Raw genomic sequence first — 57,671 nt, forward strand, 5'->3', positions numbered from 1 at the left:
TTATTTGTGTTCCATCCGAAAGAACGATTTTCCTGCCTTTATATTTTGTCAGTCTGATTCGAAAAATATTACCTTCTTTTTCTTCACTCGGAAGGTATATAAGGCGTGTGCAAAAATAATATAAAGGATCGATTAAACTCCAAATGGAAATAAGATAACCTCTCATGTTACTTGCCTCTTTTCTTTTCCTTTTCTCATTTTATTTTTAATTAAGTTATAAAATTTTATTTGTGGGAAATATAGACTAAAAATGGAATTTTTAAATGAACTTATACGATATCAAATACATCCCTTATCAACCTTCCTATGCCTCTTAGCAACCAAATCATTATTCTGAACGGAAATATAACCCATTCAGGTATCCAAAATAGGACATCAAAAACCAAGTCTAAAAACGTATAATGATCGTTACTTTTCTTGTTTTTCCTCGTTTTCTCTTTCTTTCTATTCCACCATTCTTTCGTGTATGACTTACCCCTTATAAAGCAAAAAAATAAGGTGATCCCCAGTTTACTTAGAGCCACCTTACTGTGTTTTATAAATTATTACCATCTATATTTAATCAACTTTTACAACAAAAACCCCCACATTTCATCTTGCTGTAACATCTTTAATTATGTCGGAAATGCGGTCAACTGTTGCTTTTCCAACATCCTCAACAGTATCAATTGAATTTTTAGCAGCATCACCTGTTGCTTCAACTCCACGTTTTGTTCTGTTGCGTGCTTGGTCAATGGCAGACCGATTTTGCTCAGTCATTTAGTATCCTCCTAAAATCAGTTATCTACCTTAGTATTAGAACATATTATTTTGTTATTCATACAATGGAGCTGCTGTAAAAAGGCTACAATATCCTTTCAAACTTCAAAAATTATTTATTTTGTATAAATTTCTCTTCCATATGTTTCACATACCTAACGTTGATTTGTAAAATTTTTAGTTTAAAATGATTAACCATAAAAATTTTTAAAAAGTTTCATTAATTTCCCAAGATTCAACAGTTAAATAGGCGTTATGCGGATCCATGCCTTTCCCTAGTAAATAGGTAATGGCAGCGACTTCTTGTAATGTATGCTCATAAGAAGTGGCTTTCGCCTCTTTTAAACCATACTTAACAAAAGGGTTAATGATATTTAATACTTGTTGTTTCAAATGGGGGTATAAAGGTTGTTTTGTTAGTTGTTCTGCCCATATCTCAGACTGTGGGTATTGCGGAAACTGACTGGCATGTTGCGGATTATAATAAGACATGCGATAAGGATATGAATGATTCATTTTCCTCTCCTTTCTTGTTATTAATTATGGTCAGTAATATACTATGTGCCACGATTGTCCTAAGAACTAGATAGATGCCTAATCAAAAAGGTGAAAAAATTAATCGATTACAGTTGTTTTTTATTACTAGTAACAAAGTTCAATATTACTGAAAACCTATCCATCATACATCATACAAAAATAAAATTAAGGCGATTTACCATTCCAGATTCTCTCGCTCTTAATCTCGATGGCGAAAAAGCTTATGTAAATAATCTGGATTTTAAAATATTTCCCCAGCATCTCCATGTTTTTAGTTCGACTGCATAATAAACATCTGATTATACTCGTATATTCATAAGTAATAGAGGCAATAATTTTATTAAAATCATTGCCTAGGCGAGTTATTTGTATTGTTTTACCGCGAAAAAAATCTCGAGTAATGGACGAGTTCTTAAAATTTGGCATCAAATAGAAAAAAGCTTAATGATTAAAAAATAAAAAACCTCTTATTTTTATTTTGGTTTAAATTAAAATAAGGGTTTTTCTTATTCAAGACCCTAACTTAAATAAATTTTCAACCGGAGTGACTAATGATGAAAAAATGGTGGATTCTAATAGTCTATACAATTATCTTGGCTATAGGGCTATTTCATAAGGGTTGGATTTTAAGTTGGATACAAAAGAGTGATCCTAGTGACCTTCCCATTATGTTTCTCCTTGCTATATTGACAGCAACGATCCCAATAATCCCTTTCACCTTATTTGCTGGAGTAATGGGGGCCAAATATGGAGTATTGATTGGAACGCTGATTAATTGGTTTGGAGGAGTTTCAGCCGCGATTGTTTACTTTCTTTTTTCACGATTTTATTTTAAGAACTTTTTTAGTAATTATTTGAAACGAGTTAAAGGAATTCAAAGATTTCAGATCCTGCTTGAAAAAAATGCATTTATTGCCATTCTTCTTGTCAGGATGACAGCTATTATTCCACCACCAGTAGTTAATATATATTCCGGTGTTAGCAATATTCCCTTTGGCACTTTCTTCACAGCCACAGCAATCGGACAAATCCCGCCTATGTTTATTATTGCATACAGCGGAGAGCAGATTTTTTCATCAATTCTTAATCTTTTATTGGGGATATTTGCTTATCTTGTCTTTTTACTCTCCATCCTTTTGATTTATAAAGTTTGGTTAATACGAAGTTCTAATTTAAACTAGTGCAATACGTGGCAAGCCAAACCTTAATAAGGGTATTTCACCTAAATAATTTCAATGTAAAAGAACAAACTAAGAACAAAAAAATTAATTCAGGGGTGTGTCATGAAAAATCCTAGGCCCTTTCTATTCATTATTTCAATACTTGCTCTTTTATCCATAGGATCCATGTTTTTATTTCAAAACAAAAGCACAGAGAACCAGGTGAGCGAAACTGCCGACAAAAGATTTATTACCCCTATTGCTAATACCCCTGCCAAATTCGAAAATGTTGAAAACGAAAGGAATATTCTTCAAATAAACAGCCTTGCTATGGGTGAAACCATAAAGGAGCATTTAAGAAATGATCCTTCCATTTTTCTCATTAAACACGATGACAAAAGTGAGAGCCATTATATTAAAAATGAAGTCACCGTCAAATTCAAGACTCATCCAACAAAGCAGGATTTCGATCGGATGACAAATGAGATCAATGGCAAGATCCTTGAAAAGTTGAATTCAACGATTGTCCTTCAATCCAATAAGCTTACGACTTCAGAATTGATTGAATTCTTTAACGGACAAGCTACTGTTGAATTTGCTGAACCAAACTATCTTTATTTACAAAATCAAATCGGCCTTCCAAATGATTTACTATATCAGGAACAATATCAATGGAACTTTCCTGTTATTCGAACAGAAGGAGGTTGGGATATTACAAAAGGTGATGAAGATATAGTCATTGCTGTTGTAGACACCGGTGTGGATCTTGATCATCCTGATTTAAAAAGACGTTTAACAAACGGCTACAATGTAATAGAGAATAATGGTTTTCCAGATGATGACAATGGCCATGGCACCCATGTTGCGGGTATTATTGCATCGGAAACAAACAACAGGGAAGGAGTTGCCGGTATTACTTGGTATAACAAAATCATGCCTATTAAAGCGATAGGTATTGAAGGATATGGAACGTCCTTTGATATTGCCAAAGGAATAATATGGGCAGTAGATCATGGAGCAGATGTGGTCAATTTGAGTTTAGGTAACTATCAGCATTCTTCTTTTTTGGAAGAGGCTGTTAATTATGCCTATGATCATAACGTAGTTTTGATTGCTGCAGCCGGAAACGATAATACAAGTCAGCCAAGCTTTCCCGCTGCCTATCCCCAAGTTCTTAGTGTTACAGCTGTAAGTTATACAGGCGGGCGCGCTCCTTTTTCCAATTATGGCGATTATATTGATGTCACAGCACCTGGTGTTCAAATAGCTAGTACCTTTTTTAATCAACAATATGCAGGCCTTTCAGGTACATCTATGGCTTCACCTCATGTGGCAGGATTAGCAGGTCTTTTACTGTCTGAAAATCCTCATTTAACAAATAGAGAGGTCATGGACATTATTAAGGATACGGCGTATGACCTTGGAACCCCCGGAACAGATAATGATTTTGGAAGTGGATTAATTGATGTACAAAAAGCACTGGAAACTGCACAGAATCCATAATCAGTAGGGAGATAAACTCTGAAAAGTTCTCACAGGCTGTTAACTTTCTTAGTAAAGTGGTTTTTATGTTAAAAAGTTCTCAAGCCCTCCATAACAAAAGAACCTGGTTTGAGCCTATTAATGCTTCACAGCAATCAGTGATACTCATTGTTTATTGCAATTGTTAAGAAAATTGATACGGAGAGAATTTACGGAATAAAACTACTCGACTACCGCTTAAGGATATTGCAAACTTTATTTAATAATCTGCCTGAAAAACAGCAAGAGATGAACGAAACATTTTGTTCTTTTTCGTTCATCCCTTTTATATGTGTAGTCAACCTCTTCAGCTTTATAGAAAAATTATTTTGAAATACATATTTATATATACTTTTATTTATTCCAATTTCCCATCCCCAGTGATGTCGCGTTTCTTTCTCACGATTGTTTGTTCAACCTTTTTTGATTTTATATGCACAGATAACCTTCCTAAACAAAAGCAGATACAATCATTAATACCGACATCTATCCATTCATCATGTGTCCTTCGTCTCGAAATTTTTACCCCTCTTTTAAAGGATTATTGGACCGTTTTTTTTGCAAATAACGGTTGTCGTGCATAAACATCTTCCAAAAGTAGACAAACCCTAGAAACAAAATAGCAAAGCCTGCAATATATGTAGCAAAGATGGCACGAAAGGAATTCGGATCGGTAAATCCCGATTCTATCGTTACATATGGATACACCATATAAGGCAAGTGGGCACGGCCATAAACAAAACTTGCAATCAAATACTGGATCGTTACAGCGACTACGGCCAGCCGCGGCATGCTGCGTATATTTCTTTTCATAAAGGAAGGCAAATAAAGCGCTATGCCCCCAATTAGGAAAAAAATGACTGATGTTATTAAAAGTGGCAAGTCATTCATCATTTTTTCATAGATCCAATTTGCTTCCTGTTTTAAGGTCAGCATGATCAAAAATCCCAGCAGCAATGAAATCGGCCCGGTAATCATAGTATCTTTCCGATAAATTCTATAAGCTTCTAGCTCATCCGAAACCTTTGAGTAGTCTGACAGCAACAAAAAAGATAAGAACAAAGTACTGCTGATCGCAAACCCAATGAAGGCGTACTCGTTCGGACTTGTGAACAGCTTTCCCAAATCGAGTGTTTGGCTGTGGTCGCTAAAATGTACATAACCTCCATGTGTAATGGGCAGTACGCTTATTAATAAAGCAGGTAACAAAATCCCCGCAATTCCGGAAATATAGGTTAGAATTTTTCTATACTCAACCGCTATATGTGAAAATACGAGAAACGCACTCCGCAGAGCCAAAAGCAACAGGATGATGCTCCCCGGAATGAGCAAAATCGTATCGAAGGTGTAAGCCGCTCCGGGAAACATGCTATATACTGCAACCACTAACGCGACAATGAATGTATTTGTCACCTCCCAAGTCGGGGATAAATAACGATTAGCAATGTTGGTTACACCAGTTTTTGTCTTGTTTATATATACCATCGACCAAAAGCCTGACCCAAAATCCATCGTGGCCATTACCGAATAAATGAACACAAATTCCCATAAAACCGTACTAGCGATAACTGCATCCGACACCTGATCTGCCTCCTTTACGAGTTCGAAAGAAAAGGTGTCAGACACCATAATACAATATCTAGTATAAATAAGTTGAACATGATTCTAGATAAAGATTATTTATGGATATCAGACACCTTATGGGACAGTCTCGTTTATCTGATAACAAGCACCTTTCTGAAATAAAATTTATATTGATTTGTACAAGTATATTCTCCAAGCAGATTCTTCTGATTCGAAAACTTTCTCCAAATCCAGGTCGTTCTCTGACGCGTTTTCGATCGGAACAGCAGAAAAAATGTAACGCCCTCCCATTTTCTTAAATTGCTCTATGTTTAACTGCAAATTTTTTAATCTTTTATTTGAATCCTTTTTGAACATGTAGTTCTTCCCCAATTCTTCAGTAAAAATGTAGCAGCGCCCTCCCCACTCATCGAAATAGGTACGAATTGTTGTGTTTTTAGCTAACTCTTTCTCAATGATTTTTCGAAACTCATATTTATAGGATAGGGGATAAAAATTGTTGTAGGTATCAAGAGTGTAAAATCCGTTATACTGTGTGATTGCAGGATGTATTCCTATATTTACAACACGATAATCCTCTACTGGCAATTCTATGTATTCTTTTATTTCTTGAAATTGTTTTTCTGCATAAAACTCTTTTACTGAAGGGTCATTTTGAAAGATAATTTCCTCATTTATCAGACTTAATAAAAATACCTGAGCTAATACAAACCCTTTTACTGTTCTCCTCCATTTTCCTCCTTGAACCCATAAAATCTTTAAACCAAGGGCAAATAAAACATAAATGACTAAAGGTCTTAAAAAATGATAACGTGCAAAATTAAACGTATCTAAAAAGTGAAATCTCTCAGTTAATGGAAGCCAGCCCTTATAAAACCAAAAAGCATACCAAGCAGATAACCCCAGATTGAGCCAAAATAAAAAGAGGAAGACCTTTTCTTCTGTCCACCGTTTTTTTAAAATAACCAAATATAAGGCAACAAACATCACAGGTAAAATAATAAATGTGTGAACCGTCATGACGTGATGATGCCCTAAAACAAAATTTTTCAAAGTTAGGATGATACACCGCCAAAATGAAAGACGAGCATGAAAATACTCATCCCTGCTGTTGGGTTCGTGATCGAAAAGGAATGAATAAAAGAGCCTATACTCAACAAATATATAGATCATTGTCATATAAGCGATGGTCAAGAGAAATCGCCAGTTCCACCTTTTCCCCCGTAAAACATCTGTTAACCAAAAAAGCCCCATTGCACTAAGAAAAAAATAAAAACCTAGGACTATGCTTGAATAAAACGGCAACAAGGTTAAGACCAAATAATTCTGCCACGATTTCTCACCATTTCTGATGTTAAGAAATGCCCATAAGGCAAGAGGCATCCCCAGCGTGCTAAGCATTCCCGATGGCCAAAAAAGAGTTAAAGAAAATGCCAATGCAACTCCTGCTCGAATCATCATCCATTCTTGATTTGGCAGAAAATGCTTTTTTAATAGAAGGTACATGCCAATAAAAGCAATAAACCTTGAAATCGACTGACTTAAGGCGTAAGCAATCATCGTTGGGAAAAGGGTATATAGCCACACAATTAAGCTAAATTCAGTGCTAAACGCATTTCTTGATAGTTGACCGTTTATCACCTGTGAAATAGTAGCATTGCTAGAACCTCTTATCTCTCCGCTGCTTGCTAAAACTTTATACCAGGCTATGTTGGAATCAAGATTATCATGGACACGAATGTGTGCATTTTCTCCAAGAATATACAAAGGAGATAAATAAAGGATTAAAATCACACAAGCAAAAAGAATTAACTTTTGTTCCTTTTTGTTTTGGATTGAATTCACTCTCTTTACACCCCAATAGAATTTCTTTTTAAGGGTTTAATAAATAATCACTCTAAAAAACAAGAAATTTCCGATAATTAAATTAATTATTCTTATTCAGAATTAAAAGTTAAAAACCTCAAGATCGGACCATAAAACAGGTTGATTTTTTACTTTAACATTGATTCCAGATTCGATTCAGATCTAATGGCACATATATTTCATCACCATGTATTTGCCTATGTATGATGGGGGTTGTAAAGAATTGATCAAGACTATCCACTCCTTCCCTATACCTTGCTCTTGGGTTTACTCCTAATATTTTATCTAAGCTATCTCCCGTTATTTTCATAATCTTTACTCCTTTTTATACTTGTTAGATGACATATATAATTTATCCATAATGAATTTTTAATATTATTAGAAACACAATTATTTATAGGAGGGGTCCTAGCACATCACCATCAAGTTAAAATTTAATTGCTCCCCCAAAACGGAATTTTAGCCTTTCTTGTAACAAAGAAGTTCATTTTATCGTTTTGGGGTTGATCTGTTTGCTTAGCTTGATGGACATGTGACGCTACCCCTAATAAAATTTGATAAAAGTCACCTCATGAGATGTTGTGTCTTAAAAGGTGATTTTATTTTAATTCGATAATCATGATAAAATCAAGATGAAATTTGCGAATGATTTCACTTAGGCTATTCTGCCTCGTTAATTTAAGTGAATTCTTTCACAACCTTGTACGTGTAGTAGATATTTCAGAAATTTTGTTCAGTGCTAAAGGGGATATGGAAACGATTCAAGGAATAAGGAGCCACACAGAAAATATTAATTATAAACGGAAATTGTGCTTGATATTAATTGTTTCTTTAGACTTATCAAATGAGTACACCCTATTGAGAAGGTAGCAATTTATTTGTGACTTTAAGAGATAAATTGCATTGTTCTTATTTCTTCCTTTTTCCGGATTCCCTTCCATTGTTTAACGTTTATCATTCGATTAAAGAAGTAAAGAAATTAGAAATTATCACATGCCTAGAAGTTACGATTGAACATCCAATAGAAAAATTCGGTGAAAGTTTCAATGTTTGTTTCAAAATTTCTGGACAAAGATACTTACATTTTTTCAATCCCTCATCATAATTGGACTTACCGAAAAGAAATGGGTAAAAAAATTAAATTAACTCATGCTCCAATTGGATTTAATCACCCTCAATACAAACCACAACTAATTACTGCTATGAACCAATCTATTGACACTATAGAAAATGATAAAGTTTAACATGCGTGTTGATTATCTAGTTTCTACCAATAAAATTGCATAAAAAAGAGAGATTCTCATGTAAAATAGTAGTCACCACAACAACATTTTACGAAATGAGAAATCTCTCTTGAACAAGCATAACACGATTTTTACACTCATTCAAAACTTTCTTTCCGAAGCTGAACTTCAAGCGATTTGAGCTGAATTCAACTATGTTGATTCGGCACGCAAATGTACCGTTTCAACGCTCATTTCGTATTTAATTGGAGCTGCGACAAACGAATGGAAAAGTTTACGTCACGCAGCCGATGTTGGTCCTAGCATGGGACTTGTTTCGGTTGATCATTCATCACTTTCAAAACATCTAAAAACACTGAATTATGGCATTGTAAAGCGTATTTTTGAAGTCGTTGTCGGCAAGTTAAATCGTGCTGCACGTCGAACATTGAAGATGCCCAAAACGCTTCTTTCAGTTGATTCCACAACCATTACCGTTGGGAAAACACGCTTACCATGGGCTATTTATCATGGCGAACGTTCAGGCATTAAATTGCACGTGAGCTTCACGAATGAAACCGCGATGCCCCTTCAAGTCGTGGAAACAACGGGCTTGAAACATGATGGTCCGGTCGGCGAAAGTTTGGAAGATGCACGCTTCATTCTTGTTTGTGATCGTGCCTATTTTTCTATCGAGAAAGTTGATCGCTATTTACAAGAAAAACAACATTTTGTCTTGCGCTTAAAAGACAACATCCAATTGAACCGTAAAAAGTCGCTCAAAGGCTGTCGTACCATGGATTGGAATGTGACCACTGATTTCACCTGCACACTGGGAACTACGCAAAAACAAACAAAGAAACGTCATCGTGTCGTGTAATTTACAGATCATGAAGGCAGAGAAATGCGCGTCGTGACGAGTTTAATGGATATCACAGCGGAAGAAATTGCCGGCATGTATAAATCACGCTGGGCCATTGAATCGTTTTTTCGCTGGATCAAGCAAAACCTAAATGTGCCCGTGTTGTTTGGAACAACGAAAAAGTGCGGTGTTCAATCAACTATTTGCAGCACTCATTGCCTTTGTTTTACTCAAGTTTCTTCACGTTCAAGGAAGTAAGAAAAGTAACGCTAAACCCTAAATCCTTATCATTCCCAGGTTTTAGTTGCCTACTTATTTATGATGTCCTTCCACTTGAATGGCGGATTGGCGTGAAAGAAATAGTAACATTTCATCAGGAAATGAGTCAGTTGGGAACTGTATAATTTTGGTTAATTAACACGCGTGATAAATTTTCATTGTCTTCTAATAGCTTAACAACTAATCATGATGTGAAGGGATAGTTAGTCTAATTTGATGTATTAGGAATTTTAATTAAATATACAAGAATCCAAAAAATATTCTATTTTATTAACAACCAATACATTTCCCTTTACTGAATCGATTCTTTCCAATCTTTTATCAAGGCTTCTCTAGATAACCTTAAAGCCTCTTTTTCGTCATAGCTTTCTCCTAAACCTATATATTCTTCCTCTTTATCAAAAATATAATTAGAAAATGCTTGATAAATACCATTTTCATGTTTAAAAACATTCGTTCTTACAGTTTCACCAATTCGATCCCTAGTTTTAACATAATAGCATTCTTCTATAATAAGCTTTATCTCCATAATTCACACTCCCTTTCCCTTGATAATAAAGGTATCTTGAGTATAAATCCAAAGACAAAAATGTGAAATCTGAATAGGAAACAGTGTTAAAAATCACCCTGTTTTAGTAAAACTAGCTTCATTTTTAGCTTAATGTGACACTTTTTCAAGTAAAAAATGAAATTTCTGCTATTTTTATTTCAAATCCATCTTTTTATCTAAACTACAATCCCATTTCCGGCTTCAGAACACTTCTTATTTGGTAGATCCCGCAGTTTCTTCCTTATTTTCTACTTTTTGCTGCATTAACTTTAGAAGATCTAAGAAATTATCGTCTCTTGTATGGATGGCTTTTGCTCCATTATCATCATATTCGTAGAAACCTTTATTTGAACGTATACCAAGCTGTTCGTTTTCTACCATTTCTTTTAAGAATGAAGGAAGTTCTCTTGTATTAGATAGATCTTGTTCAATGTTGTGTACCATAGCTGCTGTTGTTTGCAGACCGGCTAAATCTTGACTTTCCATTGGTCCGCAGAAAGCCCATTTAAAGCCCATGCTTCCTCTCACAGCGATATCGATATCTTCTGCCGTACATACTCCCTGTTCAATTAAGTTGAAGCATTCACGCAGAAAAGCTACTTGAACGCGGTTAACGATAAAGCCGGTAATCTCTTTTTTCAGTACGACTGGAGATTTTCCGATTTCTTTCATTAAGTCATACGTTACGTTCACTACGTTTTCATCTGTCTTCTCGAATTTAACAATTTCCACAATTGGTACAAGTTGTGGCGGGTTAAAGAAGTGAGTGATGATAAATCTTTCAGGATTCTTCGCTCTTTGAGTTAATTCTTTTAACGGGAACGTAGAAGTATTAGACGAAATAATTGTTTTCTCAGAGACAACGCTTTCAATGGTTTCGTATGTATCTAATTTTGTCTCAAGAACTTCGGGAATTGATTCAAGAATGAAGTCAGTATCTTGTATAGCTTCTCTTAAATCTGTTGTATATGTAATATTAGCTAATGTCTGATCCATTGCTTGTTGAGTCAGCATGTCTTTTTCAACCATAATCTTCAAGCTGTTCGTCATGAGTTCTCTTGCTTGTTCCAATGATGTTTCGCGTCTAGCTTGAATACGTACATTATATCCTGCTTGGGCAAATAATTGAGCAGCGCCATGTCCCATAATACCTGCTCCAAGTACTGTTATATTCTTCATTTTAATACCCCATTTCGTATTATTTATTCTTTCGTAACTAGACCTCGATGCTCCATTAAGATAAAAAGCATCTTTCCATTTATTATTTGTTTTTTCATTAAAAAAATTAAAAAGGTTTGAAAAACGAGGATGGATTTCATTAGCCTACCGAAGTATTCAAATACTCGATGAAGCAGCTTTGATAGATGATATTATCTATAGTTACCGACATAATATACAGATTTCTTATTTAAAAAGATCCAATCCATTCATAATAGATTATTGCAATGAAATCATTTCCATTGTTGAAATGGAACCACAAATCGCTTCGATTCCATCTGTGAAGGAAAAGTTAAATATGTTAAAAGAAGTCGCGGAAGATTACAAGGAAGAAAAGTAACTAAATATGAAAGAAATAGATCACTTCCTGTTCGATTTTGATCAGGAAGTGATCTATTTTGTTTGAAAAACTATTACTAATTCAAAAATATCAGTTTTTCAGCAACCTCGTTCAATACAGAGATCATCTTCTTAATGCAGCATAGTCTTTTTTAAAAATGTCCTTTACAAGGGGTACACTTTAAATAGTCCCAAGTATTTTTTTCGATTTTACGTGTGATTCACTTAGTCAAATCATTTTATAGAATGATACTGACTTTTCCTTGTGGACGTAAAGCTTCCAATTTAAGAATCACTTTCTTCGCTTTAATTTTTAATTCGCCGTCTTCTTTCACGAATTGGTATTCGTTAACACCCACATAAATATCAAGGAAATCGCGTTTTGCACGATAAGTTGAGAAGTTACATTTTACCGATACAACATCACCTTCATTATTAACAATTCTTACATTGCTAACATTATGAAGAGTTTTTGAATGTGGATACTCAACATGTGCTTCTTTTTTCAACAAACGTAATGCTCTTTGTTCTAAACGTGCACGATCATCATGAACTAAGAATAATGACGTTTTAAAATCTGCATTAGGGTTTCCGATTGGTGGAATTTCATATGTTCCATCCACTGAAAATAACGCTGCCCATTCTTCCATTTGCCAGTTATCAAGAAGCTCTGCTTCATGATATAAAAATTCTTCAATTTCTTGACGTGTTATATTCATGCTTGCCTCCAACTTCTTATTTAGATTCTACTTTAACTTCTTGTGCTGTAATAAGTTCATTCCATCTACGCCAGAATGCACGCATTTGTGCTTCATCTGTCGCTTGAGGTACATCACGATTCATACCTTTAGAAATATCATTCCAACCTGCACCTTTAGCATTTAAGAAACCTTCTTGGCAAAGTTCAAGTGCTTCGTTGTCATCTGGAGTTGCGAAGCCGCCTGGTCCTAAGAATTCTAAGAAACTGTCATTACGAACTTGTCTAAAGTTTTCATTCTCAGCTTCAGGTGCTAAAGCGTAACCAGTAACTTCAATGTAACCTGGTTCGATTGGATAGAAAGTCCTGATTGTAATCGCCATAATATCGTTAATAATTAGGTTAGGGAAAATCCAAATATTACGATTCTTTTTAGCAATTCTATGTGTTCTTTCTTTACCAAATTTCTCCTCTAATCTTGTAATGTTTCCTTCGATGATTCCTTTAGCTTCCTCTCCATAACCTTCGATCCATTTTCCTACTGGCCTTGGCCAAGCAGAATAATATTCCATAACAGCATGACCATTACCTAGATCTTTACCTTCACCGACAAGACTATCTTTCTCCATTGTTCCACCACGAGTAGCAACGATGTCAAAATATGTCTTATGTGTCGGTACTCCATGATATAAATCAACACTGTTCTCACCCAGAAGTTTCCAGTTTGCACGAACACTGTATTCTTGTGGATCTGCTAAAACTTCCATTCCTGCTTGTGGATCTGCTCCTGCTTCTGCTTGATCTGCAACTAAATCAATATACTCTTTTGCATTTCCTAAGTAGTCTGATAAAGAAATTGCATCTTTATCAAAGTTAACAAAAATGAATCCACGATAGCTTTCAAGACGTTCTACTATTACAAGGTTTTTAGAACCATCACAGTTATGGTCATCTGGGAAACCAGCTTTATCAGGCATTCCAACTAATTCACCTTGGTTATTAAAACTCCAAGCATGATAGAAACAGCGGAATACTTTTGAGTTTCCACATGGTTCACGAGCAACTAATGCACCACGATGTGGACAGCTGTTATAGAAAGCTCTGATTTCTCCGTCTTGGCTGTGAATCAATAATAAATTTCTCCCACCGACTTTTCTTCTATGGAAATCACCATTATTAGGTAATTCTGATTCATGTCCAATATACAGCCAACATTTACTAAAAATAGCTTCTCTTTCTAATTCTAAAATTTTGGGATCAACAAAAGCTTGACGATTAACCTTGAATGACAATTTTCCTTCGTCTTCACGAACATATTTGCTCATCAACTTCCCTCCTAGAACTCTTGAATTGATATATAAAACCTTAAAGTTCAAAATTACTTTTTATTGTATAATTTAAAAAGAATTTCGTTACTTTTACACGCTTATTATTCCAATCTAACAACTAATAATACTTTTTACTCACACCAATTTAAGTTATTATTAAAGAGATAAGCTGAACGTAACTAACATACATAGTATGTTTTTTAAATCATGTAGTCTGAATTTAACTCTATTGAAGAGTAATACAAAGTTAACATTAATACCCAATAATAAAGTTACTGTATTAAACCTTGAATATATAGTTTGCAGATAAAAAGAAAGGTTTTCTTTAAATTGACTATACTCAAATTCATGCTTATTTTTCCGGCACTCACCAGTTTTGAGGCAATAATCGCTACGTTTCTAGCGGCTTACATCGTCGGCTTGATGGGCATGCAGCTGGACCCCTAATAGAATAATGACTAATTCTATAAAGTGTATCCTCACAATTCTCAGATTTCTTCCTATTAATTAAAGTAATAGATCTTTCATTTTCGACGTATTTACAGGTAAAAGCGAGAACAATGATTTTAAAAAAGTTTAGAGCAAGCTATTATAAAAATACATATTATTTCCATTGAAGGATTGATAGAAATGAGAACTGTTACTCCTCACTTCCACCAAGGCTTAGCTGGTTTTAATTTCGAAAATTCGACTCTTTTCTTTTAACCTAAAGCTACCTTATTCTTATTCCTTGCAATTTCTGTTGCAACGTCCACAATCATATCTTCTTGTCCACCGACAACTTTTCGCTTACCTAATTCAATTAAAATATCACGAGAATCAACATTGAATTTTTCAGCTGCACGTTTCGCATGAAGTGCAAAGCTTGAATATACTCCAGCATAACCAAGTGTTAGGCTATCTTTTGTAATCTCTTGTGGCACTTGTAAAATTGGTGCCACAATATCTTCTGCTAAATCCATCATTTTATATAAATCTACCCCTGTTTGAATTCCCATCCGATCAAGAACCGCTATTAGTACTTCTGTTTGCGTATTACCAGCTCCTGCTCCTAAGCAGCGCACACTGCCATCAATCCGAGTGGCTCCTTCTTCGATTGCGATAAGTGTATTGGCCATCGCTAGAGATAAATTATTATGGCCGTGGAAACCTACGTTAACTCCTACAGATTGTTTAAGTGCACGAATACGTTCACGAATTTGATCTGGAAGTAGATAACCTGCTGAATCGACTACATATACAGTATCCGCTCCATAACCCTCCATTAATTTTGCTTGTTCTACTAATTTATCCACCGGAGCCATATGACTCATCATTAAAAATCCAACTGTTTCCATACCTAGTTCTTTTGCATAAGCAATATGTTGTGCAGACACATCTGCTTCGGTTATATGAGTTGCGATACGAGCCATTTTTGCTCCTAAATTTGCTGCTTCTTTTAATTCATGTAATGTACCAATACCAGGTAATAACAAAACAGCAATTTTTGAATCCCCAGCAACAGAAACCGCCGCTTCGATTAATTCCATTTCATTTGTTCTTGATAGACCATATTGTAAAGATGATCCAGCTAAACCGTCTCCATGCGAAACTTCAATATAAGGGACATTTGCATCACTTAGTTCTTTTGCAACCTTAAGTACTTGATCTACAGTATATTGATGAGCAATTGCATGACTTCCATCTCGCAACGCTACCTCAGTGATAAGAATATCTCTATTATCTGTCATTATTATAAATACCCCTTTCTACAGCTCAAACTGTTGCTTTTGTTATGATTTTTTCTGCGAACTCTTCAGCTACTTTTACACCTGCAGCTGTCATAATATCAAGGTTTCCAGCATATGTTGGCAGATAATCTCCAGCACCTTCTACCTCAAGGAATATCGTTACTTTATTGCCCTCAAAGATTGGTTCTGTACGAAGGCGATAGCCAGAAACATATGACTGAACCACTTTAGCCATTTCATCAATCGATTGCTTAATCGCTTCTTCATCCATTTTCCCTTCTTCTACAAGCGTATAAACCGTATCACGCATAATAATGGGCGGATCAGCAGGGTTTAAGATCATAATGGCTTTTCCCTTTTTAGCACCTCCAACTTCAGCGACCGCACGTGAAGTGGTTTCGGTAAATTCATCGATATTCGCCCTCGTTCCTGGTCCTGCACTACGACTAGAGATCGTGGCAACGATTTCAGCATATTCTACTGGACTTACTCGGCTTACAGCATATACCATCGGAATTGTCGCCTGACCACCACACGTAATGAGGTTGATATTCTCTTCCTCTAAATGAGATCCCATATTTACGGCTGGGCATACTAGCGGTCCTACAGCAGCAGGAGTCATATCAATTGCTCTTATGCCTGCTTCTTTTAATACCTTTGCATTGTAAATATGTGCTTTTGCTGAAGTTGCATCAAAAACAATATCAGCTTCTAATTTTGGATCTGCAAGAAAACCATCTATTCCACTATCAACCGCAGCATACCCTAATTCTCTCGCACGGCGTAATCCGTCTGAATCTGGATCAATACCAATAACAGCAGTTAATTCTAAAATTTCAGATCTACCTAGTTTGATCATAAGATCTGAACCAATATTTCCTGAGCCAAGAATAGCAACTTTCACTTTTGTCAAAACAATTCTCCTCCTAAATATGAATGTGTATTCTACGGTTGTTGACATCCAAATGATGATTCGAGACATATTTAAACTAACTCTAATCGAAGTGTTTGCTCTCTACAATAATTTATTCAGTACACAAACACTTTTGGGATACTCCAGAACCCCTGTGCCCATTTAAAAATCTTAGTTAATTGATATCCCAAAAAAAGGAATTTATAGCATGTCTGTTTGAGTATTATCTTGAAACTTTTAAAAAATATTTGACATACGTTAAACGAAAAAGGAACCCCTTTTCTTTAAAAAATCAGGTTCAACTACTATGTCAACTTATTTAGGTGCGAAGTTTGAGTTGATTATTTAAATAATCTCAAAATGACAGATCAGGACCTGTTTATTGCTATTTTTTTGGGATATAATCTTCTCGCTATTACAGGTAGACACTTAGTTCTCCACATGTCCAGAATGTTTTGTGGCAAGACATATGAAGCGATGGGATATTCATAAAATAGTATTTACTATCCTTAAAATCCATATTCTTTTTTATAGAACTAAATATTATCATTAGCCAATTTTTCCGTTTTCATCTTCTCTATAAGTGCTATTTCAACATGATTAGGTATATAACTAGATAACCTGCCTCCATGAGAATAGACTTCCCTTACGATACTAGAACTAAGAAAAGAATATTTTTCCTCTGAATGTATAAAAAAAGTTTCAGCCTCTTTGTACAGGTTTTTGTTTGTTAAAGCCATTTGGGCTTCATATCCATAATCAGTAACCGTTCTTAACCCTTTAATAATTGCCTTAAAATTGTGTTCTTTCATATAATCAACAAGTAACCCTTTAAACGTATCAACTTTGACTTTTTTATTGTCTTTAAATGCATTTTCAATTAATAGCCTTCGTTCTTCAATCGAAAATAAATATTGCTTCTTAAGGTTCACCATAACAGCCACTAAAATTTCGTCAAAAAATTCACTTGCTCTATTGATAATATCAATATGTCCATTTGTAACGGGATCAAAGCTTCCTGGATATATAGCCTTCATTAATACCACCTCAATTTTTAATGTTAGATATAATATAAATTTTTATACAACTTTAATTAACGTATTAATGTAAACCAAGAGTCTATTTTACGGGAGAAAATTACTCGTTACTGTATTAACTTCATCTGCTATTGTTTATTTTTAATAAAGGATAATGGTTGTTTCATTTACATCGATGCACGATCAAAAAGGATCATTTTTCCACGATACCTTAGTTAAATTTCCGAAAAATGTATTACATTTTTGCGCACTTTTGGACATCATAAATATTAAGAAGATGATATTAGACGAATAAGCGAGTAGGTAAAGGAGTTTATTTAGCATCTTCAGCAGTCTCATTTTTATATGCAACGTGGGTAGACTTACATATTCTTTTTTTTCCGAATGAAGGTCATCCTGATTCGAAAAACTAGAAGTGGATATTTTTTTCTAAAGGAGGAAATGACAAATGATTCGCTATAAGAAATTAGGTTATGTTGTATTAAATGTAACAGATCTTGATAAATCAGTTGATTTTTATGAAAATATTGTTGGACTGCAGGTTGTTGAACGCGAAAATAAAACCGCACTCTTAAGATGTAGTAGAGACCATCATAATTTGATTCTTGAACAAGCAGGGGAAGCAGGTTTGAAAAGAGTCGCTTATGAACTTGAAAAAGTTGAGCAATTCCAAGGTGTTTTCGACTATTTAACAGAACAAGGCTTAGAACCGGTAGAATTGAGTGCAAAAGAAGCACAAAGTTTGGCTCAAGGCAGAACATTGCGATTTAAAGATCCACATATGGCTGTAACCTATGAATTCTATGTTGAAATGATGCAAATGGGATTACCATTTGTTCCGAAAAAAGCAAAAATCACAAGATTCTTACATGTTGTATATGAAACAAATAAATTTGATGAGATGTTAGATTTCTTTACTAACACATTAAACTTCAGGGTATCAGATACCTCATCAGATAATAAAGGTGCATGGGCATGGTTAAGAGCGTTCCCTTCACCATATCACCATGACTTGGCCATTACGAAAGGTGCAGAAAATAAATTGAACCATCTTGCTTACCAAGCTGAAAGAGTTGATGATGTTGGTATTCAAGTCAATAAATTGAATGATGCAAATGTTCCAATTCTTTTCGGACCAGGAAGACATCGTCCATCTAGCAGCATTTTCCTTTACTTTGCTGATCCTGATGGCATAACGCTTGAATACAGCCAAGGAATGGAGGAATTCCCTGAAGAAGGAGCCAGGGAACCGCGTCGCTTAGAGCCAACTCCAGAGACGATCGACGAATGGGGAGGAACTCCGAAGCCTGGTTTTGGTAAACATGGTAAGTTGATCAGTGAGGACCTTGAAAAAAACAATCAATAAATAGTAGTAAAAAAATTCGTAACTACTAAGGTCCCTCATAAAAAGACAAGATAAATAGAGGTAACTATATAAGTCGTTACCTCCGTAGACATCAAGTTAAGGTTCAAAAGCTTTCAGCTTTTGAACCTTTTATTATTTAAATATCTCCACTCATTATTTTTTTCTACGCAAAATAAACCCCTACTTTGTGTAAATCAAGTATTTAAAATAACTCTTCACTCGATTTTTCTTCTTAGAATACTTTAAACATTCCTGATTTTAACCATACAGATAACCATTGAAATCAATGGTTATCCTTATCGATGTCCTATTTAAGGGATTTGCAGAAACCTCAACGCATTGCCGCCCATGATGGCCTCTTTTTGTTCCTGAGTTAAACGATCAGTTTCCAACACAGATTTCCCCGGAGGAGTTTCTTGAATCGGGAAAGGATAGTCAGTTCCCATCAGCAGACGCCCGTGACCAAACAGACGGGCCAGGTATTCCACATTCATCGGATTGTAAACGAGTGCATCGTAATAGAAATACTTCGCATAATGGCTAGGAGGATAAGGTGTCTTTCTTGAATCAGGGAAACAATGCCAACCCTGCTCGATCCGCGGAAGGATAAAAGGAAATGCCCCCCCTCCATGAGCCAAGCAGATTTTCAGCTTCGGGAACCTTTCAAACATCCCGCTCATGACAAAATTAGCTGCTGCTAGGGCCAATTCTATTGGCATCGCTACAGTATAGGTAAGACCCGATTTAGCTGTCCGCTCTTTTCCGACCATGTCGTAAGGATGGAAAAAGAGCGGTACGTTCCAATTCTCGGCCCTTTCAAAGAAAGGCGCAAAAGAAGGATCATCCAATCCTAAACCGTTTACATTTGTTCCTATTTCGATCCCCTTAAGTCCGAGAGTATGCATACAATAATCCATTTCCTGGATCGCAGCTTCTGTATCTTGGAGAGGAACCGTCCCCAATCCGATAAAACGATCCGGATGCTTCTTTACCATATCTGCAATATACTCATTTTGCAGACGCGCTATCTCCGCTGCTCCCTTGGCTGGAGCCCAATAGCAAAGGCCAATGGGGATCGGTGATAAAACCTGCATGTCAATTCCGTCGTGATTCATACTTTCGATTTTTTTAGCAGGATTCCACGTTTCACTATTGATCTTTCTGAAAATTTTTCCCTGTACCATAATATGAGAGGTATTTTCATCCACTCTCTCGATACTTGGCCAGCGTTCACCTCCATATTGTTTCCCGAAATCAGGCAGTTCTTCTGGAAGGATATGCGTATGAAAATCGACTTTTTTTACTGTTTGATCCATGGTCATCTACTCCTTTTCCTTTAATTGAAATATGATTCTTTCGCCTTCAAGTATAAAGTTCAAAAGCCTAACTAACATTTAACGGTGCGCAGTTTAAGGTAATAATAAATCGATACTTTCTATTCATTGAACTACCTCATCAATGTTTTTAGAAGCGAAATCAAATGATAAAAACATTATATGATTGTAATCATTACGTTTTATAGTATCGCAATGATTACTTTTTATACTATATATGTGAATTTTTCACACTATTTTTATGAAACCGTTTTACATTATTTTCAAATTAATGAAAGGATGATAACCGTGACAAATGACTTAAAAATGAAAACTTCCTTATAAATATGTTATATTGGATTAAAAATCGGAGGGATAAAATGATTGGCAGATGGCTGACGATTAATATCTTAACTGTTATCATCATTGTTTTGTGGAGCCTGTATCAGGGATATGATTCTAATTATATTTTGATAGGAAAAATTGTTGCACAAATGGCATTTTTCTTATTTTTAATCAACATTAATATGTATTTCGTATTCCTCCTTATTCGAAGAAGCAAAATTAGAAATGTGAAAGTAAAGTTTGCAAAAATTTCTAAGAAGATGATGAAATATCATATTCCTATTGCGATTACTGCTTCCCTTCTTATCATATTTCATGCAGCGGTGATGCTTTATATACGATTGGAACATCTTTGGGGAGCAAAAATAATAAGTGGTACAGTAACCACCTGTACCCTCATCATTCTATTGTTTAGTGGATTATTACGAAGATGGAAAGCATCAGGAAAAAGGAGGAAATTTCATTACATAATGGCGTTCATGTTTTTGGGATTTACGCTTTTTCACATTTTTCTATAGAAAACTACACATTCTAAAATAATCACAAGTAATAGTTATGAAGCTTTAAAATAAAAGCCGATAATTCCTCAATGTGGGAAGTATCGGCTGTTTTCATGATCAGGTAAGTGAATAGATTTTTCTTTACTTATAACATTTCGATAAATTTGTAAACTTATAAAAAAAGCCTCCATGAGGATTAGGATAACAATCAATATCGGTAAAAAAAGAAAGACTAAGTTTTGCAGGGAATCGATTAGTGATTGATTACCCGTGGATATCCTTTTAGTGAAAAAAAGAAACATTCCAAACGTAAAGACTCTTGCCCATTGACTAGGTGAATAGATAAAGTAAGAAACCGATGGTGAGAAGAATCTCTGCATAGGATCTTGGAAAAGAAACTCCAAATATATTATAGCCAGAAATAACAATCGACTGGGTGGCAACACATGGCAGTAACAATCCTCCATGAATTTGATGTAAATATTTTTTTATTCCTTTAAAAATAAATATATAGTTTCGTATAACCAATCCTAAATATAAAAACCATAAGGCGAGATTAATAAAAAAAAGAATCTGTGAAGGGGCATGAATTTGCTTATCTGAAAGTAAAACGGTAATAATAGATATGGCAGCAATCCAAGTCCCTATCGAAAAACTAGATATGGGGTCTTCTATATGTGATGAATAAAAGACACCTTGTAGCAGATCAAAAGTGTAATGTATCATAACCCAATAGGTTATGATGATGATGAAGTGAAAAAGTATGTCACTTACATAAGGAGAAGAAAGGTCCTCCATCAGAACGCCTTTTATTGTAATCCCCATTGCCATGATGGGAGCACCGGCTACTGTAGAAATGTTTAATCGGTAACCTTTACAGTTAACTAAAATAGCTAATGTCAGAATAGTAATGAATAAAATTATAAAAATCATAGCATTCTCCTATGTAGTTCATTTATATATAATTTTTAAAAAATTTGTTAGATTCATTTCTTCGTTTACGTAATTGATATCTACATTCTGATAAAAATACATAGACGTCTTTAGACTATGCAGGCTTCATAGAGTGAATTAACCTTCCTTAATCATTATATCGTAACAAGATATGATTTGTAAGTATAAATCAGTCTATTCCGATTGATTTTATTGGTATATAAACCTTAAGATTATAATTTTTTCTTAAGAGATGGCTCTATTAAACAATATTGTTGATGCTTTAAAATAGTCTCCGGTGTGTGGCCTCTTTTCAACAACAATCATTAACACAGACTAAGAAATAAATAAGCTTATAGAAGGTGTATTCAGAAATTGATGACTTTCTGAACAGTAACACAAAGAGAATATTTTTCAGACAAGAAACGTACCATATGATCCTTTTCATAAAAAAATCAAGGTGACCGATATTGGCCACCTTGATTCAATTAAACGATTCTAATCCATTTAATAAACATCTATTATTTATTAAATGGAGCGATAATCTCATCGATTGAATATACTTTACCATCTTTCATAACCATCTGGACGTTAATGGTATCTTTTATATTTTGTAATGGGTTACCCTTCACGAATACAAGATCTGCAATCTTTCCTAGCTCAATGGTACCTAGATCCTCCTCAACACCCATCTTTTTCGCTGGGTAATACGTGGCAGTACGTAATGCTTCATATGGGGTCATTCCATATTTTGTCATAGCCATAAGTTCTGCATGCAGACTGAAACCTATAGGTACCAGCGGTGAATCCGTACCGTTTATCACTACACCACCCGCATCGATCATATCCTTTAATATCGCCACATACTTGGCAACACGCTCTTGATCTTTCGTTGAAGCAGCTTCATACTTACTCCTAATCGAACGATATTGCCAAGGTGTATACAATTTTTCAATACGTGGATCTGAAATGATTTTAGGATAGAATCCAAGCATATTAATATTAGCAGACAGTGACAGTGTTGACGTGACAGACATTCCGGATTCACCAGTAAGTTTCACGACATCTTCATAGGCATATCCACTCGGACTCACCGTTCGGGAAAACCCTAGACGCTGTGTAGCCGTAAGATGGGATATGCCATCTTGGCCAAAGGCCATGGCCGGAAAAAAGTAATGTGAAAACGCAGGTACTCCCATTTCATGAGCTTTATTAATCACATAATCTTGGTGATCACTTGGAAGTCTCACATAGGTTTTCAAAAGATCTACCTCTAGGGAACTAGCTCTTTCCACTTCTCGTTTAACCGCCTCTAAAGAAGTGGTAGGTCTCATATTGCTATAGTACACGCGTGAACCCTCGATCAGTTCACTTGATGCAAAATAACGTGGAGCTACCCGATTTCCAGATTGGATTGCTTCACGATCCTCCATTGCTTCATACGCAAAATCTCCCATTGAAACGGTGCTTGTCACTCCAAAAGAGAGTAATTGACGTCCTTGTCTAGAACCGTAATGAGACCGACCTAGCTGCTGATGAATATGTGCATCCCACAATCCTGGAATCACGGTTAGTTTGCTCGCATCGATTACCTGTCCATTATGCTCTTTTTTATGCGGTTGAATATCGACAATTCGGTTACCTTGCAACGTAATATCAACATTTTTCTTCAATTCGGTGCTGACCCCATCCCATAGGCCTCCAACATGAATCACCTTCTTTCCGCTTGGAAGCTGAGGCTTCCATTTCAGCGTAAAAGAGACTGTTTGTGATGGACCTCCATTGATGGAAATGAGTTTCAAATCTCCTTTTGATAGGTACATCAATGTGTTTGAATCCCCACTCCAGCTAGGTGAATCGGCAATCTCGTCTGAAAGGAGTCGAGGCTCTCCTTTTGGCTGTCCATTTTCATCAACCGCCATCACCCAAAGCTGACTTTCAATAATAAAGGCCATTTGTTTTCCATCTGGAGACCATACGGGTCCCGAGTTATTTCGGTTACTCAATGATTTGAAAGGAATTGGGTCAACGAAGTTTTTCGTCCCTGTTTCCGTATTAACGACATAAATTTGGTTTGTTCCTTCACGGAATCGATTTGAATACGTTTTAATCGCAGCTAATGCAATGGCTTTACTATCAAGTCCCCATGTAGGAGGTCCAGGTAAGTTTAGGCTTTCTATTACTTGTTTTGTCTCTCCCGTACTAATATTGACCGTATAAGTTTTGCCATTTTCATCTTGATAAGCGATCTTCTCTCCATCCGGAGACCATGCAGCAGCAAATTCAGCGCTGTCGGATGTTGTTAATCGTTGTTCCTTACCTGAAGCCACGTTTAAAAGATAAATATCTTCTGTCCCTTCTTTATCAGATGAATAAGCAATCTGCTTTCCAGCTGGAGACCATGTTGGATCAAGCTCCATATAAGAGTCATCTGTCAATTGACGAGGCTTTCCCTTGCCAACGTCTAATAACCAAAGATCATTAAGAGCTACAAATACGATTTGCTTTCCATTCGGTGATAGTTTAGGTGCAACAATTCCTTTTACATCCTTCTGTTTCTGGGAATCAAAATCATGTTTTTTCATTTGATACTCTTGCAGGTCTAACGAAATGTCTGCACGAAACGGAATGGTTTCTGCCTTTTCCTGATCTAGCTTTCTTGTTTTAATGTGACCATCAGCCGTGTATGCGATTTCATTTGTTGACAGCCATTCAACAGGAAAAGGGAATACATCTTCATTGCTTGTCACTTGTTTTCCTGAGATCTTTAAGTTGCTTTGTAATCCATCTTTCACAACATAGGCAATGTCTTTGCCTTCTGGTGACCAAGATGGATTCGAGATTGTCCCCGATTCTTCTGTTACAACTGTACGAATATTTCCAGATACATCAACGGCTTTGAGTTGTTCGCCATCTATATAAGCAATTTCACTGCCATCTGGTGACCATGTTGGTTGATACTCTTCACTTGTTGTATTCGTCCAAGCCTTAAGTTCATTCGTTGCTAAATCTAATACCCAAATATCATAACTTCCTCCACGATCTGACGAAAAGGCAATTTTAGTTCCATTAGGAGAGTAAGATGGTTCACGATCGTCATAGTTACCAAAAGTAATTTGGCGCATATCAGACCCATCAGGGTTCATGGACCAGATGTGGTAATTTCCTCCTTGATAGGATTGGAACGCAATTCGTTTCCCATCTGGTGACCAATCTGGAAAGGAAGGATCGACATATGTATCAGTAATTATTTTGGCAGTCCCACCTGTCATGGGCAATGTCCATAAAACTCCCTGTAAATCCATCACAAGTTGACTATGATCTGGGGAAACAGCAACAGTAATATTAGTTCCCTCCGTTATCGTTACAATATCAGAACTATTTTCAGCATTTACTTTAGATGAAATACCTGTCAATCTATCCTGTCCTAGGAACAAAATAGGGATCAACATCAAAATAGTCCATCTAAAAATGTTTTTTCGTTTCATAAAGCAACTCCTCATACTTTCATGTAAATTAACTAAACATTACTATTACTAGTATCAATATAACTTTCTTAATTAATCATCACATGTTCAAAGTAATTGAAGGATTTTATTTTTTCCGTAAAGAACGTCATTTTTGAGCTGAAAAGGTACTTGGACTGGAACGTAATAAAAAAATAGTAATACTGCGAATGAGTTAGTATTTAGGAGTATTTTAGTTCTTTTCTCATCTAAACAGCCATATATCATTCTAAATTAATGTCGTTAAAACTAAAATATGGCCTTAATCTTAAAATTACTAAATTCTTCAGACCCAATTCAGAAAGACGCCTTCTAATTCAAGAAGTGCGCCCTTAAATGAAATTGACGCATTCCTTATTAGAGAAATGCGCACTTTACTTAAAGAAGGAATAATTATTCAACCATTCTTTCTCCAGGTTACTTCAAAATTTTTGTTACTTCTGATTCAGCATACTCTCCATCTTCTCCTTTACCACCAGTAAAATCGGGTTTTCCCGTTTGTTCTACATGCTCATGTACCAGGAGTTCTTTCTGCTCCATTTTGGTTAACATAGGATGTATTTGACTATGTTTTGCTGGCCATACTACCTCTAGATATTGCGCTAATTCGTATCCAGAACAAGGCTTTCGATCAAGAGCACCGAAAATCGCATATCCAAGAGTATTTATAATATTCATCTCGATCTTTAAATTGTGGAAACCCTAAATTCTAAATTGTCTTAGATGTCACTGTTAACCGTTCCATATGTATCCAGTTCTTAAATCCACAGGTTAAACAAACCGTTATTAACACCTAAATTATACATATAGTACACACCAAAAACAGTACTAATGATACCTGTTGTAATTCCTAGTGGCCTACTCATTGTTTTACGCTTCTTGCTCAATACAAATGGAATTCCAATAATCGTTGTAAAGAAAAGCATACCAATGACTGTTCCTACGCCAAATAGAAGGATATAAATGGCCGCTTCTTCCACATTCTTCACTGTACTCATTGTTAATAGAACCATAGCACCACTCCCTGCCAAACCATGAACTAAGCCAATGAACGTTGATTGTAAATACGTGGTGTTTTTATGATGGTGTTTATGCTTATGTTCACCACTATTTTGATGGGAATGGACATGTTTATGCTTATCTCCATCATGTTGATGATGATGTATATGGATATTTTTGAAAGAAAGAATCGTTTTAACTCCAAGATAAACAAGCATGATTCCTACTAAAAATTCTAAAGACATCGCCCACTTCTCTGGTATTTCTCCCTTCATAAGAATAAGAATAATACCGATGATGAATAATGTTATAGTGTGACCAATTCCCCAAAATACTCCTGCTAAAGAAGCGTGCCATAACTTTTTGCTTTGACTTGCGATTGTTGATACAGCAATTACGTGGTCTGGTTCAATCGCATGCCTGATCCCCAAAATAAAACCCAGTGCTAAAACTGAGAATAATGTAACTTCCATAAAGATTCCTCCTCCACCTATCTTCTCTTATTAAAACCCAGCAACTGTATTCATTGCTGGGTTATGAACATTAATATTTTCTTAAAAAACTCGGGGTTTTGTTAAACCATTCTTGGCTAATTATATTATGAAATTCGGAAAATATTCTTTCAATGGTTTGTGTCGCATTTGCTAGTACCCGTACGGTAAACCCTGGGATAGGCAATAGTGATAAGCCTATTTTATATTCCTTTGTCTGGTTAGGAACAGCCTCATATAAACGATCAAGAAGGTCATGATTCGTTTTTTCGTCCACTATAATCATGGAGCCTAAATGAGAATAACCTTCCATTAAACCCAGGGCATTTATATTTTGCGTAGCAGGACTTAATTTTATATGATCATATACGACCAGCTCATTTTCCATATAGATTTCATTTATTAATTGAAGCTTATCATAACTAAACTTTTCTCCACTAGGAGACCATCCAGGGGTAATGATATCTGAGTAAAGGAGTGTACATCCTTTTTCCATATGGATCACATTTTTTTGTTTATATCGTGCATCTTGATAACCGATAAGCGGATCGGGAATATATTCGAGATAACTGCCTTCCTTCAGGTTAAACTCCGCTTCCTGATAAGCATGTGAATGCGGTGTCTTATATATTTTAGTGGCCGATTGGGTTGTTAACGTTAGCTTCGCTTGTTTCTCTAATGAAATCTTCATTTGATAGCGATCGCCGTCTAGATAGCCTCCGCCCGGATTTAAAATATAATAACAGGCTTGTCCAGATTCATCATGATAAATGGGACGCATGACTTTATATGCCCCTTGGAAATACACATTCTTTGCAACGGTCTTTCCATTCCTTTCTTCGGCACCCAAACGCAGAACTCCTGTCCAGTCCTCCACCTTATTCCATTCCTTTTAATAGTACATTTTTCTTAATCCAGTCAATGACTTGATCAAGACCTGTGTTATCTTTTAAATTTGTAAAAACAAATGGTTTTTCCCCACGGAAAACCTTCGTATCTGATTCCATGACATCTAGGCTTGCCCCAACGAAAGGAGCTAAATCTATTTTATTAATGATAAATAAATCAGATTTGATCATTCCTTGCCCACCTTTACGTGGGATTTTTTCCCCTTGAGCAACGTCAATAATATAGATCGAAAAGTCAACAAGCTCAGGGCTAAATGTAGCCGCCAAGTTATCCCCGCCACTTTCCACAAAAATAAGCTCAACATCTGGATGCTTTGCTTTTAATTCATTAATGGCTGCAAAATTCATAGAAGCATCTTCACGTATTGCCGTATGAGGGCACCCACCTGTTTCTACACCTATGATACGATCTGCAGGAAGTACCCCATTTTGTATTAAGAATTTCGCATCTTCTTTTGTATAAATATCATTCGTTATAGCCGCCATACTAATTTCATCTTTCAAATGACGGGTTAACTTTTCAACTAACATTGTTTTTCCTGCCCCAACAGGCCCTCCTACACCAATCTTAATTGGTTTCATCACTAACACTTCCTTTTTATTAAGACATAAAAATACGAATATTCACACGTTCATGTTTCATCTGAGATAGCTCTAAACCTGGAGAAACAATCCCAAAATCTTCTTCATCTAAACTCTGGATTTTTTCTGTTGCTTTGGTTAAAGCACCCTGAAATTCTTGAATCGTTTTCTGACCAGCCGTTTGCCCTAAAGGAATCGCACGCACCGCATTTTGTACAAGACTTGAGACGGTAGAATACAAGTAATACAGGGTGGTTGTTAATTGGGGAACTCTCAGATGATGACCTATAATCGTAAAAACAATCGCTGAATGACCAAATGATTGCTTTTTATTAATACGCTCCCGGTATATTGAAAGAATAGGTATATCATAAAGAGATTCAACAAGGTTTAACATCCGCTCACCTATTCTTTGGGTCCCTTCTCTCGTTTCACGCGGCAAATTTTGAACCATCAGCATACGATCTAATTTCCACACTTTTTGCCAATCTTCCTTTTCTAATGCTTCATAGACAAGGCGAGAAGCAAGCCCATCTGAATAGATGAGTTGCTCGTGTATATACGCATGAAGCCATTGTAGGAATGTTGCTTGATCACGGACTTTATCTTCTTGAATATAACTCTCAAGACCGTACGAATGACTAAAAGCCCCTGTGGGGAAATTTGAATCACATAGTTGAAATAAAGACAGAATATTATGATTCATGGCTATGTCCGATATGGCGAAATGCCTGTTTTACCTTTCTATCTTCACGTTTATAAGGAACCTGCAGGCCTTGAAGTAATTCTTCTACAAGGTAATCATACTGAACAAGCATATCGTTTTCTTCAAATTGGGCCGGCAGATGACGATTCCCTAATTGATGGGCGATTGTTCCCATTTCTTTCAAACTGCGTGGTTGGATGACTAATAAGTCATCCGATAAAACATCTATCATGATTAGATTTTTATCATCTATATGTAGAACATCACCAGCAACAAGGTCGCGCGGTTCTTTTAAACGTATACCAATTTCTTTACCATGATCTGTCGTCACTCGTTGAATGCGTTTCACTAAATGAGCGCTTTCGAGGTAGACTTTTTCAATATGATGTTTTTCAATTTCTTCTTTGTCCATATTTTCAATATTTGTTATGATTTGTTCAACTATCAATATCTTTCACCTCAAAATAGGAAATATCTCTGTCCCATCGGTACCCTGTCAACAGGGTCGCATGTAATTAATTCTCCGTTTACTTTTACTTCATAGGTTTGTGGATCAACCGTTATTTCGGGAGTTTCGGAATTCAACTTCATATCCTTCTTCGTTAATTTCCGAATGCCGCGAACTGGGAGAATCATTTTTTGTAATCCAAGCTTTTCATGCACTTTATCGTCAAAAGCAGCTTGTGAAGTAAATGTAATGGAAGTACTAAATAGAGCTTTTCCAAGCTGTCCGTACATCGGACGAGAAATAACAGGCTGCGGCGTTGGAATAGATGCGTTCGCATCTCCCATTAAGCTTTCTACAACAAAGCCATTTTTAATAATCATCTCAGGCTTTACGCCAAAAAATGCTGGATTCCAAATAACAAGATCGGCAATTTTCCCTACTTCGATCGAACCGACATATTCAGAAATACCGTGAGTGATTGCAGGATTGATCGTATATTTTGCCACATAACGTTTCGCACGGTTATTATCAGAAAGCTTGCTGTCTCCTTCCATCGTTCCTCTTTGTTTCTTCATTTTATCGGCTGTTTGCCATGTACGTATAATCACTTCGCCAATCCTTCCCATCGCTTGGGCATCTGAACTAACCATACTAAATACACCCATATCTTGAAGAACATCTTCAGCAGCAATGGTTTCACGTCTAATACGTGAATCAGCAAAAGCTATGTCTTCAGGGACTGATGGGTTCAAATGATGACATACCATTAGCATATCTAAATGCTCGTCTACCGTATTTATTGTATATGGTAGGGTCGGATTAGTAGATGATGGCAGAACATTCATAAATCCGGCTGATTTGATTAAATCTGGAGCATGGCCGCCGCCTGCACCTTCTGTATGGTACATATGAATCACACGATCTTTAAGAGCTGCCATCGTATTTTCCATAAATCCGCCTTCATTTAAGGTATCCGCATGAAGAGCGACCTGTACATCGTATTTTTCCGCTACACGTAATGCATAGTCGATAGCTGAAGCGGTTGATCCCCAGTCTTCATGAACTTTCAATCCAATTGCACCTGCGCGTACTTGCTCCACAAGTGGATCTTCGGAAGCAGCTTGTCCTTTTCCTGTAAATCCAACGTTAATGGGCATTCCTTCTGCTGCTTCGAGCATTCGGTGGATATGCCATTCACCTGGTGTAACCGTTGTGGCTTTTGATCCTGCAGCAGGACCTGTTCCTCCTCCAATAAGGGTAGTGAGTCCTGAAGCTAACGCTGTTCTAACCTGATCTGGATTAATAAAATGAACATGTGCGTCAATTCCACCGGCAGTCACAATCATGCCTTCACCAGCAATAATTTCTGTACTTGCAGCAATGATGATATCCACCTTATCCATAACTAAAGGATTTCCAGCTTTTCCGATTCCAGAGATCTTCCCATCACGGATTCCAATATCTGCTTTATAAATACCGATGTAGTCTAAAATTACAGCATTCGTAATGACTACATCTGCTGCTCCATCAGCTCGTGTTGCTAGGGGATTTTGTCCCATTCCATCACGAATAACCTTACCGCCACCGAACAGAACTTCATCACCATACGATGTGTAGTCCTTCTCAACTTGAATGATTAAGTCCGTATCCGCTAAACGAATAGAATCTCCTGTAGTTGGACCATACATTTGAGCGTATTGCTTTCTTGACATCTTGAAACTCATTTGTTATCCCCCTTTTCTACTGAGCCGTCCACTTTATTGTTAAATCCATACACACGGCGTTCTCCGGTGTAAGGCACTAGTTCAATTTCTTTTTCATCGCCAGGCTCGAAACGAACAGCTGCCCCTGATGGAATGTTCAGTCGCTTTCCAAATGCTTCTTGTCTAGTGAATTGAAGGGCTTCATTCACTTCATAAAAATGAAAATGCGATCCTACTTGAACTGGGCGGTCTCCTGTATTCGTTACAGTCAGTTTAGATGCTGTTCTTCCGGCATTACAAATGATGTCTTCCTCTTTTAGAAATAATTGTCCCGGTTCCATTTAAATATACCTCCTGTCCCTTTTTATTTAATTGGACTATGTACAGTCACAAGTTTTGTTCCATCAGGAAAAGTAGCCTCTACTTGAATATCATCAATCATTTCTGAAACACCTTCCATCACATCTTCGCGTGACAGAATTGTTGCACCATATTCCATCAATTCTGCAACGCTTTTTCCATCCCGTGCTCCTTCCAACACTTCATAGGTTATAATTGCTACTGCTTCTGGGTAATTTAATTTCAAACCTCTTTCTTTTCGTCGTTTAGCAAGATCAGCTGCCACAACGATCATGAGCTTATCTATCTCACGTGGTAATAATTGCATTGTAAAACCTCCTTATACTTTGTACTGACAAATAAATAAAAAAAACCCCACTAAGTAAAGAGGATGCCAAAATGAGGGGATTTTATTCACTTGTAAGAGGAAACAATCATTTTTTAGTATCACTCGTTCATTTACAATTTAATTATTAACTAGGATTCTAAAAAAATTTACACATTCATCATTCGAAAAATACGCACTATAACCCCAAAAAACAATATGATATTCGTAATCAAAATGTATTTTTGTCTTTTTGGACGGCATTGAAATTATAAATATTTAAAAAGGAGTTTATTATGCAAAATAACAAACAAAATTCATTAAGGGAGGGAACATTGTTTCCTTTTATATCGGCATCCTTCAAGGGGATCTCTCAAGTTATCTTAATTGAAAATGCGATCACTGGATTTATTATCCTAATAGCAATAACAATTTTCTCTTATTATTTAGGAATTATTGCTTTATTATCTTCAATCATAGGTACCTTAGTGGGGAAAATGGGGGGCGCAGATGAAAAGATTCTTAATCAAGGTTTATTAGGATATAATTCCGTATTAACAGGAATTGCACTGGCATTATTCTTAAACGGACCCTATATGTGGATTTTTGCTTTAGCTGGATCAGCTGTAGCTACAATTCTTACAGCAGCCATCATGCATTTTATGAAAAATACAGAAATGCCCATTCTTACATTACCCTTTATTATCCTTACATGGTTTATACTGCTTGCTTCTTACAAATTAAATGGTATTAAGTTAAGTTCTACATTAGTACCTCAAGACTTAACAAACTGGGAACTAAACATAGCAGGAGAGATCAATTTGCTAGACGGAATATTTAACGGAATTGGGCAAGTATTTTTCCTTAGTGATGCTATACCGGGAATTTTAATTTTTATTGCTGTATTTTGGGCAGGAAGAAAACTTGGTTTTTATGCGATAATTGGGAATGCTGTTGCCTTACTCACATCATACGTTTTGGGCGGGGAGCACACTTTAATTATGTTAGGACTTTATGGATATAATGCCATTTTAACCATTTTAGCTGTATCTGCAGTTTTTAATAGTAAACATAACCGTTTTATACCATTATCAGGTATAATCGCTGCTTGTTTAACAGTACCTATAACAGCAGCCATCAGCATATGGCTTTTACCATATGGGCTCCCTGCCTTAACAATGCCTTTTGTTCTTTGTTCATGGCTGTTCCTAGGTTCAAGGAGAATTTTACCTAAGTTATAAGCTATGAGACTGTTTACATAAGGACAAAAAAAGCATCTCTTACAAGACAAGAAATGCTTTTTTGTCAATCTTTTATGTGATTCTTCAATAAGTCATGAACCTTTGATTCAACAGAACTAATATGTTTTTCTTCCTCTACCGTGCATTTGAAGATATAGTAATCTCCTTTACTTTTTTTATAAAATTAAATAGGTTAAACAAAATTTCTTTGTTAGGTTCTCCTGAAGGATTTTCAATCAAAACCTTTAAATTAGCTTTATCTCTTATATTTTTGTCCAAACCAATTATATCCAAAAAACCTTCACTTGGATTTGCCACTACCATCCCCCTCAATATTCCATTAGTGCAATGTTATAAACATATTTTTTATCATTTCTGATTAAACTAGCTGATTTAGTGGAATAAGAAAATAAATCTAGTTATTCAAAATACTATAAATATTCAAAAAATGTTCAATTTTTATATATTCGGACAACAATAAAGTGTTTTATAATGAAAAGGTCAGGTGGTTCCTATCTAAATCCCATAAACTGAAAATTTTTACTATATTTATGTAATGATATGATTAATTATATACAAATTTAATAAGAGGAGTTGGTGGGTTTATGAAGAATACTGTTAATCTTACTTTAGAGGAGTTGGATAGACGTATTACTCATTTTGAGGATCGTCTTACGGATTTTATTATTACCGAGGAACAAATAAGGTTTATCAAAGAAATGCTAAGGGAACTAAAGAACGCTAAAGAAATTAAGGACTCCTATACTTTTCAAATAAAATAATACATATAAATTAAAGAGATTATTTGAGTATAGATGCTCTTTTTTGTAATCTTCTCTTATTGTACTAACCTGCTTCTTATATACAGTATCACGTTAAAAAGGCCAGTGTGCCAAACCCCCACTGCAGTAAAGCAATACCGCAGTGGGGGTTTGGCATCTTTTTTACACAGCTTTTTCATACGGATCGTGGAAATGAGGGTTTATTATGCATATCGTAGCTGGATTTCAAAGTGATACCTTTATAGAAATGGCTATCTATACAGAAAATGAATTCTACCGAATCTGTAATACAATTTTATTAGTAAAGCATTTCATTCTTTGAACATATTAGCCCAAATTTCTATTACTTCTTCATCCTCTATTTCTTCAGGAAAGTGTTGCTCATCTTCGTCCATCGCGATTATTTGCTTATAAGTGGAAATCAAAAAGTCTGGAAGTCTCCCTCTTACAGATTCAAATGCTCCCACCGTATCAATCAAATGCAGGTAATTCGCGTAATCGTAGCATCGTTCGTGTCTTAAAACCCCTAGATCATCCAGAACAACTAGATCATCATTTTTTAGTTCGACATGACAAGCTCCACAACATACTCCCATTTCGCATACCTTCTTTCACTTTGTTTTCCATAGAATACAATCTATCTATACGTTTGTAAAAATACGAAAAATCAATTTTCTAGCCACAAAATTGCGTTTTCTGAAGAGAAAAATCGTATTTTCTAGTACCAAATTACAAAATTGATGGACCAAAATTGAATTTTAGTACTTTTGTTTTTTTTTTGTTTGGAAAATGGTTGCAACGTTTTTTTCCCAAAAGGTATACCTTGTCAGATTTTCTGAAAGTAAACATTTGTACGATTTTGTTTACTCTTACAAAAAAGGATCGCCTTTTGACGATCCTTCCTCAATTAAAGCTACCCGTTTGTTTAAGTACATTTCTTCACAAAAACCGATTATACTTTGAAGATTATAAAAAAATATATTTTAGTAAACTATACCTGTTCATAATCAGTAATAAAAAGGCTTGAAATTCATTGAATTATTTTTGTAACTTTCCTTATACTAACTACTGCCATACACGGCAAACACAAAATTACTAGGGGGATTTTTTAATGCCAAACAACCAACAAGTACAACAAGCCCAACAAGCAGTACAACAAGCTCAACAAGCTATTCAGCAAGCTACACAACAAGCTAATCCACAACAAATGCAACAAGCTCAACAACAGTTGCTACAAGCTCAACAACAAGTACAACAAGCTACTCAGCAGGCTAACCCACAAGAGCAACAACAGTTACAGCAAGCTCAACAACAACTGCAACAAGCTACTCAGCAAGTACAACAAGCTCAACAACAAAAAAATCAACAACAATAATACTTTCTATTTAGAAGCTGACTATAAAGGTCAGCTTCTAGATAAAAGAATTTAAAATGAGTAATTAGTTTGTAAAAAGGTCATTATAAGAATGTCGTTGGGCTATAGCCAAGCGGTAAGGCAACGGACTTTGACTCTGTCATGCGTAGGTTCGAATCCTGCTAGCCCAGTCATTTATTTTTAAACATAGTTTATGGTGTTACCTCGTAATATCATCTTACTGCAATATAAAAAGCCAACAAAATGCTGACTTTGTTCTCTCATCAGTATTCAACATATGCATACTTGTTGAAGTAATGTGTTGAACCTACGTAAAGTTCACTCTTTTCCTTCTTCAAGTATCCTGCCTCTTATATATCGTATCTGGTATGTCAACACTAAACTAGACAACTTTTTTAAGGTGTTCAAGTTTGTAATCAATCGGACTTACATAACCAAGTGTCCCATGAATTTGTATGTGATTAAACCAATGGACATAGTCCTGTAATTCCCTTGTTCATTCTTCTAAACGATTAAAATGTTGACCTTTCACAAACTCTGTTTTGATGATTTTCAACGTTGCTTCAGCTACGGCATTGTCATACGGACAGCCCTTCATGCTTAAAGATCGTTGAATATGAAATGTCTTTAAAGCATCGTCCATCAGCTTATTTTTAAACTCATTTCCACGATCCGTATGAAAAAGCTGGATTTTACGGAGATCGACCTTGATGGAGGCGAATGCACGATAGACGAGTAATGCATCTTTGTTTGATCCTGTACTGAAGCCTACGATTTCTCGATTAAAGAGATCGACAAATACACCTACGTAATGCCATTTTTTATTGACTCTTACGTAGGTCAAATCGCTTACGACCACTGTCATTTCTTCTTCCTGATCGAACGCGCGGTTCAGTTCATTTTTCTGTTCGGATTCATTACATGAGTTTGGTATGAGGCTTAAATTGAGCTACAGTATACGATGAGATAAGGCCCTGCTCTTGCATAATACGGCCAATTCTTCGTCTAGAAACGATGAGACCACGTTTCTTTAGTTCTACTTTAATTTTACGTGTTCCATAATTCTGACGGCTCGTATGGAAAATATCGATTATATCCGAAGTAATATCATCCTCTGTTGATCTTTCTTTCGCCTCATGATAATAGGTGCTTCTAGGGATTTGCAGGACCTTACACATGGCTGATATCGAGTATTTATGTTGATTATTCTTGATCACATTTACTTTCGTCCTAGTATCAGCGCGGCTTGCTTTAAAATGTTATTTTCCATTTCGAGTTGCTTATTTCACTTTCGGAGTTCCATCAGTTCCTTTTGTTCATCGGTTACATTGTCTTTTTCCTTAAAAGAACCTGAGTTCTGACTCTGACCCACCCACTTATCCAAAGACGAAGGAGTCAGGTCATACTCACGAATAATCTCTTTTCTTGGTTTCCCATTTTGGTACAGCTGCACGATTTGTTGTTTGAATTCTTCCGTAAATGTTCGGCGTTCTCTTTTGGCCATGTAGATTCTCCTCAAATGTAGTATCTGTAGTCTACTTGACCTTAAAAATTCCGTCCAACTAAGTGTAGCCTATCCATTTCATCAATTTATTGAAGTGTAAAGCAGGTGGTATCTAAAGCACCTGCTTAGTTCATTATTACCCTTGAGTGTCTTCGTTCCTTTTATATTCTAAAATATCTCCAGGCTGACATTCTAAAGCTTTACAAATTGGCTCTAAAGTTGATAATCGAATTGCTTTCGCTTTCCCATTTTTCAATATAGAGAGATTCGCCATCGTGATCCCAACCTTCTCTGAGAGTTCCGTTACGCTCATCTTCCTTTTAGCCAGGCATCACATCAATATTGATTATAATCGCCATGTTATTCACCTCAGACCGTTAAATCATTTTCTGATTTTATATTAATAGCTTCTTGTAAAAGCCTTTGGAGAACAGCAGCAAAGACTGCAATCACCATCGGGGCAAAAACAAGCATCATCCCGATTATTACGACACCTGGGGCGTCGTCTAGCTCCGCAAAGATATAGAAAAGTGGCAAGCCGACTACATACAAACCGCTGATTGTGATTGCACAGTTTTTTATTTTCTTTAAAGCTCTTACAGACAATTCCGAGAACGCTTTGTTCTTGTCGATATATCTTAAAAGTTTAAATGCCTGATACAACGCAACGTAAAATGGTATCGCCGATACATATATAATTGTTAAAATGCCAAGTATCACATAATCCCACCCTGAAATGCCTTCTGCTACATTCTTAGCTATCATAGGTACCATAAATATGCATAAAGCAAGAACTGGAGCTCCAATAACCAAAACAGCTAACTTTAAAAACAACGTTGAACCTCGTTTCATAAAAAGCACCTCTCTTATTTATTTTCGATTTGATATTAACACTCATTTTATTGTTTTACAATATATTTTTATCTATTTGCATCCTTTTTTTATTGTTATATACTTCGGATTTTAGACAAAGATAAAAAGCATTCCTTATTACAAAGAAATGCTTTAACTTTAAACTATTCGATTGATAACTTGTTCAACTTCCTGTTGCGTTAATACGTTATTAATTCAAAAAGTTCCTTAGTAATATGGCTCCCCAGTTGTTCGGATCTGCAGCTCGCACTGTGGAAATCCCCACGTTCCTACCCGATCGGTGCGATGAACGCTTGGAAAATAATCGTTTCATTTCGCTAGACTTGGGGCTGTTCCTCCACTCCCATTACAGGAGGTTCATCAGTCGTACCCCTATACCCTCACAAGGATAAATGCACTTCGACAATTGTCTTATAGCACCCGTTTCAGGTGACAGCCCTTGTTTCAACGTTCCTTGCTTTCCTTGTTCCTACTATCTTAAGCCTTCCATTAATGTCGTTAGGTGGTTTCTCTAAGCCTGTAAGTTTTTCAGTACCTTTGTCTACTTCACGAATTTCATAACGGGCATTCTTACTCTTCGATAACTTACCTAGTGTATAAACTAGTAATGGTTTTCACACATTATAACGTTTTAGACCCTTACATTCGAAACTTTGTCAGACCCAATGGTCATTCTCACCATAGACAAATTATAGCCATCCGACCTATCCCTAACCATGTCATCGAATTAATGATGATTTAGGTTAGATTCAGCCGGCTTCACCTAGCGTCATACCTCTTATTTCTGTCAAATAAGACGCATGTAGGAGTATCAATGTATCTGTTTCGGAAAAACCTGGTTCCATCATTCCTATCCTCCGTTGTAAAGTTGAAGTTAATCTAGTAAATTACCTTCATCTGCAGAAAATAACCTTTTTTTTACAATTTTCGTTTATCTCACCATTGCGTGGATAATTTCTCCTAATTTAGAAATATTAAAGGAAAATAATAGAGACTAATCCATTAACCTAAAAAGAATGATTGAAATGAGGGAAAATGATGAATTTGAAACGAAGAAAGGCTCTCACTTATTTAATTACAATGGTTTTATCTTTTCTTTTTATCATACCTTCAGTGGATGCCCAAAATAGTAACCCACAGGTCGTAGCGCGGGTAAAAGAAACACTTACTATCAATGGAAAATTGTTTAAAGATTTGAATGAGAACGGTAAACTTGATGATTATGAAAACTGGGAATTACCTATAGACAAACGGGTGTCTGATCTTGTCTCTAAAATGACACTTGAAGAAAAAGCTGGCTTGATGATGATTCCTGAATATCGTGACATTGAAGACGAGAAAATGGAACAGCCGAATAATCTCGTTGAGCAAAATACACGTTATTATGTCTATCGGAAAACTCCTACTGCAGATGTTATTGCAAAAGATAATAACCAGCTGCAGGAAATTGCCGAAGGTACAAGACTAGGTATTCCAGCTGTCTTAATTTCTAATCCTCGAAACCATTTTACTACTATTACAGAATTAGAAAAGGTGGAAGAAGCCAGTCAATATTATGTCAAATCTTCAGAAGAGCCAGGTTATTTTTCCATATGGCCAAATCATTTAGGGCTTGCAGCAACTCAAGATATCGACTTAATTAAAGATTACGCCCAAATTGCACGGAAAGAATGGGCGTCTTCAGGGTTGCGTAAAATGTATGGCTATACGGCAGATGTTGCCACTGATCCATTATGGACAAGAATTTTAGAAACATTCGGAGAAGATCCAAAGCTCGTTTCAGACATCAATTATACATTAATCAAAGGATTTCAAGGTGAGGAGCTTGGCCGGGATAGTGTTTCGCTGTCTACCAAGCATTTTCCAGGCGGTGGTGCACGTAATGATGGAAGGGATCCCCATTTTGAAGAAGGTAAATTCAATATTTATCCAACAAAAGGGAGTTTATTAAAATATCACATCCCTCCATTTAAAGCTGCAATCGAAGCTGGAACAACGTCTATCATGCCTTATTATGCGTATCCAAGTAATAAGAGTGCAGATCAAGGTTTGCCTCCTATTAATGTAAATCAGCAATTTGAAGAAGTAGGTTTTACATTTAATAAAGCATTTATTACAGACCTATTACGTCATGAGCTTGGTTTTAGAGGTTATGTTAACACGGATACCGGGGCAGTACTTGATCGTGCATGGGGTGTCGAACATTTATCAACGGAAGAAAGATTTGCTAAAGCATTAGAGGCTGGAACGAATATTTTTGCAGGGGCCAAAGATCCAAAACCGATTATCAATGCTGTTAAGCAAGGGTTGATATCAGTAGAACCAATCAACCAATCGGTGACATTGTTACTAACAGAAATGATGAATTTAGGTCTTTTTGAAAATCCGTATGTTGATCCAAATCATGCACTCGAAGTGGTAAATGATCCAGAATCACGGAAAAAAGCGGACCTCGCCCATCGAAAGTCTGTCGTTTTATTATGTAATGATGCGCAGCTTTTACCTTTAGATGATGAAAAGATAAAAGATATGAAACTTTATGCAGCGATATTCCCAGGAGGGAAAGACGATATTGATACGGAAGATTTTAGAAAAGCCATTCAAAATTATGACCCGAATATCATTTTGACGAATCGTCTTGAAGAAGCCACGTATGCAATTGTTTGGATACAGCCAATACAGGACCTTTTTACAAAAGAACCACAGATTACAATCGGGCCAGAAACATCCGTTCCTAATGTGGATCGAATTGTTGAAATTCAAAAAACAGTTCCAACCATTACTTTGATCAGATTTCGTAGTCCATGGCTGATTAATGAAATTGAACCAAATGCGGCAGCCGTGATTGGAACATTTGGTGTAAAAACCGATGCGATCCTAGATGTTATCCGAGGTAAATTCAATCCGACAGGAAAACTTCCATTTACAATTCCAACAAACCAGGAAGCAGTGACAAATGAAAAAGGGGACGTACCAGGCTTTGATGAATCCCCTTCCTATGTATATCAAGCAAAATCCGGTGACAAATATGGTTACGGATTTGGACTATCTTATAATGCAGAGAGCAAGAAATCAAAGTCCAGCGGTATCGGTGAATTCTTAAGAAATATCTTTGGGAATTAAAATGGGAGGAAAGACTGAGGGACAGAATACAGGGACAGGACTGTCCCAAAAGTTAATAATAAGATGACTTTTGAGGATAGCCTCTAACCCATCGATACCTAAGCCTAAATGAAAAAAAAGATGTAATTCTTATTTAGGAATCTGCACCCGTTGAATAAGACCTTTTCAAAAATGTATATTTATCTCCTTATTTAGTGCCTTATCTAAATATTTTTCGAAATTATTGGCAATCAATTCTATTTCATTTGTATCAATATGAAGCCTTATAATTTCTGTATTAAGTGAATTAAAACCTACTGGATTACCTGCGCCATCTACTCCGATGACGACGGACCCATTTGTCTAATTCAGGACCATACTGATAAACACAACGATTATGCGTTGGGTTCATCAATTTGTCTTGGTATTTGCACCAGAACCGAAAATATCAAAAGGAGTTCAGAATGAAACCATTCCGAACCCCTTTTGTCGACAATCTGAAACAGCGGAAAAACGCTGTTTATTTAAATAAACTTAAAGCTATTTTCATATTCTCTTCATATAATTTAAAATACGTTTGTTGAGTGGACTTAATTTGATTTTTAAATTCTTCACGAATTTTTTGTTGCTGTTCAAAGCTATTTTGAACGGATTGTTTGAATTGATCTTGGGACTGACTAAATAAACTAAGACTTTCTCTATATGGTTTTAACGTTAATTCTTGTAGACGATTACTCACTACCTCAACCTGTGAACTAAATTGATCAAATACGTTACTTGCAGATTGACCAAATACTGATTGAAGATTTAATTTTGTAGATTCACGAAAATCTTCGAATAATTTTTTCTGTTCCTCTTCAATTCGAGAATCATCATTATTAAATTTTCCCCATAATTCCTTTTGATTTTCTAAAGCTTGAAGAAATAGGTCTTCTAATTCTTTTTGAGTTGTACAAACTCTGTCTAAACCTTCTGCCCAAGTATTTAGTAGGGACTCACTTAGATTTGCTACTTCTGGACTTTTTGCTACTCCTGAACTTTTTGCTACTTCTGAACTTTTTGCTACTTCTGAACTTTTTGCTACTTCTGAACTTTTTACCACTCCTGGATTTTTTGCTACTTCTGGACTTTTTGTACTTTGTGCCATTAAAAAAACCTCCTAAAGAATATTATGATAATTACTGGTAAAACTGCAGATTCACTTTTTGTGTGATTCAGCAAACTATTGCTTATTTTCTTCATATTCCTGTTGTAAAGTCGTCTTAGGTGGTAAAAACATATCCATGTATACGGTAACCAGCTTCTGTACTCACGGAGACTTAAAACGAGGACAGGCACTTTGGCATGGAAGTCATTACTTTATCCTCTTTTGATGGTTGTTTTCTTATCAGACACTATATTGCCTGTTGTCATTATGTACCTCTCCATCATTCAAGTCTATATGTGTAATTTACACCTAAATGAAAGATCTGTAAAGCTATTTATCAAAATTTTAACAATAATTTTTTTATTTAGTTAAATTAACTACCATTCGACAATATTCTCTAGAGGTTTAATATTTTAAAAATTACGAGAGAGTACATCCCTCGTTTAGAAAGACGTGAAATGAAAGTTCCAATAGAGTTACTCTATTGGAACTTTCTCAACAGTCTGGAAAGAGTAAACCTCAAATTATTGGGTTTACTCTTTCTTATTGCACTAAAATAAACCGTTACTTTCTTTAATGCTTTAATCAATTTCTCTTAAGCCCCAAAATGAACTTGGACAGCTCTAGATAGCTCAGACAAAAACATAAGCTGATTATTATAGGTTGCCATAACAGCTGCACTCGGAGTTTCACGGAAAATGAAATAACGTGTATTTTGATCAATAAATTTATTCGGCAATACTAATTTGCCTTCTTTAAATTCTGGAAATTCAGGAATAAGCATCAAGTTTTCCATTACCATTTAGATCTCTGAACTCTTTTCCATTTATCTTTAGGTGTTCTTTAACTCGTGATTCGATTTCAGCGCTAGCCGTTCCTCTCTTTACCGCACTTGCCTGTGGTACCATGAGTAGAACTGATAGCAAAACAGCTAGCAAAAATGTCATGGACTTCCTTAATTTTGAATTCATTTTTTCTTCCATCTCCAAATTTCTTTAATTGATTTTTGAATAAACCTAAGATTTCACCTTTCTCCTTTACTATCTCTTTTTTGTAAAATTTTTTAACAAGAATAAAAAAATGATAATCCTCCCAGGCTAGAATAAATATATCGATATATTTATTCTAGCCTGGGAGGATTATTAAATTTAACATTGGTTATTTTCTTCATTTGCTAGTTCATAGTTGAATTTCTGGATGGTTGCTCGGATTACTGGATCATCGAATTCTTCTTGTTCAGATGAACATATAGTATTTGATTCGTCCGTAGTATTAGTCCTATAATCTGGAACATTGTCCGCGTACTCGCTGTGATATTCTGAACCTTGTCGATTAGTAATTAATTCACCTTTTTGTTTCTCACTTTTGTTAGTTTGTTGCTGTGGCAAATACTTTCACCTCCTAAACTCATATTAGGATGCGTAATTATTTATGAAATTATTCAAGAGTTGGAAAGAAGTTACTTTTTTAATCGAAAAACTATAATTTTTCAAAAATAACTATATATAAATCTAAAAAACTGGCAAAGCTAATCATGCATTCTCCATTGAAGGAGCACCTGCTTTTACCTAAGTAAATGCTCCTTTTTTGACAAGTTTCTTCTAAATATATAAATGATTTAGTAAAGACAAAAAAGCACCCCTACTAAGAGAGGTACTTTTAGTCATTGAACCTATTTCGACACTGGAGCCAGACTGGCTTCAGGTGATGTTACCTTGTCATAAAAATCTACGAATTTGTCACGATCAACGCTATCACGATAGGCCATGGCGACACGTGGATGTTCATTCAGTACACCAGAAATCATGTAAGGAATGATATAGCCCCACTCCCATTTTTGACGCATTTCTAACATATGCTTTTCAATTACACCAAGAACTGGCTTAAGCTCATAGCTTGTTTTTTGTATGTAGCTAACAAGAAGTTCTGTGTGACAATTACCAGCCGCACGACCCATACCATAAACAGACGAGTCAAGGAAAGTAATCCCATTTCGCATCGCCGTTAATGTATTGGCAAATGCTAACTGCATATTGTTATGCGTATGAATTCCAAGCTGCTTGTTAGGGAGCATCTCTTGAAACCTTTTCACTTGATGCTCAATATCCACAGGATCTAAACTTCCAAAGGAGTCAACGATATAAACAACATCTACGGGACTTTCCTGCACCATTTTAAACGCTTCAATAAGCTGATTTTCAGGTGCACTAGATAAAGCCATAATGTTAAGTGAAGTTTCATAGCCCAAATCATGAAACATTTTTACAAGCTCCAATCCTTTATCCACTTCGCGGATATAACACGCCACTCGAATCATATCTAAAACACTTTGCTCACGTGGTAAAATGTCGTTTGGATCTACACGCCCAATATCGACTAGAGCAGATAGCTTTGTGAATTTCTTCTCAGGGATAATCTCTTTCAAGAAGTTATCGTCAAGAAATCTCCATGGATTGGGCTCAGTTGCGTTAAGAAGCTTAGGAGAGTTTTTGTAGCCAATCTCCATATATTCAACACCAGCCTCACTTAAACCATTATATAGGTCTTGCACAAATTCAACACTAAAATCCCAATTATTAACCAAACCTCCGTCACGAATAGTACAATCTAAAATTTTACTCTTATGTTCCATGATAGTAAATTCCTCCTGTTTATCCTACTGTTTAGTCATTTTACCTTTTATATTCTTGCGCTTTTATGCTTTTATGCAATAAAGTGTATTATTTTATTATATCACGATTCATTCAAAGGTATCAATCTATTTGCAAAAATTTGATTTATCAATCCAGTCTGAATCCAATCCTTTAAGACGTCTTTTCATCCACTAGAAAACAATAAAAAAGTCTATTTTAAAAGCACTAAGTAGAGGAATTAACACCGGTTCCTTCAAGATATCTTGAAGTTGACCGGCTTAATTATCTCATATCCTGCCAATAGCGTAAAATCGGCGCTCACAATGTCTTAATTCTAACTCTTTTGTTTTTTTATAATAAGTTTCTTCATATCATTCATCATTTATTCAAGTAGAAAGAGAATTAAGATCCTTTTCAGGTATATCACACCTCTTTTTATAAGTCACATTTCTTTATAAAGATAAAAGACCCCGATCCTCTACAGAATAAGACCTTTTAGACATAAAAAATACTCCCCTATCAGTAGCCAGATTTTTGTTTTTTAATCTGTCTACCTAAAGGGGAGCATATCAATGTGCTATAAAGAGATGATTATTTTGTTTCACGGTGTAAAGTACGTCTTTTTAAGCGTGGACAGTATTTCATAAGTTCAATTCTGTCAGGATTGTTTCTCTTATTTTTTGTCGTAATATAATTTCGGTCCCCTGTCTCAGTACATGCTAACGTGATTTTTACTCTCATTTTTTCTTCCTCCTAGATTATATAGTTAAACTGCATTTGAAGTTTTTTTACTCTATCACCGTAAATGTAGGAAGCTGATCCTGAAATTCAGACCAGTCCATTTTCATCTCCTCATCTGTTAATACACATTGATCCAATCCATCCTCAATTTCTTTTCGATCCATATCCACTCCGATTAAGACGAGTTCCGTCATTCGATCGCCGAATTCTGGGTCCCATCTCTCAAGAAGTTCTGGTTCGTCCTTTAGGATTTGCTCTCTTTCCCCTTCAGGATAAGCAGCAATCCATTCTCCAGCACCTTGGAAAATAATAGAAGGTCCTGCTTGAGACAGTAATCCTGTCATATTGTTTCGAGAGGCAAGCCAAAAGAAACCTTTTGCCCGGACTACGTCAACAGGCCAATCCTCTAGCCATTGCCTCCATCTTTCAGGGTGAAACGGTCTCTGCGTACGATACACAAATGAAGAGATTCCATATTCCTCTGTTTCTGGAGTGTGTTCCTCATTCAGTTCCTTTATCCAGCCTGCTCCTTGGCTTGCTTCTTCAAAATCAAATAAGCCTGTGTCGAGAATGTCTGCTAATAAAATCTCTGAGTGAGAACTTTCAATAATCCTAGCCCCTGGATTAAGCTTTTGTAGTACTGCTTTTAGCTCAAGTACATCCTCTTTATCCACTAAATCAATTTTGTTTAAGACTAAAACATTAGCAAACTCAATTTGGTCGATTAATAAATCAACTACTTCACGAGTATCTGATTCATCAGCTTCCTGCTTTCGATCAAGCAGGCTCTCTCCTGAAGCGAAGTCATACCAAAACCGTTTTGCATCCACCACTGTCACCATCGTGTCAAGCTTGCAATATTCTGTTAGATTAATTCCTAGACTTTCATCGATATAGGTAAATGTTTGAGCAACCGGAATCGGCTCTGAAATCCCTGAAGATTCAATTAAGATATAGTCTATATCACCTGCTTGAACGAGCCTTTCCACTTCGATCATTAAGTCTTCTCTCAATGTACAGCAAATACATCCGTTTTGAAGCTCTACTAATTTCTCATCTGTCCGTGAGAATCCTCCTTTTTTAACCAGGGAAGCATCGATGTTTACTTCACTCATATCATTAACAATGACAGCAATTTTTTTATTTTCTCGATTCTTTAATACATGGTTCAATAATGTTGTTTTCCCGGCACCTAAGTAACCACTTAATACTGTTACAGGAATTGTTTTGGTCATTCTTTTCACCTCTTGATGATAATAGAAATCATTACGTTTTATTGTTTATAAACTGCTGACGATTCTCTCTGCAGCATGTCTGGCCCCGGATATGTTTCTGGCGATAGGTCCAAGTTCTAGCTCGGCTAACGGACCAGATACATATAACCCGGGATACCATTGCAAATTTTTATTAATAATGGGGTATCCACATTGTGCACATGATAAATTAAGATTCTTAATTAACTTATTGAGCCAATTCTTCCCTGGAAGTGACGGTGAAAATCCGGTTGCTAATAGGATATTATGTACTTTAATCTCTTTATCTCCAATATTTAAAGTGATTTCATTTCTATTAGCACATGCCGCTGCAATCTCACCCTCTATAATGGTTACCTTATTTTCACTTTCAAACCTTTTCAATTTATAAAAGAGTTCTTTCGGCAAAGAACCTTTATTTCTTGATTGTTGAATAATAATCCGACGTTCTTCATAGTTTTTAATTTTATGATAAGACCCTAAATTTTTGGGACCTAACCACCCAGGATCACTGTCAAAATCAACTATTCGAAAAGGATGTCGCTTTACTAATATTACCTTTCCAGGAAACATACTTGATAATTTAATCGTTAAGTGTGCTGCCGTAATCCCTCCACCAATAACAACAATTGGAGGTTGTAAAGATGATAGATGAACGAGATTCTCCTCAAAAATATGAAACACTTGGTTTGGCGAATCGGATTTTAATTGTTTAGCCCAATCAGGAATATTTAATTGGTGATTTATACTGATTGATAATACAATCTTTTGCGCTCTTACTTCCTCTCCTTTCTTAGTCATAACTTTCCAAAATCCTTGTTCTTTTTTAATGGAATTAACCAATCCTTTGTGCCAGGATCGATGTAAGTCAACTTCTTTTAGAATGGATGCACAATGTTCATTAAACAACTCCAGTGAAGGACGCTTGTATCTTCCATAAAAATTACTTTGCCCCCAATTTTCCTTATGAGCATATCTTTGAAGACTAAATGGATCTACATCTATATGATGGACAGATGGTGAACGTAAATATTCCATACCAATCGTTTTCGTGTTTTTCTTCCATTTATACATTGGCTCATCATGAGGGTCAATAATGCATAACCTCTCACCCCTTACTTTTCCTTGTTTAAGTAGGAATGATGCTATTGTACAACCATGGATTCCTCCACCAATTACAAGCCAATCATACAAAAAGATGCCTCCTTTTTTAAATCGAAATTGTTACGATTTAAATAGTATTAAATATTTTTGTATAAATCAAGCTTTTTTTAAAGTAATTTTAAAATGATATATTTTGAAGGCTTGGTATAGCATACAAAAAAAGGCTACCTTTTTCTAATGAAGTGCCCATTGTTAAAACAATTACTCTGTCATTTTTGTTAATATGGGGTATATATATGGTTCAGTAGGTTCTTCAATTACTTTCCACTTCGCTGCTTTGATCAATGGTAATTCAACTCCATTGAATGATGTTACATCTATAGTTCCTTCTATTTCAAGCCATGTATCTTGTTGATATTCACTAGCTTGTTCAAACTCGGTCAATAACCCAATTATACTTGCATCTGCAATACAATGTGTAATGATAAACCTCGAAATAACAAGCTGGTTTGCACCAATCCCCTCTTCTTTATAGACAAACCCACTCACTTTTACTTTCCTTCCCTGAAAGTCTTTTGGGTCATTACTAATCGTTTGATAATAAGATGCAAATATATCTTCTTTCATCTGAATGACCTCTAATTCATCTAGCTTTCTCATTTTTTCATCATATTCTTCTTTAGAAAAATAGTTATTGTTAGGCAAAACAGCTTGGTCATCTTGTATGAAATTTGAATCTGTTTCTGATGTAGATTCTTCACTTTCAGACTGTTTCTTTTCATTTGCTACGTTATGTTGGTTACTGTTAGCCTGAGGTAGAATGGTTCCTTTTTTAGCTGCAATTGAAGCATCTAATACAGATGGTGAGAGTGCATAACCCGTCATTAATGGAAAAATCATAATCGAGTAACTAATTAATTTTTTTGGTAGTGAATGAGAATATCCATGATCATGAGTACACCCAGGTGGACAGTGTGTATGTTTATCATGATCGTTTTCCCATATCCGAAAAAGCTGAATTAAAAAGAGAAATACAAATACCCCTGCTGCAATCTGGCTCATTAAAACATACTTAGGATTTATATACTTTGTTATGTCTCCAGTAAAATGAAGCTTGATAAAAAAAAGAGCAAAGGCTACTAAAAGGACCGCTCTTAAAAAATGTTGGAAATGGAAGCGAATCACCGTTTGTCACCGCCTTATAGTAAACTAGTTAAATTGATACAGATAAACACAATAGAAGTGATTAAAATAAGGAGAATACATACAAACTTTGCCTTAAACACGCTCCATAACATGATCGTGTTTTTCAAGTCAATCATTGGACCGTATACTAAAAAGGCTAATATCGAGGTAGATGGAAATAGATTTCTAAATGAAGCACCGATGAAAGCATCCGCTTCTGAACACAAAGATAAGAAATAGGCTAGTCCCATCATCACGACGGTAGATCCTAAAACTCCATCACCAAAAAGGAAAAGTGATTTTGCTGATACATAAGTTTGTACAAATGCAGCTACAAAAGCACCAATGATCAAGTATTTTCCCATATCAAAAAACTCATCTATTGAATGTTTTAACATTCCTTCTACTCTATAAAAAAGAGACTCATTACTTATTGTTGCATTCGTTGAGTGAGTAAAATCTGTTATAGAATGTTTCAGTTGGTTTGACTTGAATAAATAACTGATGATAAGCGCTATCAACAAGGCTGCTATAAAGCCAACCCCCATTCTTAATCCAGCCATTTTGCTGTCATTCCCAAACGCCATATAAGTAGATAAAATCACAATTGGGTTGATTAATGGCCCTGTCAGAAGAAAGCCGATTCCAGCATGGATAGGTACACCTTTTGCTACTAATCTTCGTACGATTGGTACAATCCCACACTCACAAGCAGGAAACAAACCACCAACAACACAACTCATGGTTACGGCTAAAAATCTATTCTGGGGAATCCAACGACGAATATGGTCCTCCGTTATGAATATTTGAATAAACCCTGCAATGAGGACACCAATTAAAACAAATGGAATGGCCTCTATTAAAATGCTTAGAAATATCGTATTTAATTGTTTAAAAGAATTTGGTATATAAATAGATAACTCATTTCCAACTAATTGACTGATCGTAATAAAATAAATGACAATCCCGATTGCTATTATACTTGTAAAATCAATAAGATATGAATTGAGCCAACGAATCATACAGGTCATTCCTCCACATATACTCTACCTCCTGAATATTTTTTAGTGTCGTCTAAATCTTATATTTGAAACGAATAATCTTTTTTCTATTAATATGTTTTGATTTATTAAAAAATGTCCAAGCCTTTAAATTCGAGAAGGTATGGTAGAGAGGATACATTCTAGAGCCATACCTTCTTAATCCACTTAAAAGATTTTAGTTTTGAATGTGCGATTGAAGCTATGAAGAATTTCTTCTGTATTCAATTTATCGCCAATTAAGATGATGGTGGGCTGGCTGTAAGGAGTTTCTCTAATTCTATCTAAAATCATATTGCCTGATGAAAACTGAAAATTAAATAAACCTATACTTCCCTCTAATTTAACGATACCTTTTCCTCTTAAGACGGCTTTAGGTAAGCTTTTCAGCCATGTTTCTAATTTTCTTTTATTCATTTCAGGTAACTTATCTATCCTAAAAGCATTGATGGTAGAATGATGATCATGATGCTTATGTTCATCCATGCGATTGTCATCGTTGTGTACATGGCTACATTTTAATATGTTTTCTTTTTGACTTTGAGATGTATGAACATAATACCTTTTTAAAAAAAGCTCTTTTATTGAAATTTCTCCAAACTTTGTTTTATAAATGGGTACAGAAGACTTAACATTCTCTTTTATCTTATGTTCGATTTTTATTAAGGACTTCTCTTTTACAAGATCCAATTTATTTAATAAAACGATTGTGGCACTTGAGATTTGCTCTCTCAATAATTTACGCACCTCAGTTGTACTTGAAAAAATACTTTGAAATTCTAAAAAATGGCTTGCATCCACAAGACTAATCATAGAATATAATTCAAAATAATTTAGAAATTCAGGACTTATTAGGGCCTCTTCTATCTCTACTGGGTTCGCAACTCCTGTCCCCTCAATAAATAATACATCTATGTTATTCTTTTTAATTTCTACAATAAAATGGTTTAATGTCTCTTTTAAATCATCTTGAATCGTACAACATATACATCCGTTTAATAATTCTTTTACATGTTGGTTTTCAAACAAGTAACTTTCTACATTTACTTCCCCTAATTCATTTAAAATAATACCAGGCCTTTTATTATTCCTTTCACACTCTTTAATCATATTTAAAAGAACAGTAGTTTTCCCACTTCCCAAAAATCCACTAATGACATACACTGGTATTTTTTTTATCAAAAACATTCCCCTTTTCTGATTCTAAACTTAAACTTCATGACCACCTATCATTCTCTTTTTTTCAATTAAAAATTTAAAACCTCCACAAACCGTAATGATTACTATTTATAGTTTATTACTAATCACAATAATTATGACCATTTATTTTATTGAAGATCTAAATTTTTTGTGGTTTATGTAAACCGTTTATGTTTTCATTTTATAAATCGTAATAATTTCAGTTTACAAATCGTAAACATTACGATAATATAAAGAACAGAAAATATTTAAAAGGGAGAGGTCAACTCAATATGAAATTAAAATACCTATCATGGGGATTTATTTTAGTTCTTTCTATCTTTCTAGCAGGCTGTAACACTCAATCTACACCTAATGAAAATGTAACGGAGACACAACAAGAAGAAGCCGAGCAATTAAAAGTTTACACAACTCTTTATCCTTTAGAAGATTTTATAAAAAAAATTGGTGGCGCGTATGTAGATGTTGAAAGCATCATGCCTTCTGGAGTTGATGCACATACTTTTGAACCAACGACGAAGCAAATGACTACTATTGCAGAAGCTGATGCATTTATTTATAACGGCTTAGGATTGGAACCTTTTGCTGAAAAAATGGCTAAAGCTCTTGAGAATGAAAAAGTGAAGATGGTAGAAGCTACACACGATATTGAAACCATTGTTCATGGAGAAGAACATGGACAAGAAGACGAACAGCATTCTGATGATGCGCACGCTGATGAAGAAGAACATTCTGATGATGCACATGCTCACGAAGAAGAAGAACATTCTGATGACGCACATGCCCGCGAAGAAGAACATTCTGATGATGCGCACGGACATGACCATGGAGACTTTGATCCTCATGTATGGCTAGATCCTTATCGTTCTATCATGCTTGCTGAAAATATCAAAAATACTCTTGTTGAGTTAAAACCTAATGCAAAAGAAGAATTTGAAAAAAATTACGAATCATTAAAAGCCGAGCTTCAAAAGCTAGATGAAGAATTTCATCAATTAGTAGACTCTAAAGAAAACCCGGAGATGATTGTCTCTCATGCGGCTTATGGTTATTGGGAAGAAAGTTATGGTATACATCAAATTGCTATAGCCGGTCTCGCACCTACGGATGAACCATCTCAAAAAGACCTTAAGAAAATCATCGATATTGCCAATGAAAAACAAATTAAATATATCCTCTTTGAACAAAATGTAACGCCAAAAGTGGCTGAGATTATTCGAAAAGAGATTAATGCTGAACCCCTTTACTTACACAACTTAGAAGCATTAACAGAAGAAGATAGACAAAATGGAGAAGATTATTTTAGTTTAATGAGAAAAAACCTTGAAACATTGGATAAAGCTTTAAAATAATAAAGAAAGAAGTGTTCCAATAGGGGCACTTCTTTCTTTATCATACTTTCATCCATTTATATAATCCTTCAGATATACATAATCACCTGCTAGAATGATCGCTATGGCTAAAATATAGTGATCATGACCTTTAATGATTTTCTTGTTGACTGAAATTACTTTTTCTAGTTGTTTAATAGGTATGTGTTTCGTTTGAAATAAGATCTTTTTTAAATCTTCACTCTCTACTAACGCCTTAGCAACCTTTATGATATATTTCTTTTCCACCATATCCTTTGGACACTGTTCAACCAACATCTCAAAAGATAATCTGAATTGTTTTAAAACCTTTTGATAATAAAGGATTTCTTTTCTTAACTTTTCTTGTCTCAGCTGATTTTGCAGATCAAAATTACCTGTTGGTTGTTCAACCCGCATACCTTCTAATGTCTCTTTCTCTTTTTTAAACAAAAGATTAAACACTAGTTACACCTCGTTATCTTACCCTGAAAAATAATAAACTAGCAAGATTGATCTATATATGACGATCATTAAAAGATTTCAAGAAACCTCAACGCATTGCCGCCCATGATGGCCTCTTTTTGTTCCTGAGTTAAACTATCGGTTTCCAAAACAGATTTCCCCGGAGGAGTTTCTTGAATGGCGAAAGGATAGTCAGTTCCCATTAGCAGACGCTCGTGACCGAATAAACGGGTCAGGTATTCCACATTGATCGGATCGTAAACGAGTACATCGTAATAGAAATACTTTGCATAATGACTAGGAGGATAAGGTGTTTTTCTGGAATCAGGGAAACAATGCCAACCCTGCTCGAGCCGGGGAAGAATAAAAGGAAATGCTCCTCCTCCATGGGCTAAGCAGACTTTCAACTTCGGAAACCTTTCGAACATCCCGCTCATGACGAAATTGGCTGCTGCCAGGGCCAATTCCATTGGCATCGCTACAGTATAGGTAAGCCCCGATTTAGCTGTCCGCTCTTTTCCGACCATGTCGTAAGGGTGGAAAAAGAGAGGCACGTTCCAAAGCTCAGCCATTTCAAAGAAAGGTGCAAAAGAAGGATCCTCCAATCCTAAACCGTTCACATTTGTCCCTATTTCAATCCCCTTAAGTCCAAGTGTATGAATACAGTAATCCATTTCCTGGATTGCAACTTCTATATTTTGGAGCGGAACCGTCCCTAATCCAATAAAACGATCCGGATGCTTCTTTACCACATCTCCTATATACTCATTTTGCAAACGTGCTATTGCCGCTGCTCCCTTGGCTGAAGCCCAATAGCAAAGGCCAAGGGGGATCGGTGATAAAACCTGCATATCAATTCCGTCGACATTCATTCTTTCTATTTTTTTAGTCGGATCCCATGTTTCACTGCTGATTTTTCTAAAAATCTTCCCCTGTACCATAATATGAGAGGTGTGTTCGTCCACTCTGACGATAGTTGGCCAGCGTTCACCACCATATTGTTTCCCTAAATCAGGCAGCTCTTCTGGTAGGATGTGCGTGTGAAAATCGATTTTTTTTACTGTTTGATCCATAGTTATTTACTCCCTTTCCTTTAATGATACTCTTCCCTTTAAGTATAGATTTCCAAAAGTTTAACTTAAATCTAGTAGAACTAACATTCGTTGAATAATAAAAATATTATGTAATCGTAACCATTACGTTTTATAGTATAGATCACTAGGATTCCATTGTAAATAATTATTTCGTAATCATTGCGATTTTTTTCCACTGTAAAGAAATGTACCATCTAGAACGTATGCTTTGTATTTTTGGCAACATATTCGCATTTCAATGTCTATCCCTTTTCATGTAAAAGATTTCTTTACACCTTAAAATTTTCAGTTGACAATACCATTATTAACAGTTAGTATATAAATCTGAAATAGTAATCATTACGATTTAAATATAGGGAGTGAAAGAAATGCGAGTGAACATTACACTAGCTTGTACTGAAACTGGTGACCGAAACTATATCACAACAAAAAATAAACGAAACAATCCGGACCGTATAGAATTAATGAAATATTCACCACGGTTAAAAAGAAAGACCCTTCATCGGGAAACAAAATAAGCATGGTTAAGCACCCATGAATCACATGGGTGCTTTTTTAAAAGCGTTTATTTGATTACGTCCTAGACACTTACAGTTACTGCACTTCTTATATATTCTAACTACGTTGTTTTCTAGACTAAATGCGAGAATAGAAGATTGAATAGCTTCTAATAAAAAATATAGACAGGGTGAAATAATGAAGATTCAACTACCATCTAAAGCTGAGAGACATTCCCTTTTCGGCTCCGTTACTCCAGGTGAAAAAACAAAGCCTACACAAAAACATAAGATGTGTGATTTACAAAATAAGAAGAACGATTTTCTCTTTCCTATCAATAAAGTGGGGATAAGCAATGTGAAAATACCTGTTCAAGTGAACAGCATCTTGCAGCCATCTCTGCAAACCACTGTTGCTACTTTTACTTTAACTGCTAGCCTTCCCTTCAATCAAAAGGGAACTAATATGAGCCGTTTTACAGAACAGTTTGAAATGTACCGACAACAAGGGTTTACACTAGACTTCCCTTCACTACACGACTTTGTAAAGGAGCTTTCGGAAAGACTGGTACAAACCGATATCAATCTTGAAGTGGAATTTCCCTGGTTCTATGAACGCCAAGGACCATCTTCCGGTTCGGCTGGATTAAATCATGCAAAAGCCAAGATAGAGATTTTATACAATGAGGAAACAGGCTTTTCCAATGAAGTAACCTTAGAATGTGTGGTTACGACTTTATGTCCATGTTCAAAAGAAATTAGCGAATATAGTGCTCATAACCAACGGGGCTATGTGACAATCAAAGCTCACCTTTCCAATGACTATGATGAGCAGGATGATTGGAAAAAAGCTTTGCTCGATGCCGCCGAATCAAATGCAAGTGCCCGTATTCATCCTGTATTAAAAAGACCGGATGAAAAGACCGTTACAGAAGAAGCATACGAAAATCCTCGTTTTGTAGAAGATATGGTACGTTTAGTGGCCGCAGACCTTTATGAAATAGAATGGATCACATCGTTTACAGTAGAGTGCAGGAATGAGGAATCGATTCATTTACATGACGCCATTGCTTCTATTACATATACTAAATAAGCTGAATCTACTTGAATCAGCTTATTTTCAGCTTATTTCATTGCGGGCCCCATTATTCTTCCTTTACAACACATACGTTTTAATGAAAGGGTCTGTTAAACGATGTTGAAATCGTTTTAGTGCAATAAACAATAAGAGCCTGCAATAAATTTTGTAGGCTCTTTCTTCAGACATAGACACTTATATGAAAATAATTAATAAAATTGGATAATGTTTTTTATATTAAGTCTTTACGTATCTCCCTTACTACATGGGATATCTCGAGAATAACGATCTTTTCCATCGCTAATTTGACCGCCCCTCTCGATCCTGGCATCGAAAAAATGGCTGTATCATTGGAAACACCGGCAACCGCCCTGCTTAAAATGGCGGCAGATCCAATATCTTCTAAGTAGCTTAGCATACGGAAAATCTCACCAAACCCTATTAGCTCCTTTTCTATTAAACGTTGAACAACCTCAATGGTAACATCGCGTTTGGCGATTCCTGTACCACCATTTAGTAGAATGACATTAATATTCTTATCTGCACAACCATCAAGTATAGAAGATCGAATATCAATTTGATCATCTTTAACAATCTCATAACTAATAATGGTATGTCCGTTCCCTTCTAAATATTCAATCATTAGTCTTCCGCTTTTATCTGTTTCTTTTATTCTTGTATCACTGACTGTAATAACTTTACAATTCACCTTTTTAGGTGCTTCTTTCTTATGTAGACTAACACTCATTATTTGCCCCTCTTTCCTCATATAAACGATTAAATATTACTTCAAATTCTTAGAGAAGAAGTAGACCTTGGTTAATCAAATTCCTTAAACTTCTTTCTCTTTAAAGTTGATTTTTCACACTCCTCATCGAGATAGATTCGACTCTCGGTTGCTCTTTCTTGGTCGTTATATTTCCCCATATACGCAGCCCCTTTTTGATCTAAAAGAGCTAGGACCAACTGACAAACACGTCTCCCAGCTTTTAACTCAACTGGTACGCGATTTGCATTATAAAGTTCTAAAGTGATTTGTCCCTCAAATCCTGGATCCACCCATCCAGCATTTTGAATAAACAAGCCCAGCCTTCCAATGGAACTTCTTCCTTCCACAAAGGCTGTCATATCATTCGGTAAATGAATGTATTCCATCGTTGTACCTAGTACAAATCCTTGAGGTGGAATGATCATCGTTTCTTGGCATACTTCCTTATAACGAGCTGGTTTTTCTAGTGAAATAAAAGGAGTAGAACACTCATCAATGATCATGAAATGATTCCCTATCCGTAAATCAATAGATGCTGGTTGAACTTGGGATAATGTGCATGGTTCAATCATAAGCTCTTGCTCTTTCATTTTCTTTAAGATTGTTTTACTGGAAAGAATCATAAATGGTCCTCCTGAATCATTATTCTTCTTTTCTTTTTTCTATTAGTCTACAATTTTACATGTTTTATAAATCGTAATAATTACGATTTATGACTAACCAAAGATAACTTACCACCTTTTTTAAAAAAGAACAAGTATATTTTTTAATATCTAGAAATATAAACCTAACGATACACGATGAATATCCTATGTACAGATAGTTTATATCCCTTAAATTTAATGTTTTGGATTACCAAAACTTGCAGAAAATTTTTATTCCATTTATAATTATAAATCGTAATAATTACTTTTTATGAAATGTATGCAAATTTTTCACACCCTTTTATAAAACCGCTTTACGTTATTTTTAAATGATTGAAAGGATGATAACCGTGACAAACGTAGAAATAAATATTTTATCAGGATTTCTAGGCTCAGGAAAAACAACTATTCTTAAAAGAATTCTAGAAACAGAACAAAGAGAGAGAAAAAAAGTAGCAGTAGTGATGAATGAGATGGGGCAAGTCTCTATCGATTCAAATTCAGTTCCTAAAGATACTCCTTTAAAGG

Annotated in this window: 55 protein-coding genes, 1 tRNA gene and 4 pseudogenes (2 of these 60 cut by a window edge); 16 read left to right on the forward strand and 44 right to left on the reverse strand. The window is 35.6% G+C overall.

The genetic code is table 11. From position 1 onward, the window contains the following. The 3 genes and pseudogenes from JMM81_RS23085 to JMM81_RS12730 form a co-directional block, all read right to left on the reverse strand. Window positions 1–166: pseudogene (locus JMM81_RS23085) on the reverse strand (YkoP family protein); it reaches 382 nt to the left of the window's first position. A 425-nt stretch (window positions 167–591) separates the two neighbouring features. Beyond that, window positions 592–759, reverse strand: a complete 168-nt coding sequence (locus tag JMM81_RS12725; RefSeq protein ID WP_256241953.1) for a hypothetical protein — start codon at window positions 757–759, stop codon at window positions 592–594. A gap of 207 nt (window positions 760–966) precedes the next feature. Beyond that, the gene (locus tag JMM81_RS12730; RefSeq protein WP_256241954.1) at window positions 967–1,275 is read right to left on the reverse strand and encodes a hypothetical protein; all 309 of its coding nucleotides are present in this window, start codon (window positions 1,273–1,275) and stop codon (window positions 967–969) included. A 572-nt stretch (window positions 1,276–1,847) separates the two neighbouring features. Here JMM81_RS12730 and JMM81_RS12735 point away from each other — a divergent pair. After that, window positions 1,848–2,477, forward strand: a complete 630-nt coding sequence (locus JMM81_RS12735; protein ID WP_256241955.1) for a TVP38/TMEM64 family protein — start codon at window positions 1,848–1,850, stop codon at window positions 2,475–2,477. 102 nt (window positions 2,478–2,579) lie between these two features. Beyond that, window positions 2,580–3,959: a S8 family peptidase gene (locus JMM81_RS12740; RefSeq protein ID WP_256241956.1), complete on the forward strand. Its 1,380-nt coding sequence runs from the start codon at window positions 2,580–2,582 to the stop codon at window positions 3,957–3,959. 540 nt (window positions 3,960–4,499) lie between these two features. Here JMM81_RS12740 and JMM81_RS12745 read toward each other — a convergent pair. The 3 genes from JMM81_RS12745 to JMM81_RS12755 all read right to left on the reverse strand — a co-directional run bounded on the left by JMM81_RS12745 (window position 4,500) and on the right by JMM81_RS12755 (window position 7,737). After that, on the reverse strand, window positions 4,500–5,558 hold the full coding sequence (locus JMM81_RS12745; RefSeq protein WP_256241957.1) for a cytochrome d ubiquinol oxidase subunit II: 1,059 nt from the start codon (window positions 5,556–5,558) through the stop codon (window positions 4,500–4,502). 168 nt (window positions 5,559–5,726) lie between these two features. Next, the gene (locus tag JMM81_RS12750) at window positions 5,727–7,397 is read right to left on the reverse strand and encodes a DUF6044 family protein (RefSeq protein WP_375162382.1); all 1,671 of its coding nucleotides are present in this window, start codon (window positions 7,395–7,397) and stop codon (window positions 5,727–5,729) included. Window positions 7,398–7,560: 163 nt separating this feature from the next. After that, entirely contained in the window at window positions 7,561–7,737 is a 177-nt protein-coding gene (locus JMM81_RS12755) for a hypothetical protein (protein ID WP_256241959.1), read from the reverse strand. A gap of 736 nt (window positions 7,738–8,473) precedes the next feature. On the opposite strand from JMM81_RS12755, the gene JMM81_RS12760 reads away from it, so the two are divergent. Both JMM81_RS12760 and JMM81_RS23090 read left to right on the forward strand, forming a co-directional pair. Continuing rightward, entirely contained in the window at window positions 8,474–8,671 is a 198-nt protein-coding gene (locus JMM81_RS12760; protein ID WP_256241960.1) for a hypothetical protein, read from the forward strand. 109 nt (window positions 8,672–8,780) lie between these two features. After that, window positions 8,781–9,916: pseudogene (locus JMM81_RS23090) on the forward strand (IS4 family transposase). 167 nt (window positions 9,917–10,083) lie between these two features. Here the strand turns inward: JMM81_RS23090 and JMM81_RS12770 are convergent. Both JMM81_RS12770 and JMM81_RS12775 read right to left on the reverse strand, forming a co-directional pair. After that, entirely contained in the window at window positions 10,084–10,320 is a 237-nt protein-coding gene (locus JMM81_RS12770) for a hypothetical protein (protein WP_256241961.1), read from the reverse strand. Between the two features lie 234 nt (window positions 10,321–10,554). Then, window positions 10,555–11,520, reverse strand: a complete 966-nt coding sequence (locus JMM81_RS12775) for a 3-hydroxyacyl-CoA dehydrogenase family protein (RefSeq protein ID WP_256241962.1) — start codon at window positions 11,518–11,520, stop codon at window positions 10,555–10,557. A gap of 178 nt (window positions 11,521–11,698) precedes the next feature. On the opposite strand from JMM81_RS12775, the gene JMM81_RS12780 reads away from it, so the two are divergent. Further along, window positions 11,699–11,899, forward strand: a complete 201-nt coding sequence (locus tag JMM81_RS12780; protein ID WP_256241963.1) for a hypothetical protein — start codon at window positions 11,699–11,701, stop codon at window positions 11,897–11,899. 238 nt (window positions 11,900–12,137) lie between these two features. Here JMM81_RS12780 and JMM81_RS12785 read toward each other — a convergent pair whose 3' ends face one another. The 5 genes from JMM81_RS12785 to coaD all read right to left on the reverse strand — a co-directional run bounded on the left by JMM81_RS12785 (window position 12,138) and on the right by coaD (window position 17,603). Further along, window positions 12,138–12,617 carry an aromatic-ring-hydroxylating dioxygenase subunit beta gene (locus tag JMM81_RS12785; protein WP_256241964.1) on the reverse strand — a complete coding sequence of 160 codons (480 nt, stop codon included), beginning with the start codon at window positions 12,615–12,617 and terminating at the stop codon, window positions 12,138–12,140. 16 nt (window positions 12,618–12,633) lie between these two features. Next, window positions 12,634–13,920, reverse strand: a complete 1,287-nt coding sequence (locus JMM81_RS12790) for an aromatic ring-hydroxylating oxygenase subunit alpha (RefSeq protein ID WP_256241965.1) — start codon at window positions 13,918–13,920, stop codon at window positions 12,634–12,636. A 704-nt stretch (window positions 13,921–14,624) separates the two neighbouring features. Next, on the reverse strand, window positions 14,625–15,653 hold the full coding sequence (dmpG, locus tag JMM81_RS12795; protein WP_256241966.1) for a 4-hydroxy-2-oxovalerate aldolase: 1,029 nt from the start codon (window positions 15,651–15,653) through the stop codon (window positions 14,625–14,627). Window positions 15,654–15,678: 25 nt separating this feature from the next. Next, window positions 15,679–16,566, reverse strand: a complete 888-nt coding sequence (locus tag JMM81_RS12800) for an acetaldehyde dehydrogenase (acetylating) (RefSeq protein ID WP_256241967.1) — start codon at window positions 16,564–16,566, stop codon at window positions 15,679–15,681. A gap of 536 nt (window positions 16,567–17,102) precedes the next feature. After that, entirely contained in the window at window positions 17,103–17,603 is a 501-nt protein-coding gene (gene coaD, locus JMM81_RS12805) for a pantetheine-phosphate adenylyltransferase (protein WP_256241968.1), read from the reverse strand. Window positions 17,604–18,051: 448 nt separating this feature from the next. Between coaD and JMM81_RS12810 the strand changes: the two genes are divergently transcribed. Next, window positions 18,052–18,969 carry a VOC family protein gene (locus JMM81_RS12810; RefSeq protein WP_256241969.1) on the forward strand — a complete coding sequence of 306 codons (918 nt, stop codon included), beginning with the start codon at window positions 18,052–18,054 and terminating at the stop codon, window positions 18,967–18,969. Between the two features lie 311 nt (window positions 18,970–19,280). On the opposite strand, the gene JMM81_RS12815 is transcribed toward JMM81_RS12810, so the two are convergent. Beyond that, window positions 19,281–20,285, reverse strand: a complete 1,005-nt coding sequence (locus JMM81_RS12815) for an amidohydrolase family protein (RefSeq protein WP_256241970.1) — start codon at window positions 20,283–20,285, stop codon at window positions 19,281–19,283. Between the two features lie 377 nt (window positions 20,286–20,662). Here JMM81_RS12815 and JMM81_RS12820 point away from each other — a divergent pair, with 377 nt between their 5' ends. Next, window positions 20,663–21,145: a hypothetical protein gene (locus JMM81_RS12820; RefSeq protein WP_256241971.1), complete on the forward strand. Its 483-nt coding sequence runs from the start codon at window positions 20,663–20,665 to the stop codon at window positions 21,143–21,145. A gap of 312 nt (window positions 21,146–21,457) precedes the next feature. On the opposite strand, the gene JMM81_RS12825 is transcribed toward JMM81_RS12820, so the two are convergent. From JMM81_RS12825 to JMM81_RS12875, 11 genes are all read right to left on the reverse strand, one after another. Beyond that, complete coding sequence (locus JMM81_RS12825; RefSeq protein ID WP_256241972.1) at window positions 21,458–22,060, reverse strand: TDT family transporter; 603 nt, start codon at window positions 22,058–22,060, stop codon at window positions 21,458–21,460. 521 nt (window positions 22,061–22,581) lie between these two features. Further along, window positions 22,582–25,548, reverse strand: a complete 2,967-nt coding sequence (locus JMM81_RS12830; protein ID WP_256241973.1) for a DPP IV N-terminal domain-containing protein — start codon at window positions 25,546–25,548, stop codon at window positions 22,582–22,584. A 435-nt stretch (window positions 25,549–25,983) separates the two neighbouring features. Then, complete coding sequence (locus JMM81_RS12835) at window positions 25,984–26,244, reverse strand: PadR family transcriptional regulator (RefSeq protein WP_256241974.1); 261 nt, start codon at window positions 26,242–26,244, stop codon at window positions 25,984–25,986. Window positions 26,245–26,324: 80 nt separating this feature from the next. Further along, window positions 26,325–27,038, reverse strand: coding sequence for a HoxN/HupN/NixA family nickel/cobalt transporter (locus JMM81_RS12840; protein WP_256241975.1), 714 nt, complete (start codon window positions 27,036–27,038; stop codon window positions 26,325–26,327). A gap of 70 nt (window positions 27,039–27,108) precedes the next feature. After that, window positions 27,109–27,933 carry an urease accessory protein UreD gene (locus tag JMM81_RS12845; RefSeq protein WP_256241976.1) on the reverse strand — a complete coding sequence of 275 codons (825 nt, stop codon included), beginning with the start codon at window positions 27,931–27,933 and terminating at the stop codon, window positions 27,109–27,111. A gap of 1 nt (window position 27,934) precedes the next feature. After that, a complete protein-coding gene (ureG, locus tag JMM81_RS12850; protein WP_256241977.1) occupies window positions 27,935–28,546 on the reverse strand; it encodes an urease accessory protein UreG in 612 nt (203 codons plus the stop codon). Between the two features lie 19 nt (window positions 28,547–28,565). After that, window positions 28,566–29,252: an urease accessory protein UreF gene (locus JMM81_RS12855; protein WP_256241978.1), complete on the reverse strand. Its 687-nt coding sequence runs from the start codon at window positions 29,250–29,252 to the stop codon at window positions 28,566–28,568. Continuing rightward, window positions 29,242–29,700 carry an urease accessory protein UreE gene (ureE, locus tag JMM81_RS12860; RefSeq protein WP_256241979.1) on the reverse strand — a complete coding sequence of 153 codons (459 nt, stop codon included), beginning with the start codon at window positions 29,698–29,700 and terminating at the stop codon, window positions 29,242–29,244. The genes JMM81_RS12855 and ureE overlap by 11 nt, the downstream gene beginning before the upstream one ends. An 11-nt stretch (window positions 29,701–29,711) precedes the next feature. Further along, entirely contained in the window at window positions 29,712–31,424 is a 1,713-nt protein-coding gene (ureC, locus tag JMM81_RS12865) for an urease subunit alpha (RefSeq protein WP_256241980.1), read from the reverse strand. Further along, on the reverse strand, window positions 31,421–31,744 hold the full coding sequence (ureB, locus tag JMM81_RS12870; protein ID WP_256241981.1) for an urease subunit beta: 324 nt from the start codon (window positions 31,742–31,744) through the stop codon (window positions 31,421–31,423). The genes ureC and ureB overlap by 4 nt, the downstream gene beginning before the upstream one ends. 23 nt (window positions 31,745–31,767) lie before the next feature. Continuing rightward, a complete protein-coding gene (locus JMM81_RS12875) occupies window positions 31,768–32,070 on the reverse strand; it encodes an urease subunit gamma (protein WP_256241982.1) in 303 nt (100 codons plus the stop codon). Between the two features lie 293 nt (window positions 32,071–32,363). Between JMM81_RS12875 and JMM81_RS12880 the strand changes: the two genes are divergently transcribed. After that, entirely contained in the window at window positions 32,364–33,308 is a 945-nt protein-coding gene (locus JMM81_RS12880) for an urea transporter (protein ID WP_256241983.1), read from the forward strand. A 135-nt stretch (window positions 33,309–33,443) separates the two neighbouring features. Here the strand turns inward: JMM81_RS12880 and JMM81_RS12885 are convergent, their stop codons facing one another. Further along, a complete protein-coding gene (locus tag JMM81_RS12885) occupies window positions 33,444–33,626 on the reverse strand; it encodes a hypothetical protein (protein ID WP_256241984.1) in 183 nt (60 codons plus the stop codon). Between the two features lie 287 nt (window positions 33,627–33,913). Here JMM81_RS12885 and JMM81_RS12890 point away from each other — a divergent pair, with 287 nt between their 5' ends. Beyond that, window positions 33,914–34,090 (forward strand): hypothetical protein, encoded by a 177-nt coding sequence (locus JMM81_RS12890; protein WP_256241985.1) that lies wholly within the window; start codon window positions 33,914–33,916, stop codon window positions 34,088–34,090. 311 nt (window positions 34,091–34,401) lie between these two features. Here JMM81_RS12890 and JMM81_RS12895 read toward each other — a convergent pair whose 3' ends face one another. After that, window positions 34,402–34,686, reverse strand: a complete 285-nt coding sequence (locus JMM81_RS12895; RefSeq protein ID WP_256241986.1) for a hypothetical protein — start codon at window positions 34,684–34,686, stop codon at window positions 34,402–34,404. Window positions 34,687–35,201: 515 nt separating this feature from the next. Between JMM81_RS12895 and JMM81_RS12900 the strand changes: the two genes are divergently transcribed. After that, the gene (locus JMM81_RS12900; RefSeq protein WP_256241987.1) at window positions 35,202–35,465 is read left to right on the forward strand and encodes a hypothetical protein; all 264 of its coding nucleotides are present in this window, start codon (window positions 35,202–35,204) and stop codon (window positions 35,463–35,465) included. Between the two features lie 98 nt (window positions 35,466–35,563). Then, window positions 35,564–35,635 (forward strand) — tRNA-Gln (locus JMM81_RS12905). A gap of 212 nt (window positions 35,636–35,847) precedes the next feature. Here the strand turns inward: JMM81_RS12905 and JMM81_RS12910 are convergent. From JMM81_RS12910 to JMM81_RS12920, 3 genes and pseudogenes are all read right to left on the reverse strand, one after another. Continuing rightward, window positions 35,848–36,969 (reverse strand): annotated as a pseudogene (locus tag JMM81_RS12910) (IS3 family transposase). A 136-nt stretch (window positions 36,970–37,105) separates the two neighbouring features. Beyond that, a pseudogene (locus JMM81_RS12915) lies at window positions 37,106–37,328 on the reverse strand (helix-turn-helix domain-containing protein). Window positions 37,329–37,338: 10 nt separating this feature from the next. Continuing rightward, window positions 37,339–37,821 (reverse strand): DUF2975 domain-containing protein, encoded by a 483-nt coding sequence (locus JMM81_RS12920; RefSeq protein ID WP_256241988.1) that lies wholly within the window; start codon window positions 37,819–37,821, stop codon window positions 37,339–37,341. Between the two features lie 1,056 nt (window positions 37,822–38,877). Between JMM81_RS12920 and JMM81_RS12925 the strand changes: the two genes are divergently transcribed. Next, the gene (locus JMM81_RS12925; protein ID WP_256241989.1) at window positions 38,878–40,965 is read left to right on the forward strand and encodes a glycoside hydrolase family 3 protein; all 2,088 of its coding nucleotides are present in this window, start codon (window positions 38,878–38,880) and stop codon (window positions 40,963–40,965) included. 499 nt (window positions 40,966–41,464) lie between these two features. Here the strand turns inward: JMM81_RS12925 and JMM81_RS12930 are convergent, their stop codons facing one another. The 10 genes from JMM81_RS12930 to JMM81_RS12975 all read right to left on the reverse strand — a co-directional run bounded on the left by JMM81_RS12930 (window position 41,465) and on the right by JMM81_RS12975 (window position 51,229). After that, window positions 41,465–42,091 (reverse strand): hypothetical protein, encoded by a 627-nt coding sequence (locus JMM81_RS12930; RefSeq protein WP_256241990.1) that lies wholly within the window; start codon window positions 42,089–42,091, stop codon window positions 41,465–41,467. 595 nt (window positions 42,092–42,686) lie between these two features. Then, the gene (locus JMM81_RS12935; RefSeq protein WP_256241991.1) at window positions 42,687–42,893 is read right to left on the reverse strand and encodes a hypothetical protein; all 207 of its coding nucleotides are present in this window, start codon (window positions 42,891–42,893) and stop codon (window positions 42,687–42,689) included. Between the two features lie 346 nt (window positions 42,894–43,239). Further along, entirely contained in the window at window positions 43,240–43,479 is a 240-nt protein-coding gene (locus JMM81_RS12940; RefSeq protein WP_256241992.1) for a hypothetical protein, read from the reverse strand. Between the two features lie 284 nt (window positions 43,480–43,763). Then, window positions 43,764–44,723, reverse strand: coding sequence for an aldolase catalytic domain-containing protein (locus tag JMM81_RS12945; RefSeq protein WP_256241993.1), 960 nt, complete (start codon window positions 44,721–44,723; stop codon window positions 43,764–43,766). Window positions 44,724–45,315: 592 nt separating this feature from the next. Then, window positions 45,316–45,465, reverse strand: a complete 150-nt coding sequence (rpmG, locus tag JMM81_RS12950; RefSeq protein ID WP_084347913.1) for a 50S ribosomal protein L33 — start codon at window positions 45,463–45,465, stop codon at window positions 45,316–45,318. Between the two features lie 47 nt (window positions 45,466–45,512). Continuing rightward, window positions 45,513–46,700, reverse strand: a complete 1,188-nt coding sequence (locus tag JMM81_RS12955; RefSeq protein WP_256241994.1) for a GTP-binding protein — start codon at window positions 46,698–46,700, stop codon at window positions 45,513–45,515. Between the two features lie 45 nt (window positions 46,701–46,745). Further along, window positions 46,746–47,912 (reverse strand): FAD-dependent oxidoreductase, encoded by a 1,167-nt coding sequence (locus JMM81_RS12960; RefSeq protein WP_256241995.1) that lies wholly within the window; start codon window positions 47,910–47,912, stop codon window positions 46,746–46,748. Window positions 47,913–48,083: 171 nt separating this feature from the next. After that, on the reverse strand, window positions 48,084–49,007 hold the full coding sequence (locus tag JMM81_RS12965; RefSeq protein WP_256241996.1) for a TIGR03943 family putative permease subunit: 924 nt from the start codon (window positions 49,005–49,007) through the stop codon (window positions 48,084–48,086). Window positions 49,008–49,021: 14 nt separating this feature from the next. Further along, a complete protein-coding gene (locus JMM81_RS12970) occupies window positions 49,022–50,029 on the reverse strand; it encodes a permease (RefSeq protein ID WP_256241997.1) in 1,008 nt (335 codons plus the stop codon). A gap of 186 nt (window positions 50,030–50,215) precedes the next feature. Next, entirely contained in the window at window positions 50,216–51,229 is a 1,014-nt protein-coding gene (locus tag JMM81_RS12975; RefSeq protein WP_256241998.1) for a CobW family GTP-binding protein, read from the reverse strand. Window positions 51,230–51,519: 290 nt separating this feature from the next. Between JMM81_RS12975 and JMM81_RS12980 the strand changes: the two genes are divergently transcribed. Then, window positions 51,520–52,599, forward strand: a complete 1,080-nt coding sequence (locus JMM81_RS12980; RefSeq protein ID WP_256241999.1) for a metal ABC transporter solute-binding protein, Zn/Mn family — start codon at window positions 51,520–51,522, stop codon at window positions 52,597–52,599. A 48-nt stretch (window positions 52,600–52,647) separates the two neighbouring features. On the opposite strand, the gene JMM81_RS12985 is transcribed toward JMM81_RS12980, so the two are convergent. Further along, window positions 52,648–53,061 (reverse strand): hypothetical protein, encoded by a 414-nt coding sequence (locus JMM81_RS12985; protein WP_256242000.1) that lies wholly within the window; start codon window positions 53,059–53,061, stop codon window positions 52,648–52,650. A gap of 68 nt (window positions 53,062–53,129) precedes the next feature. Then, window positions 53,130–54,134: an amidohydrolase family protein gene (locus JMM81_RS12990; protein WP_256242001.1), complete on the reverse strand. Its 1,005-nt coding sequence runs from the start codon at window positions 54,132–54,134 to the stop codon at window positions 53,130–53,132. A 389-nt stretch (window positions 54,135–54,523) separates the two neighbouring features. On the opposite strand from JMM81_RS12990, the gene rpmG (JMM81_RS12995) reads away from it, so the two are divergent. Then, window positions 54,524–54,673 carry a 50S ribosomal protein L33 gene (gene rpmG / locus JMM81_RS12995; RefSeq protein WP_121613541.1) on the forward strand — a complete coding sequence of 50 codons (150 nt, stop codon included), beginning with the start codon at window positions 54,524–54,526 and terminating at the stop codon, window positions 54,671–54,673. 178 nt (window positions 54,674–54,851) lie between these two features. Further along, window positions 54,852–55,745 (forward strand): GTP cyclohydrolase FolE2, encoded by an 894-nt coding sequence (gene folE2, locus JMM81_RS13000; protein WP_256242002.1) that lies wholly within the window; start codon window positions 54,852–54,854, stop codon window positions 55,743–55,745. Window positions 55,746–55,962: 217 nt separating this feature from the next. On the opposite strand, the gene JMM81_RS13005 is transcribed toward folE2, so the two are convergent. Together JMM81_RS13005 and dcd are read right to left on the reverse strand one after the other, a co-directional pair. Continuing rightward, window positions 55,963–56,478, reverse strand: a complete 516-nt coding sequence (locus tag JMM81_RS13005; RefSeq protein WP_256242003.1) for a MogA/MoaB family molybdenum cofactor biosynthesis protein — start codon at window positions 56,476–56,478, stop codon at window positions 55,963–55,965. Window positions 56,479–56,549: 71 nt separating this feature from the next. Then, on the reverse strand, window positions 56,550–57,122 hold the full coding sequence (gene dcd, locus JMM81_RS13010; RefSeq protein WP_256242004.1) for a dCTP deaminase: 573 nt from the start codon (window positions 57,120–57,122) through the stop codon (window positions 56,550–56,552). A gap of 362 nt (window positions 57,123–57,484) precedes the next feature. Between dcd and JMM81_RS13015 the strand changes: the two genes are divergently transcribed. After that, window positions 57,485–57,671: the 5' portion of a CobW family GTP-binding protein gene (locus JMM81_RS13015; RefSeq protein WP_305367800.1), read on the forward strand. It continues 758 nt past the right edge of the window; 187 of the gene's 945 nt are visible here — the first part of the coding sequence; its start codon is at window positions 57,485–57,487; its stop codon lies beyond the right edge, outside the window.

The organism is Bacillus sp. V3B (assembly GCF_024494465.1).
Classification (GTDB): domain Bacteria; phylum Bacillota; class Bacilli; order Bacillales; family Cytobacillaceae; genus Bacillus_BD.

Coding starts and splice junctions, on each gene's coding strand:
- JMM81_RS12890 (WP_256241985.1), top strand. CDS start 33,914: ATGAAGAATACTGTTAATCTTACTTTAGAGGAGTTGGATAGACGTATT.
- JMM81_RS12785 (WP_256241964.1), bottom strand. CDS start 12,617: ATGAATATAACACGTCAAGAAATTGAAGAATTTTTATATCATGAAGCA.
- JMM81_RS12875 (WP_256241982.1), bottom strand. CDS start 32,070: ATGCAATTATTACCACGTGAGATAGATAAGCTCATGATCGTTGTGGCA.
- JMM81_RS12945 (WP_256241993.1), bottom strand. CDS start 44,723: ATGGAACATAAGAGTAAAATTTTAGATTGTACTATTCGTGACGGAGGT.
- JMM81_RS13005 (WP_256242003.1), bottom strand. CDS start 56,478: ATGAGTGTTAGTCTACATAAGAAAGAAGCACCTAAAAAGGTGAATTGT.
- JMM81_RS12880 (WP_256241983.1), top strand. CDS start 32,364: ATGCAAAATAACAAACAAAATTCATTAAGGGAGGGAACATTGTTTCCT.
- JMM81_RS12810 (WP_256241969.1), top strand. CDS start 18,052: ATGATTCGCTATAAGAAATTAGGTTATGTTGTATTAAATGTAACAGAT.
- JMM81_RS12895 (WP_256241986.1), bottom strand. CDS start 34,686: ATGGGAGTATGTTGTGGAGCTTGTCATGTCGAACTAAAAAATGATGAT.
- JMM81_RS12820 (WP_256241971.1), top strand. CDS start 20,663: ATGATTGGCAGATGGCTGACGATTAATATCTTAACTGTTATCATCATT.
- JMM81_RS12770 (WP_256241961.1), bottom strand. CDS start 10,320: ATGGAGATAAAGCTTATTATAGAAGAATGCTATTATGTTAAAACTAGG.
- JMM81_RS12740 (WP_256241956.1), top strand. CDS start 2,580: ATGAAAAATCCTAGGCCCTTTCTATTCATTATTTCAATACTTGCTCTT.
- rpmG (WP_084347913.1), bottom strand. CDS start 45,465: ATGAGAGTAAAAATCACGTTAGCATGTACTGAGACAGGGGACCGAAAT.
- JMM81_RS12970 (WP_256241997.1), bottom strand. CDS start 50,029: ATGATTCGTTGGCTCAATTCATATCTTATTGATTTTACAAGTATAATA.
- JMM81_RS12775 (WP_256241962.1), bottom strand. CDS start 11,520: ATGAAGAATATAACAGTACTTGGAGCAGGTATTATGGGACATGGCGCT.
- dcd (WP_256242004.1), bottom strand. CDS start 57,122: ATGATTCTTTCCAGTAAAACAATCTTAAAGAAAATGAAAGAGCAAGAG.
- JMM81_RS12990 (WP_256242001.1), bottom strand. CDS start 54,134: ATGGATCAAACAGTAAAAAAAATCGATTTTCACACGCACATCCTACCA.
- JMM81_RS12925 (WP_256241989.1), top strand. CDS start 38,878: ATGATGAATTTGAAACGAAGAAAGGCTCTCACTTATTTAATTACAATG.
- JMM81_RS12900 (WP_256241987.1), top strand. CDS start 35,202: ATGCCAAACAACCAACAAGTACAACAAGCCCAACAAGCAGTACAACAA.
- ureB (WP_256241981.1), bottom strand. CDS start 31,744: ATGGAACCGGGACAATTATTTCTAAAAGAGGAAGACATCATTTGTAAT.
- JMM81_RS12955 (WP_256241994.1), bottom strand. CDS start 46,700: ATGACCAAAACAATTCCTGTAACAGTATTAAGTGGTTACTTAGGTGCC.
- JMM81_RS12920 (WP_256241988.1), bottom strand. CDS start 37,821: ATGAAACGAGGTTCAACGTTGTTTTTAAAGTTAGCTGTTTTGGTTATT.
- coaD (WP_256241968.1), bottom strand. CDS start 17,603: ATGAAGGCTATATATCCAGGAAGCTTTGATCCCGTTACAAATGGACAT.
- JMM81_RS12735 (WP_256241955.1), top strand. CDS start 1,848: ATGATGAAAAAATGGTGGATTCTAATAGTCTATACAATTATCTTGGCT.
- JMM81_RS12815 (WP_256241970.1), bottom strand. CDS start 20,285: ATGGATCAAACAGTAAAAAAAGTCGATTTTCATACGCATATCCTTCCA.
- JMM81_RS12855 (WP_256241978.1), bottom strand. CDS start 29,252: ATGAATCATAATATTCTGTCTTTATTTCAACTATGTGATTCAAATTTC.
- JMM81_RS12980 (WP_256241999.1), top strand. CDS start 51,520: ATGAAATTAAAATACCTATCATGGGGATTTATTTTAGTTCTTTCTATC.
- JMM81_RS12730 (WP_256241954.1), bottom strand. CDS start 1,275: ATGAATCATTCATATCCTTATCGCATGTCTTATTATAATCCGCAACAT.
- folE2 (WP_256242002.1), top strand. CDS start 54,852: ATGAAGATTCAACTACCATCTAAAGCTGAGAGACATTCCCTTTTCGGC.
- JMM81_RS12935 (WP_256241991.1), bottom strand. CDS start 42,893: ATGGTAATGGAAAACTTGATGCTTATTCCTGAATTTCCAGAATTTAAA.
- ureG (WP_256241977.1), bottom strand. CDS start 28,546: ATGAAACCAATTAAGATTGGTGTAGGAGGGCCTGTTGGGGCAGGAAAA.
- JMM81_RS12835 (WP_256241974.1), bottom strand. CDS start 26,244: ATGAATATTATAAATACTCTTGGATATGCGATTTTCGGTGCTCTTGAT.
- JMM81_RS12755 (WP_256241959.1), bottom strand. CDS start 7,737: ATGAAAATAACGGGAGATAGCTTAGATAAAATATTAGGAGTAAACCCA.
- JMM81_RS12830 (WP_256241973.1), bottom strand. CDS start 25,548: ATGAAACGAAAAAACATTTTTAGATGGACTATTTTGATGTTGATCCCT.
- JMM81_RS12930 (WP_256241990.1), bottom strand. CDS start 42,091: ATGGCACAAAGTACAAAAAGTCCAGAAGTAGCAAAAAATCCAGGAGTG.
- JMM81_RS12840 (WP_256241975.1), bottom strand. CDS start 27,038: ATGGAAGTTACATTATTCTCAGTTTTAGCACTGGGTTTTATTTTGGGG.
- JMM81_RS12825 (WP_256241972.1), bottom strand. CDS start 22,060: ATGATTTTTATAATTTTATTCATTACTATTCTGACATTAGCTATTTTA.
- ureC (WP_256241980.1), bottom strand. CDS start 31,424: ATGAGTTTCAAGATGTCAAGAAAGCAATACGCTCAAATGTATGGTCCA.
- JMM81_RS12790 (WP_256241965.1), bottom strand. CDS start 13,920: ATGAGCAAATATGTTCGTGAAGACGAAGGAAAATTGTCATTCAAGGTT.
- dmpG (WP_256241966.1), bottom strand. CDS start 15,653: ATGACAGATAATAGAGATATTCTTATCACTGAGGTAGCGTTGCGAGAT.
- JMM81_RS12725 (WP_256241953.1), bottom strand. CDS start 759: ATGACTGAGCAAAATCGGTCTGCCATTGACCAAGCACGCAACAGAACA.
- rpmG (WP_121613541.1), top strand. CDS start 54,524: ATGCGAGTGAACATTACACTAGCTTGTACTGAAACTGGTGACCGAAAC.
- JMM81_RS12760 (WP_256241960.1), top strand. CDS start 8,474: ATGTTTGTTTCAAAATTTCTGGACAAAGATACTTACATTTTTTCAATC.